Origin of the sequence: Streptomyces pathocidini, assembly GCF_001418495.1 — a bacterium.
GTDB classification, from domain to species: domain Bacteria; phylum Actinomycetota; class Actinomycetes; order Streptomycetales; family Streptomycetaceae; genus Streptomyces; species Streptomyces pathocidini.
In genome coordinates this window covers 1-52611 of record NZ_LIQY01000028.1, presented here as the reverse complement: position 1 = coordinate 52611, position 52611 = coordinate 1, and the positions used below count along the sequence as shown (strand labels likewise).

Genomic DNA, 52611 nt, shown 5'->3' with positions numbered 1-52611 from the left:
CTGCCAGCGCATGGTCCACCGCTTGAGGCGGTTGCCCGTCGGGTCCAGGATCATCAGCGCCATGTGGATGCACTTGAGGGCTGCGGCGTCGATGGGTAAGTGTCCGCGGGCGCGGACACTTCCCCAACGAGGCCGCAGCCCTCAAGTGCATCCACATGGCGCTGATGAGCCTGGACCCGACGGGGAAGGGCCGCAAGCGGTGGACCATGCGCTGGAAGGCACCACTCAACGCGTTCCAGATCGCCTTCGAGGGCCGCCTGACCCCGAGCAACAACTGACCACTCAACAACCAAGATCAGCCGCTAAATTGACACACCCATCAGTGGCCGAACTGAAAAGGCTCAAGGCGGCGGTAGCCGAACAGCCAGGCAGTCGACCGTTCGATCTTCCAGCGATGGCGGCCGAGCCGTTCGCTCGATTCGATCCCCGGGCGTGCGATGCGCGGGATGAGTCCGCGCTCGCGGAGCCAGGCCAGGTTCTCGGCAGAGAAGTAGACTTGTCCGCACGGAGCTTGACCGGGCGGCGCCGGCGCGGCCCGGTCAGGGAGCGGACGGGGGATATCGCGCGGATCAGCGGCTTGAGAGCCAGGATGTTGTTCGTGTTTGCGGCCGATATCGCCACGGCCAGGGTGATGCCCTGGGCCTCGGACAGCACGTGCAGCTTGCTGCCCTTGTTGCTGCGATCGACCGGATTCGGCCCGGTCAGCGCACCCCCCTTTCGCCCGGACCGAGGCCGCGTCGACGATCGCCGAGGCCCAGTCCACTCACCGCGGGCCCCGAGTTCGTCCAGGACCGCGCGGTGCAGTCGCCGCCACAGGCCGGCCTCGGTCCACGCAGCGAACCGGCGGTGCGCGGTCACGGGCGAGACACTGAACGCCTCAGGTAGGTGCCGCCAGGCGCAAGCACTGGTCAAGCATACACGACCGCCGTGAACACGGCCCGCTCATCGCAGGGAACGGTGCCGCCGCCCTGCGGACGGACTTTGAACGACGGCAGCAACGGGGCAGCCAGTTCCCATAGGCCATCAGGAACCAACCGCTGCGACGATCGACACCACAACCGGCAATGATGCCGCACATCAGCACACCACCACGTGAGACATCCTCTAGCCTCGTGCTTTCGCGAGGTGGGGTGTCCGAGGCTTGATCAAATAAGCGGAGAGTGCTCCTGACCTGCAACGATGGGACTTGTCTAGGGTCCTGTTGGCTGCACGGGAAGAAACACTCTCCAGGTGGAGAAGTGTATCGGGTCGTACCCGCGTGTCCGCGTCGAGGGCGGCGGCCGGGCGGTGGTCTCGCAGGGCGGGGGTGTGCTGCTGGTCGAGACCGTCCGCAAGGCCGGCTTGGACGCCGCGATATCAGCGGCGCTGACGCCGTGGCGGAAGCCTCGTGCAGTGCACGATCCGGGCAAGATCCTGCTGGACGTGGCCCTGGCGGTCGCGCTGGGCGGGGACTGCCTCGCGGATGTCGCCATGCTGCGGGCCGAGCCGGCCGTGTTCGGGCCGGTGGCCTCCGACCCGACGGTCTCCCGCCTCATCGACACCCTCGCAGCTTCCGGGGAGAACGCCCTGCGGGCCATCCGTGCCGCGCGGGCTGAAGTCCGCCGACATGTTTGGCGGTTGGCCGACCGGGAAGCGCCTGACGTGGGCGGGACGGTGACCGTGGACCTCGACGGGGTGCTGGTGATCGCACACTCGGACAAGGAGGACGCCGCACCCACGTGGAAGCGAACCTACGGCCACCACCCGCTGATGGGGTTCGTCGACCACGGACCGGGCGGCACAGGTGAACCGGTCGCGGCACTGCTCAGACCAGGCAACGCGGGATCGAACACGGCCACCGACCACATCGCCGCCGCTCAACTGGCCTTGGCCCAGCTGCCGAAGAAGTACCGGCGTGGGCGTCGGACGTTGATCCGGACCGACTCCGCGGGCGGCACTCACGACTTCCTCGCCTGGCTCGCTCAGCGGGGACGGTGGCTGTCCTACCCGGTCGGCATGGTGATCACCGAGCAGGTCCACCAGCATGTGCTGAAGGTTCCGGCATCGGCCTGGACGGCGGCCGTCGAGACCGGCGGCGAGATCCGCGACGGCGCCTGGGTCGCCGAACTCACCGGCGACGTGGAGGGCCGGCCGAAGGGCATGCGGCTGATCGTCAGGAAGGAACGGCCGCACCCCGGGGCCCAGTTGCGGCTCACGGATGCGGACGGCATGCGGCTGACCTGTTTCGCCACCAGTACCTCGGGCCGGCCGATCGCCGAGCTCGAACTCCGCCACCGGCTGCGGGCCCGGGCCGAGGACCGCATCCGCGCCGCCCGGGCCACCGGCCTGCGCAACCTGCCCCTGCACCGCACGGCCCAGAACCGGATCTGGCTGGAGATCGTGCAGATCGCTCTCGACCTGCTGGCCTGGATGCCGATGCTCGCCCTGACCGGCAAGGCCCGCCTCTGGGAGCCCCGCCGAATACGGCTCCGCCTGTTCGCCGCGGCCGGACAGCTCGTGACCACCGGCCGTCGGCGAACCCTCCGCCTGGCCCAGCACTGGCCCTGGACCGGTCACATCACCGCAGCCCTCGACCGGCTCACCCACCTGCCCGACCCTGGCTGACCAGCCAATTCCCCCTCCCTTCGACAGCACCCCAACACCCGGAGCAGTGGAATCCGGCGCCATCCCGAGGCGACACTCGGGTCTTCGGCCTTCACAGCCTCAGCCCACGGCACGAAAACGGTCCACCGACTCCGTCGGCGGACCGTCACGAAACTTCGAGGCTAAGCGACAACTGGGAACTCTGTCACAGAATCACTCGTCCACATATATATTGGCATGGCTACCATTCCATGATATCAGTAAGATCGTTTTCGTATTCACCGCCAGGACCGATATCTTCCTCCGTCTCTTTCCAGTCATCCTCGGCCTCCTTCTGGGTTTCCATTTCTCTCCGAGTCTCCGTCACCTGCTTCTGTAGCCGCGCTTGCTCCTCGGGGTCGCCAGCCTCGCTTATCTGCCTTTCAAGTTCTCTGATTGTCCCCTCGTCCTTAACTTTGGCAGGGTCCTTAAGACTGTCCACGGTCTCTTGAATCTTGTCTTCAGGGATCTTCTTCGTGGTTTCATCTGAGTTTTTGAGTTCTTTATCGGCGCGCTTCTTAAATCGATCAAGCATTTCCCTTGTCCAGCCAACGCCACCCTTGAAGACGGTAATCAGCATCTGGATTCCGAATCCAAGACCTACCAACCCGCCGACCCAGAAGAATACCTGCTGTACGGTATCCTTCTGCTGTGGCGTAACGGAAGGGGGGAGGGAGTGTCCATCCGGATCGTCCGGCATCTCCCCTACTCTGCCGATGTAGCTGTACGTACCTTTCTTGTATGTTACACCCGAGGTAATATCATCTGTGATGTCATCCGGCAATGTGATGGTGCCTGAAAATATAGGTCCAGAATAGTCATCCGCACTCGAACCTTCGGGTTGATTCACTTGACTGAATACTATATTTCCAGAAAAATCATTGAGAGAACCTGCCCCACCCTCCCATTTAAGCGTGCCAGCAGAATAGTCAATGTCGATTAGCTCTGTCAGTCCGATGCTTACCTTCTTGAGATTGACGAGAAGTGGTGGGCCGAACTTCGGTAAGGCTGACGAAGTGGCGGCGGATTTTTCCCCCTCGGCTGGGCTGGCGCCCTTGGAACCGTCTCCGTTAGTTTTTTGAAGAGTAAGAGCGGTCTGCCCATATAGACCGGTCCAGAAGACGAGCTTCTGATTTCGCATCTTCTGGAAAGAAGCAACTACTTGCTCAGTAGTGCAGTCATACCCTTTCCCTTGCAGCCACTGATCCATAGCAGGCATATCTCCAGCGGTTGCCAATGCTTGATACTTTTTATACAGGGCTGTATCTTGGATCACATCCTGCACGAAACGATCTGATTGCAGGTTGGGCTTGGAGGCATTAACGTAGTCAATCCACCATTGCTCTTTGAGCAGCCTGAGAACATCCTCGGCTGTTGTGTTATATTTAGCAAGGAAGTTATCGAGGAGGGCAATTTTGTCATCTTTATTAATCTTGGGGTCTCGCGCTTTAGCTAGCTTCGCCTCCCATTTTCCCTTGAGGTCCTTATTTGTCTTTAGGCCGTTTAGGAAAATCACCGCATTTGCAGCGTGTAGCTCCTCCGGAGTGATATCGTCATCGCTTGCAGGCTGAGACAGTCTCTCGTTCATGAGAATAACCTCTATTGCTTTCGTAGTTTCTAAAGTTTCGATGAGTATCGGTCAAGCAGCCCGAGAGAATCTCACGCGGGCTCCTGCAGGTCCGTACGTGACAATCGGTCGGCATACCACCTTTGTCGCTCCAGGGCTGATTCAAAGTCCTGGTGCCGCTGCGAAGTTGCAGGTCACAGCGGTTGACGACAGCTGGTCGACCCTTCTCGTACACATCGAAGCTCCGGTTGGAGCGGGTGACCTCTTAAGTCGCCCTGCCGAACCGGAGCTTCGATGTGTCGTCAGTCTGCCAGCGTCTGCCTGATCAAGTCGCCCTCGCGTCAGCACCGCGCACTGCCGGGAGCGCCGCAGCGACTGACCACGGCCGATCCGCGGCACCGGCGCGCCATCGGACCTGTGTGAAGACCGGCAAACGCACCGCGAGACGGTCTACGTGCTGACCGATCTCACCAGCCGCCAGGCGTCCCCCGAACATCTCGCGATGATCGTGCGCTCGAAGTGGACCCTCGAGAACCAGCTCCACTTCGTCCACGACACCACCTTCACCGAGGACGCCTCGAAAGTCCGCACCGGCCACGGACCGGAGAGCATGGCCACCCTGCGGGGTTTATCATGATTTAGGCATTTTTGCCTAAAGGTTTTTGGTTGGTCTGACTGACCTACACCCGGCCGGGGGTGTGTCAATTTAGCGGCTGATCTTGGTTGTTGAGTGGTCAGTTGTTGCTCGGGGTCAGGCGGCCCTCGAAGGCGATCTGGAACGCGTTGAGTGGTGCCTTCCAGCGCATGGTCCACCGCTTGCGGCCCTTCCCCGTCGGGTCCAGGCTCATCAGCGCCATGTGGATGCACTTGAGGGCTGCGGCCTCGTTGGGGAAGTGTCCGCGGGCGCGGACGGCCTTGCGGATGCGGGCGTTAACGCTCTCGATCGCGTTCGTGCTGCAGATGACCTTGCGGATCTCGACGTCGAAGGAGAGGAAGGGCACGAACTCCGCCCAGGCGTCCGACCACAGCTTCACGATCGCCGGATACTTCCGGCCCCACGCTTCCTGGAACTCCCCGAACCGCTCCGTCGCCGCGTCCTCACTGGGTGCCGTGTAGACGGGCTTGAGGGCCTTGGCGACCTTGTCCCAGTCCTGACGGGCGGCATATCGGAACGAGTTCCGCAGCAGGTGAACCACACACGTCTGGACAATCGTGCGAGGCCAGACGGCCTCCGCGGCCTCGGGAAGACCCTTGAGTCCGTCGCAGACCAGCATCAGCACGTCGTCCAGGCCGCGGTTCTTCAGCTCGGTGAACACGTGCAGCCAGTACTTCGCACCCTCGCCACCGTCGCCGGCCCAGATGCCGAGGATGTCGCGGGTGCCGCCCACGGTCACCGCCATCACCACGTAGACCGGACGGTTCACGACCTGCCCGTCCCTGATCTTGACGTTGATGGCATCAACGAACAGGACCGGATAGACGCGGTCGAGCGGCCGGTTCTGCCACTCGGCCATGCCCTCCATCACTTTGTCGGTGATGGTGGAGACGGTCTGCTTGGAGACCTCGGCGCCGTAGACCTCGGCGAGGTGAGCCGATATCTCCCCGTGGGTAAGGCCCTTCACGGACAACGACAGCACCATCTCGTCGACGCCGGTCAAGCGCCACTGCCGCTTCTTGACGATCTGCGGCTCGAAGCTGCCGGCAGTGTCGCCAGGCACCTTCACTTCCACCGGCCCGACGTCGATCAGCACGGTCTTGGCGCGGGTGCCACAGCGGCTGTTGCCGTTGTTCTTGCCTGCCGGATCATGCTTCTCATAACCGAAGTGATCGGTGATCTCGCCTTCCAGGGCAGATTCCAAGACCCGCTTGGTCAGCTGCTGCAGCAGCCCACCCTGCCCGGTCAGCTACAGCCCCTCCGACCGGGCCCGCTCCACCAGCATCGCGACCAGCTGCTCGTCGGACACGGACGCAGGCTGCCCGGACTGGACGCTCTCGACAGGCTCCACGGTCTCCAACACCACGGCGATATCAGTCACTTGACGTCCCTCCCATGATCGTCGGATCCACCGTTAGATTTACTCCCCCTCGAGGCGTTCGCGGGCCTGGGCCGCGTGACGGCGGTATAGACCTGCTTGAGGTCGGCGGCCCGCTCGGGCCAGTCCCATCTCGAGGCGTACCGCAGGCTCGCCCGGATCAGGTGAACCGCGCATTGCTGGACCACGGTCTGGGGCCACACGTTCGCCACGGTGTCCGGCAGAGCGGTCAGACCGTCGCAGACCAGCATGAGGACGTCCTTCACGCCACGATTGCGCAGGTCGGTGAGGACCTGCTGCCAGAATTTGGCGCCCTCGCCGCCATCGCCGGCCCACAGGCCCAACGTCTCGCGGTAGCCTTCGGCGGTGACCGCGATGGCGACGTAGATCGGCCTGTTGGTGACCTGGCCTCATGGATCTTCACATGTATCGCGTCCACGAAGATCACTGGGTAGACCGGGTCGAGCGGGCGAGTGCGCCCACTCGTTCATCGAGTCCAGGGCCTTGTCAGTGATGGTGGAGATGGTCTCCTTCGAGGTCTTCATTCCGTAGACCTCCTCCAGGTGCGCGACGATCTCCCCGGAGGTCATTCCCCGGCATGATGCCACAGCACCTGTGCCTGTCCTCTTCGCCTGCTGGCTCTACCGGCCGCCCAATTCGCTCACGCTCTAAAGCTTTTTGAGGTACCTCATCGCTATGCCAGCTCCTATCTTTACGGGAAGCGCCTTACCTTTATAGGTATATTTACCAAGCTCTTGAAATGCTTTATAGGCATCATTTTGTGCATACTGAGACATTTTGGACACAGCGTCGCCCTCTTCCTGCGTGGACCATCGCCAATTGCGTGAGGCATTATCGGCAGCATCGTTTTTAGCGGCCTGTATTGATGCCACGGCCATTTCGAGGGATTTCGTTTCCGTTTGGGGGTGCTGGGCAAAGTCGGCAAATGTGTTCCAGCGTTCTTGTATCGAATTCTTTTCGTTGAGCATGTAGTTGATCAGAAGCCCCAGTCCGGTGGATTCACGCGGTTGGATGTTGTCATTAATTGCTGATAGATCTGCTTTTTTCCATGCGTCGAGTAGTTGTCCGGCTGACTGGAAGGCGAAATAAATTGCAGCATTCTTAAGAAGAAAGGGGAGTCCCTTTTTTAGCACCCACTTACCGACTTGATTGATCAGACCACGAACCATGCCTGGTTGCACATCAACATCTGTATCGATGTCGATATCAACGTCGATATCGACATCGATATCAACATCAACATCGATATCAATGTTCACGTTAATGTCGATATCAACATCTACGTCCACCACCGCCAGAAAGTCTACGTCGATATCGACATCGATATCAACATCGACGTCGACATCGACATCAACATCGACGTCAACATCGATATCGACATCGATATCGACATCGATATCGACGTCTACGTCGACATCCACGTTGATCGGATCGACGTCTTCTCCGATTGAACTTTCTGGTCCCGCGGTCTCTCCAGTTTTATTAGCCCACGCCCTTATACTGTCCACCAGCTTCGGGATATTATTTTTCAAGTATACGAGATCGCTTGCTATTGCTTTGAGTATGTGAACCGCCATATGGATATTCATGACGACAACCACCGTCATGAACGCTGTGTATGCCAAGTCATAGGTTGCGACGTACCAGGGAAAGGCGACTTGCTTATCTGGTTGCGCTATTAGCTTCTTTCCATCGCGGGTCCCCACAAAGGACAAGATGATTCGTTTATTGTTTTCATTTTCGCTAGATATGTCGCGCAATATGCCTGTTAAATAAATTCCCTTCTTTTGCGTAGCAGCTGGGGTTGTTAATTTGCTTCCTGCTAAAGTGAGATCGCTTGAGTCGCCACCGCTTGAGGGAGAGTAGGTAGCTTTTCCGTCTTCGATAGAGATTGTCCCGACTGGAGACGTCGGCAAGATGAACCCGTCTGTGCTGCTCTGAGGCTCGTAGCAATAATATGTACCAGGGAACGCGTAAAGAGAGTTGGTTGCCCAGTAGCTCACCAGGGTAAATGCTTCAATATCTACTCCCGGATACCCATTGGCGGAGAAAAATTCCGCCACTTTATCACTCAGCTTGTCAGTTGAGGTGTTGGTGATAACATCGTAGAATTTTAGCGATATGGGGTCATATGGTTGCGTGACATATGACTTATAGAAGTTCAGCGCTTGGTTGGTTGCTGGTTGAGCATTGGCTGATACCTGGATCTTTTGACTGTCGGGCATTAGATCTTCGACGACATGGGAAGAGAGTGGGAAGTCGTCGCTAGTTCGACATACCGCGATGCGCGCGCTGGCGTAGTGAGTTTTGAAGTCCTTGCTTTGCCCTGGGGCCACTGTGTCTACGTGGATATAGATTGGATAATAGCTGTGAGAGTCTAATGATGGCGGATTAGTGGGCGCCTTTGCTGTCGTAATATATACGGTTATTTCTTGTTGTGATCTATTTTCGACGCTGAATGGATACTGACCCTGGGGGTCCCATTCGTCAAATTTCACCAAATCTAGAACTTGCGTCAGTGATGTATAGTAGCCGGAACCGGATATGACGTTATCCAGGTACGACAGCCTATCTGGCCCGCTGGCATTCTTGCTTTGCTCTATCGCTTTTTTCCATTTATCTCGAAGTTTATTGTCAGTGCAGAGTGCATGCAAAAACCTGTAAGCTTCTTCGGTTTTTTGATCATTGTCGTCACTTTGAGATGCTGTAGCTGCTCCCATGTCACCCTCCATTTCTGCAGGCTGTGGAATTCGACTGGTTTAATTCCGCCTGTCGAGCTGTTGCACGATGGGTAATTCGAGTCTTGTGATACTGTCGCCATTCCGGAGAACGCAGAGAATTTTCACACGGTGGAGTGTGCGAGCACAGAACTAGATACAGCACTTACTCCAGCGGTAATTTACTATTATCGTTGGTCAGGTGCGGCAGGGCGACTCTGTTGCTTAATTCGGGTTCAGGCGGTGAGTTTGTAGGCGAGGCGTTCGAGGCGACTGGTGCGGACCCGGCGGAGGGGATGGTCGGTCCAGTGGGCGTCGAGCCGGATGATGTTGATCGCTGTGGCGGAGAAGGCGTGCTGGAGGCGGACTTTCGGCAGGCCGCGGTAGCGGGCCCGGCGCAGGCCGGTGATGTCCAAGGCCTGGTTGATGGTGCCCTCGATGCCCGCTCTGAGCGCGTACTTGTCCTTCCAGGTCTTGGTCTTCTGTTCCGTGCGGGCTCGTGCGAGGGCCTCGTGGGCTTCTTTCGGGCGGAGGGTGAGCATGCGGGAGCCGCGGGCTGAGGTGGTGCAGAGTTTCTGTGAGGGGCATGCCCAGGGTCTTTTGCATGATCGTGTTCTGTCCGGGTTCATCCGGTGAGGCCAAGCACGGAGGGCCTGTCGAACGCGCGGGTTGCGGATGATCTGGGTGTCTCGAGGGAGACGGTGCGTAAGTAGCGGTCCCGGTTCGTCGCGGACGGGCTGGAGGGCTTGGTGGACCGGCCGCGTTCGGGGGCGCCGTGGAAGATCACGGACGAGCAGGTCGAGACCCTGGTCGCCAGGACGCTCGGCCAGGCGCCGCCGACGGATGATTCGCACTGGTCGACGCGTTCGATGGCCGAGGCGGCAGGCATGTCGCAGTCAGCTGTGTCGCGGATCTGGCGGGCGTTCGGCCTCAAGCAGCACATCGTGGAGACCTGGAAGCTGTCGACCGACCCGCAGTTCGTGACCAAGGTCCGAGACGTGGTGGGCATGTATCTGTCCCCGCCGGAGAATGCCCTGGTTCTGGCGGTGGACGAGAAGTCACAGATCCAGGCCCTGGACCGGATGCGTCACCCCTGCTTCCATCTGCACTTCACCCCCACCTCGGCGTCCTGGCTCAACCTCATCGAGCGTTGGTTCGCCGAGCTGATGCCGCAAACTCCGCCGCTCAGCCCACCGAAGCGTCGTCGAACAGTCAGTATCGAGCTCGCCCGAGGCTTCCCGGCGGACCCGAAGCCGACTTGGCATGGCTTGGTGGCCTCCATCGCGCAGAGCACGTGGTAAGCACGGGTGAGGAGCTCGCGAGCAACGTAGAAGTCGATGTATCCCGGGCTCCGTTTCGCGACATGTGCGGCTTCGCACATGATCCAACGCAACCATGGGCACCCTGCTTGGAGATGTGACCATAACGCACGACACGGTCCACGCCTTGCGGTACACGATGCGGAGCTTGTCGGAGTGCAGTCGCAAGTTTTGTCAACCATCCTCCACTCGCTAACAAACACCCTCCTAAAGCTACCAGGAGATTCCCCCTATGAAAGATCTATCACTTCGTTCACTTCACCGGACTGCTCCAAAGACTTCTCATTCTCCTCTCGAATCTGCCGCTCCTTTTCTTCATGGATTCTCTTGCTGATAGCCTGGATCCTGTTCTGGATTGTCTCACCCTCCTCTGACGCCTTCTCCCATTCTTCGAGATCGTCGAACTCGCTAGCCAGTTGGGCTTTCATCTTACGCATTGAGTCTCCCACTGCGACGGCTATATCCAATTCAGACAGATCGCCGTCCAGAACACCCTCTGCGGGCACCTCGAAGTTGGCTACTTGAAGATCCACACGGCTTGGAATATCGCGACTCGAGACAATATCCCCATTCGGTGCCTGCTCCGTGTCTGCAGGATCTAGGAGATCCAAGCCCTCTAATCTCCTATTCAGTGCGTTAACACAGTTTCCCCAGGAGAACTCTCTAATCACTTCTCTAACCTTTTCAGCCTCCTCGTAGAATTTCAATGGGTCTGCCCCGAACGCCCTTATTGCCTCGGCCCAGCGTTTTGGCCCCTCCCTGCCATCATCAATGTCGGAATGCACCATGAAAGACTGTCCAATTTTTTCACCAGGATATCTGGGACTTACGTTAAATCTAATGAAGTTGGCAGTTTCGCTGAAGTCTGATACCAGCACAGGAGTGCCCCGACCGAGGGAATCAAGAGCGATCAGTCCAAAATCCGATTCGGAAGTAAGGGGGATAATTGCATGATACCGGCGAAGAAGGGGCTCAAGATTTTCAAAGTCAGCAGGTAATCCCAAACCTCGAACGTTACGAGCCAATCCACCGCCCACTAAGTCATTAGCCCAGTTCTCTACGACTCCTCTTTGGGATTCAGGGATTCCGGCTATATCAATTGTGAAGTTCAAATTCCTGATGGTTCCGAACGCACGCAGGCAATACTCGAGAGATGGAATATCCAGTCGCCCCGGTAATGTGATGAGAAAATTTAATGTATCTAGAGACGGTCGAGGATCCATACTCTCATAGTGAGACCCGGGAATGAGCGTGTGGGTCTCGGGCAAAGATCCCAGCCGGCATGCCATCCTGTACTGAAAAGAAACATTGTTACCTATACAGGCAACAATATCTGCTTCCGGGAGCGTCGCTGCAGCCAACTCATTGTATAGATTTCTTCCCGACGCAGACGATAACGGCTCATGAACTACGCATACATAGCGCGCTTCTGGATACCATCTTGACCGGCCCTGGAACGTTGCCATACCTACGTAATGACCCGATTCCGGAAAATCAAAAACTACGTCAAATGAGTTTGAAGCGGCCAGAAGATCGGCCGGAATGCTCTTCTGGGACATCCATTTGCTCGTAAGCTTCAAGTCGGGAGAGTTGTTCTTATTCGGCAGTAACGCAATCCGGCTCACTCCTTGATAGTCGTACCGTAACTGCGCAAGTGTCGCGTTATATTCTCGCTCTGATATATATGTTTCCCCCTCTGTCAATTTGCGATACGGAACCGTTGCGAGAAGGGTAACCCTGTCGCCCGAGAATGCTAGCTGGCGAATGAAGCTCCTGGTAAACTCTGGGTAGTCACCCACATCACGTCGGAGCGATGCGATCGAGATAAGCACTTGCCTCATCTGAAACCTCCAGCTTGAATTCAATCCTGCAAATCGTTAAGCTCCATCCATTATCGAGATTCTCGAACTTCCAGAAGTTTATCCGTTCAGGTTTACGCAATAGTTAACTATGACACCCATGCGAGCGAGTTTAACGAGCATTCCGATTACGTTGAGACTGCTATGTAGCTCTTGAACATCGATGAACGGTGGGTAATCCTCCACTCCTCCCGGGATTGCCGAAACAGTCACCTCGCCACCACCTAAAGGATAGTCCGGCCCTTCCGGGAATACGATATGCCCACAAATACAGGGTAGACCACCTCCCGCGACGTAGGGGTGGCTGAAGAAGAGGCGGCCCGACGTCTCGTTTAGCCCAGACGAAGAATCCCACACGACAGAAGCAGAACTACCATTAAAATCAAAATCAATAATCTTCTCATCGTCAATGATAAGGGAATCGCGATAGACTATTATCTGTCCCTCTGATGCGGGCAGGCTTCCGTCCTTTCTGTACGTAGTGTTCCCGTACACTTCTGCCCAACGTGAAATATTCGGTTCGAGGGAGTTTCCCAGAGCGGTAGCAAACTGAGCTACGCTGGTTCCGTATCCGTTCTCATCCAAGAAACTAGAGAATCTGTCAAGCGAGGTTCCTCCGCCCGATCCTACGCTTGAAGCTTTAGCCTTCTGCAGTTCCTCCAAAACTAAGTACCGAAATTTCTCTCGAAGCTTGCCCGAACTCTGCAGTTCCTGAACGGCTCGAAGCGCCTCAGCATCGGGTCTGCATCGATTTTCCACTGACACTAAAGCGGTATTTACATTGGAAAAATCTGTATTGAGCTCTTGAATGCTAAGGTATCGGGAAATCAATCTGCTAGCCTCGCTCCTCTTGCCCATGCGTGCTAGTTCTAGCGCATTGCCACATAGCCGATTCCACTCAGCACGTATATCTCGGTCGACTTGTATACGGTGTGCCAAATATGTCGCGGCCTCGTTGCCGTTCATACTTTCCCTTCCATCTCCTGAGGGACACGTCTGATCAGTGAGCTCTCCTCATTGTGAATAGCTGCAGGTCAGCAGCGTGTCGATGGCCAGCACGATTGTGCTGATACGGTGGGTGGAACATGACGCTCGGCAGCGTCACCACCCGCACCTGTGGCAACCCCGCGTCAGCCTGGCGGGCGTCGGTTGGCCCGCCGAAGAACGTCCGGTTCACCTCGCTGGCCAGCACGAACCCGTCCACCGCGGCCAACCGCATCCCTGCCAGAACGACCCGCCCTAACCATCCGGGGCCACCGCCCCGCCAATGCGGCGGAGAAACGCATCCAGTACCTCAGGCCCCAGCCGCTGCCGCTGCCGCTGCCGTGTCCTGGTGAACGAGACCCGGCTCGGTACCGACTCGTGCATCCCAGTCCAGGGCCCCGACCAGGTTTTCCGCGATGTCGTCATACAAGTCCTGGGCGAACAGCGCCAGCCCGAGCGTGAAGTAGACCATGAACCTTCGCGACAGGGCGCCCTGGCTTCACCCCGTCCCGGCCGCACTCGGCCACCACCTCATCCACCAACTCCGGCGTCACCCAGCCGGTCAGCTGAAGGCGTTATCGTCCTCCAGCTCACGCACTCGGCGTTCCAGTTCAGCGATCCGGGCGCGGTCGTGCGCTTCCCGCGTGTCGGGCGTGTTTCCCCGGATCCGTTCTTTCTCACGCCGCACCCAGGTACGGACGGTTTCCGGAACCAGGCCGAAATCACGTGCCACCTTCGCCGGGGTGGCACCGGTCTCAAAGGACCGCTTTCACGACTTCGGCTCGCAACTCGGGTGAATACTTCCGGTACTTCCTCGACAACGCCTCTTCCTTCCGGACTTTCTCGAACCCTACGTGACTCTGTGTCCGTCAGGCTCGGGGCACCTCAGTTCCCAGAGCCTCGCCTGGCCGGTCAGGGCAAGCATGGGCATCCAGGCCAGCAGGTCGAGTGCGATCTGGACGATCTCCAGCCAGACCTTGTTCTGTGCGGTGTCGTGCAGGGGCAGGTTCCGCAGGCCAGTCGCCCGGGCGGCCCGGATCCGGTCTTCCGCGCGGGCCCGCAGCCGGTGTCGGAGCTCGAGTTCGGCGATCGGACGGGCGGCGGTATTGGTTGCGAAGCAGGTGATCCGCATGCCGTCCGCGTCGGTGATCCTCAACTAGGCTCCGGGGTGGGGTCGTTCCTTGCGGACGATCAGCCGTATGCCCTTCGGCCAGTCATCCAGCAGGTCCCCGGTCAGTTCGGCAGGGTGGTTCAGGAGGTTGGTTCGACGGGTTCGAGGGACCATTTCTGCCGAGTGTGTTTGGCGGGGTTCTTTGTCTGCAGGGTGAGGGTGGCGCCGTCCTGCTTGCTGTCGTCGTTGCCGATGGCCAGGCCGCTCGTTACCTCTACGAGGTAGACGGTGTTGTCTGTGTCATCGAGTTCGATCCGCCATTTTTGGGGTCGCTTGTCGTCGCGGTCCCACTGGACGACAGTTGTGCCTTCGCCGGGCTTGTCCCCGGCGTCGAGGACCTTGGCCCTGGCCATGCTGGTGATCACGTATGTTCCATCGTCAGTGGCGATGAGTTTCCAATTCTGCCAGGGATTTCCGTTGGGTTCCCATTGCACTACGTGTTCGCCGTTGTCCTGCCCGTCGCGTCGTATGTCGATAGCCTTGCCGTTCGCTCTGTTGGTGAGGAGCACGGTGACCTGGTCGAGCGGGTCAGTCATGCGCAGGCGCCAGGTCTGGGTTTGGGCGTTGGTTACATTGCGTTGGACCACGGCCGCGCCTTCCTCCTTGCTGGCGAGGTCGAGTGCCATGCCAGTGGCGGAGTTGACCAGACGGAACAGGTCACCGTTCGCCGGCTTGAGGAGCCAGCGTTGCCACGGCTTGCCGTCACGTTCCCACTGCACGACCGGCTCGCCGTCCACGGGGCTGTTCTTGCCGTCCAGTACCTTGTCGCTGGCGAGGTTCACCACGACGTAGGTGTTGTGCTCCGCGCGTTCGAGGTGCCATTGCTGAAACTTGCCGCGGTGCCCGCCCCACATGATGATCGCTGCCCCGTTGCCCGCGGCATTCTTGTTCTCCGCGACCTGTCCGTTCGCGGCGTTGACCAGTTGCAGTGGCGTCTCTTTTCCGGTGAACCACCGGTCGGGCACGTGGCCTGCCTCTTTGACGGAGTTCCAGAAGGCCATCCCTTCGTCGTAGGGGCGGAGTAGCGGTGTGCACTCTTCGTCCTGTGTGTCGGTGGATCCGTCGGTCTGTGCAGGAGAGGAGACCGAGCCACAGGAGGCGAATTGGCGCCACGGCTGCTGGGACCAGGCGGCGTGTTCGGGTGGGAATCCGGCGAGCTGCGGCTGACCGCTGCTCGCGCGCAGGCCGCTGTAGCGATCCCGGTCATACGCAGCGTTGCTCTCGCCGGGTTGGGCAACCCCGAAGCTGACCTCCTCCCACTCCATGATCTGGTCGTACCGGAAGCCGCCCATGGCCGCGTACTCGTGCTCGGAGGCCCGGTTGTAGAAGCCGCCTAGGGTGCCGGCCACGTCCACGAAGTTCGGCGTGGCGTGCACCCGATACAAGTAGCCGTTGCCGTTGAAACGCTCCGTGATCCGACGCAGCGCGTAGTCCCGATCGGTCGTTGTGCCGACATAACCCGAGTCGTACCGGCTCGCCCCCGACGCAGTTCCCTGGACGTGCGAGTACAAGCTCAGGTTGGGCGGCGGCTGATCAGGACGCGTCCCATCCATCCCCTTAGGGAAAACCGCCCCGTCCTTCTCGATTTCGCTGGGAGGTAACGAAGAAGCATGCCACACCCACTGCGGTGGATCCCCCGGATCATCATCGGCACGCACCACGACATCGGCAACCGAAAGGCTGCAATCCTCTTCGCCGCGACGGTTCCCATCGTTCATCTAAAACCCTCCGAAATCACCAAAGAAACATTTCACAATAAGAAACTGGGCGTACGCGATCGACCTGATACTGCTGTCCGAATCGGCAGTCGCACCATGCGTCTACGCCGGTGTGCGCATGCGCTGGGCGGGCGAGAGTGCTGGCCGCCTCGGAGTTGCGTAACCTTCGCGGGGCCGGAAGACGCTGCGGTCCTTGCCCTGCCCCTCTCGCTTCTCTCGGCACCACGATGGCGCAGGCCATAGCGACCGTCCTGGAGCGTCTGGCTGGTCCAGGACGGTCGCCGGCGGTCGTGAAAGGCAGTGAGAAACGTGGGGAAGGGTCCACCTTTTCCTGCGGTTTGAGCCGGGATTCGCCGCATCATCCGCACGGCGAATGCGATTGAGCCGGTCAACGCCCGGACCCGCCAGTCGGGTTCACGGCGCGCGATCCCGTCATGAGACCGTGCCGTGAACCCGACCGGCCCCTGGATTGGCCACGGGGTGATGTCACGCCGTGGGCGAGACGGTCTCCGTCCGGCCCGGTGGGCGTCCCTTGTGCGTGTCCGCCAGCGGGCACGATTCGCAGCCAGGCCTACGTTGCCAGGGTCTCCCCCATCTGTGCGGGCCGGGACCGGCCCGCACCCACGTGCGGGGGTGCGCCGGTGGCCGGGGTTACATGCGGGGCAGGAGAGAACGGCAGAAGCTGTGAGGGAGCCAGGGTGCCACCGGTGAGGTGAAGGCGGTGGTGGCGGCGGCGAGCGTCTCCGGCCGGTGTGCGTGGATCCGGCCGGCTCCGGCCAGTTCCGTCAGTGTGGTGCCGCCGAGGTAGGCGGAGCCGAGTGCGGAGATGCCCAGGGTGAGGTCGGGGGCATCGTGGCTCCGCGTGCATACAGCGCCGAGTTGGTCGCCGGTGAGGCGCCAACGGCCCCGGTTCCAGGGAGCTTGGGCGTCCTCGATCTCCAGGACGAGCCCGGCGCCGACCTGCTCCCCGCGCACCGTCACCTTGGTGTGCGGCGGCGAGAACGCCACCGCGTTCTCCACGAGTTCGGCGATCAGGTGGGTGATGTCGGCGACGGCGGTGCCGGAGAGCCGTACCTCCGGAACGCCCCGGACCTCCACCCGCGGGAAGTCCTCGACCTCGGCGACGGCGGCCCGTACGACGTCCAGCAGCGGCACGGGGTTGCGCCAGCCGCGGCCGGGGGCGGCGCCGGAGAGGATGATCAGGCTCTCGGCGTGCCGCCGCATGCGGGTGGTGAGGTGGTCGAGGCGGAACAGGTCCTCGAGGTCCGTGGGGTCCTCGGTGCGCCGCTCCATGGTGTCGAGCAGCCCGAGCTGGCGGTGCAGCAGGACCTGGCTGCGGCGCGCCAGGTTCACGTACACGCCGGAGATTCCACTGAGGACCTCGGCGCGCTCGGCGGCGGCCGTCAGGGCCGCCCGGTGCACGGCGTCCAGGGCGGCGCCGACCTGGCCCACCTCGTCGTCGCCGTGCTTGCGCACCGGCGCCTCGGCGTCGATGTCGACGTCCTCGCCCGCGTGCAACCGGCGCATGGTGCGCGGCAGTTCGCGCCCGGCGAGCTGGAGCGCGGAGTTCCGCAGCTCGACCAGCTCGACGACCAAGCCGCGGCCGATCCGGACCGAGATGAACAGCGAGAGCAGTACGCCGGCGAGGCCGAGGACGACCGCAAGGCCGGAGCCACCGAGCACGTCGAGACTGAAGGTGTCCGCCCCCGCGGCGGCCGCGGTGCTGGCGCCCGCCTCGGCCCGGCTCAGGTCCTGGGCGACGGTTCGGTTGGCGTCGCTCCACCGCGCGGCCGGTACGGCCGTGGGGGCGGCGGAGCCGGCCCGCAGCACGGCGTCCTCCGCGCTGCGCAGGTCCTGGTACGCCTCGCTGGCGAGGACCTTGCGGTAGGCGTCGGCGTCCTCGGGGCGCAGGTCGTCCACGGCGGAGCCGAAGGTCATCCGCTGGGCCTGGACGGCTCCGGCGAACCGGGTGTGGTCCGCCGCGCTCATCCGGCCCGCCGCCTGCGCGGCGCCCAGCAGGGCGTCCTCGCGGGCGATGAGCTCGCGGGCCTGCTGGAGCTCCAGCACGACCCGGGTCTCGGAGGAGACCTCGGTGTTCTGGACGGAGGTCAGCGCGCCGGAGACGGCGAAGGCGTGGTCGACGGTCTCGGTGTACGCGGTGAAGGTCCGCTCCCGGTCGGCCCCGCGGGCGTCGACCTGCTTGCGCGTCTCGGCGAGCCGGTCGGCGTCGTTCATCAGCCGGTCGATGCGGCCCGGCAGGTCGGGGTCGATCGCCGGGGCGTCCGTGGAGCCGGCGTTGACCCCGTCGCGCAGCGCGACCGCCGCGGCGTCGGTGCCCTTGCGGCGGTCGTCGTAGGCGGCCTTGCGGTCGGTGCTGGGGGCCGCCAGGTACCGGACAGCGGCGGCGCGTTCGCCCTGAACGGCGGTGACGTACCCGCCGACCGGGGCCAGCAGCGTGGCGTTGACCTCCTTGAGCCGGTCCACCTCGGAGACGCTGCGCGCCGTGGTGACCGTGGCGAAGGCCCAGAGGGCCATCAGGGAGATGACGGGGACCATCAGCAGCGAGACGATCTTCGCTCGGACGGTCCGGGGACGGAACCGGTCGGGCAGCAGGAGCCAGGGGCCGACGCCGGGCCGGCTCTGGGGTCTCAGGGCGTGCCGGGGCCCGCTGCCGGGCGGGGAAGTCTGGCCGCCGGCCCCACCGCGGGCCGGCGTGTCCGTTGCTCGCATGTGTTCCTCGTTGGGTGGGAGTTCGATGGGGGTCGGTTGGCGGAGGCGGGGTGACGTTGCGTCCGGCGCGCGGCCGGCGGCCGGTGACGACCGGTCAGGCGAAGTCGGAGTCAAGGGCTGCTATCCGATGGGGAGTTCGGCCTCGCGGAGCGGGGTGGAGGCGGCCTCGGAGGCCGCCTTCTCACGGGCGGTCGGGGACAGCGCGACGAAGGCGGAGGTGAGGAAGAGGAAGGAGCCGAGGACGACGGCGAGCGGGAAGATGAACTCCATGGCCGTCGCGCCGGACAACGGTGCGCGGCTGGGCGCCAGTTCGATGCCGACGGCGGCCATGCCGGTGTAGTGCATGCTGCTGACGGCGAGGCCCATCACCAGCGAGGCGACGGCCGCGCCGGAGGTGCCGCGGACGGTAAGTGCCGCCCACAGGGCGGCCGTTGCGGCGCCGACGGCGATCGCGACGGACAGGCCGACCAGCGCTATGTCGTAGGTGACGGTGCCGTGCAGGTTCAGCGCGGCCATGCCGAGGTAGTGCATGGCGGCCACGCCGAGTCCGGTGCCGAGACCGCCCAGCAGCAGGGAACGGGACCGGATGCGGCCGTACCCCACCGTGAAGATGCCCGCGCCAGTCACCGCCATGGCGATCAGCAGGCCGAGGACGGTGAACGGAATGTCGTAGCGGATCGCGGTGCCGGACACGCCGAATCCGAGCATCGCGATGAAGTGCATGGTCCAGATGCCGGAGCCGATGGCGATGGACGCCGTCAGCAGCCAGTTGCGGCGGGAGGCGCCGGTGGCCGCGAGCGCCCGGACGGTGCAGCGGAGTCCGAGGGCGCCGCCGACGCTCGCCATGGCGTACGCCAGGAGGGGCGAGACCCACCCGGCGCTGAAGTGGTGTATGTGACCCACGGCGATTCCTTTCGTATTCGCTTCGCGGCGTGGGACGTTAACACGAAGGCAGGGTACGGGAATTCGGCCGCGCGGCTCACTGAGGGTTTCCCTACCAGCCAGTTATGTGTTGGATAAACTGGACTTAATCCACGAGTTAAGGACGCCGAGGTGGGCGAGACGGGCGAGTAACCCCCTTGTGGAACCAGGACCTTGAAAACCCGTCCGTCGCGAAAAATGACGAACATCACCAGCGCACGACGGACATGGCCGCTGGAACGCGCCATACCCGCCGAACCTGACAGTGCGACCGGTAAGGCCCGGTTGACGGACAGAGCGGATGGAGCCGACACAGCGACCGAATCGCCCGGAGCCCCGCCGCGGCGCCCGCGGCCGTCACCCGAGTGGCGGGCCCCGTATCGCCTCGGCCTCGTTCTGGGGGCTTAATCCCAAATACGCCGGATTTCCCTCGAAGCGGCCCGCAGGACGCCGCTCCGGCGCAGGAGATACGACATGCGAGCTGGACGAATACGCGCGGCGGTGCTCCTGGCGGGCGCCGGCCTCGGTCTGGCGGGTGCCGGCCTCGGCCTGGCCGCCCCGGCGGCCCTCGCCGCACCCGATCCGAACATCACCTCCTTCGGCTTCGACATCTCCCCCAAGTCCGTCAAACCCGGCGGCTCGGTCACCCTGCACGTCACCGAGTGCGACCGCGGCGCCACGGCCTCCTCCGGTGTCTTCGACACCGTGCGGCTCCGGCCGTCCGACGGCGGCGAGCACTCCGGCACCGCCCGCGTCGACGAGGACGCCAGGCCCGGCGCCGTGTACGACGTGACCTTCACCTGCGGCAAGGAAGCCGGCACCACCTCCCTCAAGATCCTCGACCGGCACGGCTCCGGTACGGGCCCGACCAGCCCGGACCGGCCCGGCAAGGGCACCAGGGGCGGCCTCGGCGGCAGCGTCACGGAGGCCAACCCCGCGCAGATCGCGGGCGGCGCCACCCTGCTCGCCCTGGCGGTCAGCGGTGTGGTGATCTCGCTGCGCCGCCGCCGCGCCCACGACGGCTGATCTCCGCGTCCCCCCACGTCCGCGACCGCCCTCCCCGCCGCACGTGGCGGGGAGGGCGGCGACTGCGGTTGTGTCCGTCCTGAGCAGGATCGATTCTGTTAGTAATGAATCCGGGCTGGGTTGGTGCCATGAGCGCGTGGGACGCGGCCGGCGGCGTCGATTTCCGCGGTCCCCTCGATGTCACCCGGGCGGCCACGGCGGTGCTCGACGCCCAGGACGTGGTCATCGGGTGGAGCCCCGCGGCCGAGGAGCTCCTGGGCTACCCGCCGGAGGAGATCATCGGGCAGCACGTGGACACCCTGCTCGTCGGCCGGCCGACCCCCGAGGCCGCCCTCCCCGGCTTCATCGAGCCGCCCGAGGACAGCGGAGCCTGCCACAGCGAAGCCCGGATAGCGCGCCACCGCGACGGCCAGGTGATCCAGGTGGCGGTCATGGTCTGCGAGCTGGCCGCCGGCGGCAACGGCGCCACCCGCGTCATGGTGACCGCCCCGCTGGAGCGGCTGCGCCACTGGGAGTCGCACCAGGCGATGCTGCACGGCCTGGCCACCCAGTCCCCCGTCGCCCTGGCGATCTACGACCCGGAGCTGCGCGTCGCGTGGACCAACGCCAAGTACGCGGAGGAGATCGGCCGGCCGCTGGAGGAGTACGTCGGGCAGCACGCCGAAGAGCTGTACCCGGACGGCGAGTTCCTCTCCCACGACTACCCTGCGACCCTCGGCGAGGTCATGCGCTACGTGCTGGCCACCGGGGAGCCCGTGGTCGACCTCCACTACCGCGGCCGCCCGCCCGCCGACCGCGAGCACGAGCACTTCTGGGCCTGCTCCTACTACCGGCTCCAGGACGCCCGCGGCCACGTGCTGGGCATCTGCGAGGACGCCTTCGACATCAGCGACCGCTACCGCACCCTCCACCGCCTCGAACTGCTCGTCCGCGCGGGCAGCAGCATCGGCACCACGCTCGGCATGGCCGAGACCGCTCGGGAGATGGCCGAGGTCGCGGTCCCGCAGTTCGCCGACGCGGTCACCGTCGACCTGGTGGCCGGAGTGCTGGAGGGAGAGGAGCCGCACCCGGGAGGCGAGCCCGTGCGCGTACTGATGCGGATGGCCAGGCGCTCCGAGGGACCACCGCCCGAAGGCGCCGAACCCCCGGCGGAGGAGCGGGAGCCGACGGAGGAAGTGGAGGGGAAGGAGCGGGAGCCGTACCGCATCGGCTACGCCGACGCCTCCCCGCAGGGCCGCTGCCTGGCCTCCGGCCGCACCGTCCTGGCCGACGGCACGCTCGTCGTCCCGCTGCGCGCCCGCGGCACGACCCTGGGGCTCGTCACCTTCCTGCGCGCCACCAACCCCTCCCCCTTCGACAGCGGTGAACTCGCCCTGGCCGACGAGTTGGTGGCCCGTACGGCGGTGTGTCTGGACAACGCGCGCCGCTACACGCGTGAGCGGGCGGCGGCGCTCACGCTCCAGCGGAATCTGCTGCCGCGCCATCTGCCGCGGCAGTCGGCGGTCGAGGTGGCGTACCGCTATCTGCCCACCGACAGCCGGGCGGGCGTGGGCGGCGACTGGTTCGACGTGATCGGGCTGTCCGGCACGCGCGTCGGGCTGGTCGTGGGCGATGTGGTCGGGCACGGCGTCAACGCGGCGGCGACCATGGGCCGGCTGCGCACGACCGTACGCGCCCTGGCGCGCCTGGACCTTCCCCCCGACGAACTCCTCGCCCGGCTGGACGACTTGGTGGGGCAGGGCGCGGAGGAGCGGGCCGCGGCGAACCCGACGGGGGGCCTGGGCCCCGAGGACGACGTGGCCACCGGCGTGACCTGCCTCTACGCGGTGTACGACCCGGTGTCGCGGAAGTGCACCATGGCCCGGGCCGCCCACCCCCCGCCGGCGATCGTCGGCCCGGACGGCACGCTGTCCTTCCCTGACCTCCCGCCGGGCCCGCCACTGGGCCTGGGCGGGCTGCCCTTCGAGTCGGCGGAGGTCGAACTGCCCGAGGGCAGCCTGGTCGCGCTGTTCACGGATGGTCTGGTGGAGTCACGGGAGCAGGACGTGGACGTGGGCCTGGCGACGCTGGGCGGGGTGCTCACCGACGGCGGCGACTCGCTGGAGGAGGTGTGCGACCGGGCGCTCGCCGAGCTGCTGCCCGGCGGCCCGGCCGCGGACGACGCGGCCCTGCTCCTGGTCCGCACCCGCGAGCTGGGCGCGGAGCGGGTGGCAGTGTGGGAGCTGCCCGACGAGCCCGCGGGCGTGGCGAAGGCCCGCGACCTGGCGTCGGGGCGGCTGCGCGAATGGGGCCTGGAGCAGCTGGCGTTCACCACCGAGCTCGTGGTCAGCGAGCTGGTGACCAACGCGATCCGGTACGCCGCCGGGCCCGTGCACCTGCGGCTGATCCGCGACCGGACGCTACTGTGCGAGGTCTCGGACGCGGGCCACACCTCGCCGCACCTGCGCTACAGCGCCAGTGACGACGAGGGCGGGCGCGGGCTGTTCATCGTGGCCCAGATCGTGCAGCGGTGGGGGACGCGCTACACGCCCTCGGGGAAGACCATCTGGACCGAGCAGGCCTTCCCCGACAGGGACCCGAACCCTCCCTACCTCGCGTTCTGACCCATCCGGCGGCGCGCGCCTACTCGACCCTCAACTCCCTTACCCCGGCGGGCTTCCCGGGATCGGCGGCCCGCACCACCACCCGTACGTACCGGGCCCGGACCGGCTCGCTCAGCGCGCCGTCCTTCCCCGTCTCCACCGTCCGCCAGTGGCGGCCGTCGGCCGAGACCTCCAGGCGGTACGCGGAGGGGCGGACGGCGGTCCACTCGGGGGCGATCCGCTCGACGCGGACGGTACTGCCGAGGTCGGCGGTCAGGCTGCCGCTCGCCCCGTCGGGGACCCAGGCCGTGGCCGGGCTGCCGTCCACCGCCGCGTACGCGTACCCGCCGGGCTGCTCGGAGTCCGCGCGGGCGGTGCGGCAGCGGGCCAGGTCGTCGGTGGGCGCGAGGTCCGGGCGGCGGGTCTCCACCACGGCGGGGGCTCCCCGGCTCAGCGTGCGGCTGCCCTGCGGGGTCTCCAGTTCCAGGGGATCGCCGCCGGTCAGGCGCACGGTGGTGGTGCGGGGGCCCACCTCGATGTCGAGCGTCCTGCCCTGCCGGCGCACGCCCCTGAGCCTGACCCCGTCCTTCAGCTGCGGCGGCAGCATGGGGTCGAGGTGGAGGCGGTCGGCGCGCCAGCGCAGGCCCGCCAGGCCGTTGACGAAGACCTGGAGGAAGCCGCCCTTGCCGGTGATGAAGTCCTGTGCGGGCGAGCCCGCGAGCGGGTCCTCGGCACCCGCCTTCTCGCCGCGCGACTCGGAGAACAGCGCGAACGGGCCGCGGACGAACGGCGCGATGGAGCGCATGAGATACGTGTACGTGACGCAGCCGGGCTCGCCGATGGCCGCCGCGTCGATGGCGTGCACCGAGTCCGTCATGGCCGGGCCCTCGGGGTCGGTGCGCGCGGCGTAGTAGTCGAGGGTGCTGGCGGCGGCCCGCCGCGGCATGGGCCATTCGAGCGGGTACATCAGCAGGACGGTGTCCGCCTGCTTGATCAGCGAGCCTCGGTAGCCCGCGTACTGCAGGAAGACCTGCTGCTCCTTGTCGTACGGGATGCGCAGCCTGTCGGCGATTGCGGTCCACTCGGCGGGGGCCTGGCGGCCGAGGAGTCCGGCGGCGCGGGTGGCGTTGCGGAGGGCGGTGGCGGCGCCCGCGTTGGTGAAGACGGCGTCGTCGACGCCGTTGCTGTACTCGTCCGGGCCCGCGACGTCGTCGATGGAGTAGCTGCCGTCCGCGTGGGCGGTCACGCGCCCGGCCCAGAACTCGGCGATGCCCTTGAGGATCGGCCAGCCGCGGGTGCGCAGCCAGGCGGTGTCGCCGGTGGCCTCGTAGTACTGCCAGACGGCCAGTGCGATGTCGCTCTGGAGGTGGTTCTGGGTGCGGCAGTGCGGCGGGTCCCAGCTGTGGCACTCCTTCCACAGCGCGCCGTCGGCGCCGCTGGTCCAGGAGTAGAACAGGCCGGGGTAGCCGAGCTTCTCGGCGTTGGCGCGGGCTGCGGTACGGGTGCGGTAGCGGTAGTCGACGACCGTGCGGGCGAGGTCCGGGTCGAAGGCGAGGAGGCTGGGGAACATCCAGGTCTCGGCGTCCCAGAAGACCTCCCCCGCGTAGTCGTCGCTGCTCAGCCCGGTGGGCGCCAGGCTGTTGGCGGCGCCGCGGCGGGCCGCGGTCAGCAGCCCGTACCGTGCGGAGCGCACCCAGGCCTGGAGCTCGGGCTGCCCGGGGACCTCGATGTCGCCGCGCCACAGCTGGTCCCACGCGGCGGCGTTGGCCTCGAACAGCGCGTCCCAGCCGCGGTCGGCGGCGCGCTGGGAGGCCGCGACGGCGGACTTCTCGGGGGCGCCGGAGGTGAGGTCGGTGTCGACGCCGACGTACTTGGTGAGCTCGTACGAGCGCCCGGCGCGCACGGGGAACACCATCCGCTGACTGATAGTCAATTTCTGTGCAGCCGAGTCCTGTTGGTCTCGGCTGTCGCCGATCCCCGCCCCCTCCCGCAGGGTGGAGGCGACGGCTCCGTTCTGCCGTGTGCCGTCGGTGCGGAACGCGACGTCGACGGTGCGGTCGCCGGGCCGGGGGCCGCCGCCGGTCTGGGCGATGCGGCGGGCGCCGCGGCCGTCGATCAGGTCGGTGACGGTGGCGTCCCCGCTCCAGCGCGGGGTCATCCGCAGGCGGACGGCGCCCACGTGCTGGTCGGTGCGGTCGGTCAGCACGTCGTACACCAGGTCCGTGGCGCGGCCGCCGGCGGTGGTCCAGGTCAGGGAGGTGCGGACGAGCCCGCAGCGGAGGAAGAGGGTCTGCCGGTAGTCCGAGACGCGCGCGGCCGGGGTGGTGGGGGTGAAGGTGTCGCCGCCGGTGGAGACGGTCAGCCCGCTCCAGTTGGGGAGCGCGGCGATGGCCTGGAGGTTCTTGGCGGTCTCCGGGTTGTTGGCGTAGAGCCCGGAGACGAGGGAGCCGTCGTAGCGCGGGGTGTAGAGCGGAAAGCCGGTCTTCTTGTCCTCGCCCCAGCCGACGTACCCGGCGCCGCCCGGCGGTACGCGCTGCCCGAGGTAGCCGTTGCCGACGTAGGCGTGGTTGGTGTCACCGGGGTCAATCCGCGGGGAGCTGAGAGCCCATCCGGGGTCCCGGGGGTGGCCTTCGGCAGGGCAGGGCGCGGCGCTCTCCCGGGCGCCGGTGCCGGGGGCAGTGGGAGCGGCGGAAGCGGCGGGGTCCGGCCCGTCGGCGGCGGAGGGCGCGGGTGTACCGGCGACGAGGACGGCGGCCAGGAGGGTGGCGGCCGGCTGCGGGGAGCACTTCATGGCTACTCCGTGCCAGCTTCGGATGGGTTTGAGTGACCATGAAGAGCATGGACCCACGAGGCCGAGGAGCGCCACTTTTCCCTTCGGGTCCGAACACCCGGCGTCACCTGCTGGTGGCCACGGTTCGGGTCCCGGCGGGAGCCGGTCGGTCAGCCGCGGGGGCGGGCCAGGCTGGACTCGCGGACCACCAGTTCCGGCTGGAGGACGATGCGTTCGTGGTGGTGGGTGGCGGCGGTCGTCTCGCCGGTCTCGGCGATGAGGAGTTCGGCGGCCGTGCGGCCCATGCGGAAGGCCGGCTGGCGGACCGAGGTCAGCGGGACCGCGGCCGCCGAGGCGAACTCGATGTCGTCGTAGCCGACGAGCGCCATGTCCTCCGGGATGCGCACGCCCGCGCCGTAGAGGGTCTGCAACACCCCGAGCGCCAGCAGGTCGTTGGCGCAGAAGACGGCGGTCGGACGCGGCGACATGCCCAGCAGCCGCGCCCCCGCGTCCCGCCCCGCCGCGACGTCCAGCCGCTCGGCCTCGACGTGGGTCAGCCGGTCCACCGGCAGCCCGGCCTCCTCCAGCGCCCGCAGCGCGCCCGTGCGCCGGTCCTGGCACTGGGCCAGGTGCATGGGGCCGCTGATGTAGGTGACCCGGCGGTGGCCGCACTCCAGGAGGTGGCGTACGGCGAGGGTGCCGCCGGTGATGTCGTCCACCGACACCGAGCACCCCTCGGCGCTCGGCACCACGCGGTCCACGAACACGAACGGGATGCCGTGGCGGCGGAAGTTCTCCAGGTTGGCGCCCGTGGTGTCGGCGGGCGTCACCAGCACGCCCCGCACCCGCTGTTCGGAGAAGAGCGAGAGATAGTCCGCCTCGTCCCGCGGGTTCTGCGCGCTGTTGCACAGCATCACCCCGAGCCCGGTCTCCCGCGCGGCCCGCTCGGCTCCCGAGGCGACGTCCACGAAGAACGGGTTCGCCATGTCCAGCACCAGCAGCGCGATGATCCGGCTGCGGCCCGCCCTCAACTGCCGTGCCGTCTCGCTGCGTACGTACCCCAGCCGCTCTATGACCGCGAGCACCCGGTCGCGGGTGTCCTCGGCCACCATCTGCGGATGGTTGATGACGTTCGACACCGTGCCGACCGAGACCCCGGCCTGACGCGCGACGTCCTTGATGCCCACCATGCGTGCCACGAGCTCCGACCGTCCGCCTTCCCACGGCCCGCCGCGGCCGTGACCTCATGCTACGCACCGGTGGTCACGGAAGGGGAGTGGAGGCTCACGCCGGGTTTCGGCCGCGCGGCCGCCCGACCGTCAGACTCGAGCCCCGTACGACGAGTTCCGGCTGGAGGACGATCCGCCGGTGCTCGTGCGAGGGGGCGGTTCTCTCGTCGGTCTCCTCGATGAGGAGTTCGGCGGCCGTGCGGCCCATGCGGAAGGCCGGCTGGCGGACCGAGGTCAGCGGGACCGCGGCCGCCGAGGCGAACTCGATGTCGTCGTAGCCGACGAGCGCGATCTCCCCCGGCACGCTCACCCCCGCCCCGTACAGCGCCTGCAACACCCCGAGCGCCAGCAGGTCGTTGGCGCAGAACACGGCGGTCGGACGCGGCGACATGCCCAGCAGCCGCGCCCCCGCGTCCCGCCCCGCCGACACATCCAGCCGCTCGGCCTCGATCTCCCGCAGCCGCCGCTTCGCCGCCTTCGCCACGCGCAGCGCCAACTGCCGCTCCTGCTCGCGCTCGGCGTCCCCGTCGGACCGTACGTCCAGCCGCTGGGCGAGCCACGGCAGGCTCAGGCCCTGGACGACAAGGGTCGCCAGCACGACGGCGAAGGCGATGAAGAGGATCTCGTCGCGGGCCGGAAAGCCGCCACCGCCGTCAACCGTGAACGGGATCGCGAGGGCCAGCGCCACCGAGGCGACCCCGCGCATCCCGGCCCACCACATGACGACCGTCTCCCGCCAGGTCACGGGGATGTCCTCGGCGACATCGGAGCGGCGGTGCAGCCGCCTGGTCAGCCAGGCCGCGGGCAGCAGCCACAGCAGCCGTACGACGACGACCACCCCGATGACGGCCGCCGCCGCGGCGGCCAGCTCGCCCCAGCGGCCGGCGGCGGCGCCGAGTACGTGGTGCAGCTCCAGGCCGATCAGGCCGAACGCGACGCCGGTGACGAGGGTGTCGACCACCTCCCAGAAGGTGTTCCCGGCGAGCCTGCCGAGCACGTCGTCGGCGTCGGCCGCGTGCTCGGCGAGGAACAGCGCGGTGACCAGCACCGCGAGCACGCCCGACCCCTCGATCGCCTCGGCCAGGGCGTACGCGGCGAACGGCACGAGGAGGGTCAGCCCGACCTGAAGCGTGGCGTCGCCGAGCATCCCCATGAGCCGGTTGGCGAGCCAGCCGAGCGCCAGCCCGACGGCCGTCGCGACCACCGCGGACAGGACGAGGGCCGCCGCGGCGTTCGGTACGGAGAAGCTGCCGGTGACGGTGGCGACCAGCGCCACGTGGTAGAGGACGATCGCGGTGACGTCGTTGAACAGGCCCTCGCCTTCGAGGATCGAGACCATGCGCCGCGGCAGCCCGAGCCGCCCGGCGACGGCGGTCGCGGCCACCGGGTCGGGCGGCGCGACGAGCGCGCCGAGCACACAGGCGGCGGCGATCGGCATCCCCGGGACGACGGCCTGCGCGACCGCGGCGACCGCGGTCATCGTGAGGAGGACGAGCGCGACGGCGAGCAGGAAGATCGGCCGCCGGTTCGCCGCGAACTCCCGCCAGGAGGTGCGCTGTACGGCGACGTACAGCAGCGGCGGCAGGACCAGCGGCAGGATGAGCCCGGGCGGCACCTCGACGCTGGGCACGAACGGCAGGAGCGCGAGCACACCCCCGCCGAGCGTCATCAGCACCGGCGGCGGGACCCCGAGCCGCTCCCCCACCGGCACGGTGACAACGGCCCCCAGCAACAACACGAACAGCAGGGCCAACTGATCCACGGCCGGCACACTCCGAGGCAGGCATCACATCCCAAACAAACGCCAGCCTGCCATGTCGCGCCTATTACGCGACTCGACACAATCCGCCTACCGCAACGACGAGGCGCCCCGCAGCGCGGCCCGTGTGGTGCCGAAACCGCCGTCACCACACGCCCCCACGCCCCGGGCCCTCAAGGCCGCGTCTAGAGCGCCCGCCTCATCGCGCGGTGGACGATGCCCGCGTCCAGGAACTCTCCGCCGTACGCGGCGTACCCCAGCCGCTCGTAGAAGCCGAGCGCCGACACTTGGGCGTGCAGGTCGATCGCGGTGAGGCCCAGGCGCGCGGCCTCGGCCTCGATCGCGCGAACGAGGGCCGCGCCGACGCCCAGCCCGCGCGCGGCCCGGCTCACCGCGAGCCGGCCGAGCGCGCCGACCCCCTCGTCGCCGCCGTTCTTGGAAACCGCCGCCGCCCCGTGCAGCAGCCGCCCGGTGCCGAGCGGCCCGTCGGCGCCGACGGCCAGTACGTGCACCGCACCGGCGTCGTAGGCGTCGTACTCGATGTCGGCGGGCACTCCCTGCTCGCCGACGAACACCTCGTGCCGCACCGCGAAGCACGCCGCCAGATCCGCCTCACCGGCGGCCACCCGGACCTCGTACGCCGCGGCCCGCTCCCCAGTGGAAGCGTTCACGCGCCGCTCTCCGCCCGGATCACGTCCAGCGCGTGCTGGAGGTCGGCGGGGTAAGCGCTCTCGAACTCCACCCAGCGCCCGTCCGACGGATGCTCGAACCCCAGCCGGACGGCGTGCAGCCACTGCCGGGTCAGCTTCAGCCGCTTGGCCAGCGTCGGGTCGGCGCCGTACGTCAGGTCGCCGACGCAGGGGTGCCGGTGAGCGGCCATGTGCACCCGGATCTGGTGCGTGCGCCCGGTCTCCAGCTTGATGTCCAGCAGGCTGGCGGCGCGGAACGCCTCGATCAGGTCGTAGTGCGTGACGCTCGGCTTCCCCTCGGCGGTCACGGCCCACTTGTAGTCGTGGTTCGGGTGGCGCCCGATGGGCGCGTCGATGGTGCCGCTCAGCGGATCCGGATGCCCCTGGACCAGCGCGTGATAGCGCTTGTCGACAGTCCGCTCCCGGAACTGGTTCTTCAGCGAGGTGTACGCGCGCTCGGACTTCGCCACGGCCATCAGCCCGGAGGTGCCCACGTCGAGCCGGTGCACGATGCCCTGCCGCTCGGCGGCGCCGGAGGTCGAGATGCGGTAGCCGGCCGCGGCCAGCCCGCCGATGACGGTCGTCCCGCTCCACCCGGGGCTCGGATGCGCGGCGACCCCGACCGGCTTCATGATCACCACGACGTCCTCGTCGTCGTGCACGATCTCCATGCCCTCGACGGGCTCGGCCACGACCTGCACCGGCTGCGGGGCCTGCGGCATCTCCACCTCGAGCCAGGCCCCACCGCTCACGCGATCGGACTTGCCCGCCACGCTCCCGTCGACCTGGACCTTCCCGGCGGCGGCCAGCTCGGCGGCCTTGGTCCTGGAGAAGCCGAACATCCGGGCGATGGCGGCGTCCACACGCTCGCCTTCCAGGCCGTCGGGTACGGGAAGGGTGCGGATCTCGGGAAGGGTGCTCACCCGTCGAGTATGCCGGACGGCCCAACCGGCCTCGTACGCCAGTCCTGACGAGGCCGCACCGGAACTGACCGAGGTCCGCCGGTGCCGACCGCGGCCCGCCGGTCCTGACCGAGGCTCACCGGTCCCGACCGGGTCCCGCCAGGCCGGCCGGGTCCCGCCAGACCGGCCGAGGGTCCGCCCGTACGCCCGCCGGCCCCGTACACCCGCCGACCCCGAACGACCGCCGGCGCGGAACGACCGTCAGTCCTTGTGGATCGTCCCGTCCGGGTCGAGCCCGCGGAAGGACAGGATCACGATGAGGATGCCGCCGCAGACGATCGCCGAGTCGGCGAGGTTGAACACCGCGAAGTGCGCCGGCGCGATGAAGTCCACCACGGCGCCCCGGAACACCCCGGGCGACCGGAAGATCCGGTCTGTCAGGTTCCCGAAGGCACCGCCGAGCAGCAGCCCGAGCGCGATCGCCCACGGCGCGCTGTACAGCTTGCGCGCCAGCCGCGCGATCACCACCACCACGGTCGCGGCGATGGCCGTGAAGACGATGGTCAGCGCCTCGCCGATGCCGAACGCGGCGCCCGCGTTGCGCACCGCCTCGAACTTCAGCAGGTCGCCGACGACCTCGATCGGCGCGTGGTGCTCCAGCTTGGCCACCACGATCATCTTGCTGACGAGGTCCAGCGCGTACGCGATCGCGGCCACCGTGAGGAGTACCGCGATCCGCCGCCTGCCCTTCGGCGCGCTCTCCGCCTCGGGCTCCCCGGCCTGCTCCGGCCCCGCCCCGGTCTCATCGAACCCTGGAGTACCGATGGTCCGCTCCGCCTCTGCCACCTGAGTCCCTCAGCATCTGTCCGCGGCCGGGCCCGCGCCCCGACCAAAGCTGTGGTCGAGGGTACGGCACACCCGTACGGGCCCAGGGAACCGGAGCCGTCGCGCAAGGGAACCCTCAGCCCAGGGACGCGCTCAGAAACGGCGCTCCTGCTTCTGCTTGCAGTCCACACACAGGGTCGCGCGCGGGAACGCCTGCATCCGCGCCTTGCCGATCGGGTTCCCGCAGGACTCGCACAGCCCGTAGGTCCCCGCGTCGAGCCGCTCCATGGCGCGTTCGGTCTGGAGCAGCATCTCGCGGGCGTTGGCGGCGAGCGCCAGCTCGTGTTCCCGGGTGATGTTCTTGGTGCCGGTGTCGGCCTGGTCGTCGCCCGCGCCGTCACCGGAGTCGCGCATCAGACCGGTGATCGCCTCCTCGGAGGCGAGGAGTTCGTCGCGCAGCCGCTCGGCCTCGCCGCCCAGTTCGGCCCGCGCCTCCGCCACCTCCTGCGGAGTCCACGGCTCCTCCCCGGGCCGTACGGCCAGCTCGCCCGGCGCGGCCGGTGCCGTACGGGCCTTGGGGACGGCGGAGGCGGCGGCCGCCCCCGGAGCCGTGGCCGGCGCGGCCGCCCCACCCGGAGTCTTCTTCGCTGCCACCGTCTTGGCTCCCGTCTTCTTCGCGGGCTTCCGGGCGGCGGACGCCGCCTTCTTGGCCGGTTCGGCCTTCTTCGGTTCGGCCTTCCGCGCCGCTGCCTTCCCGGCCACGGCGTCCTGCGCGGCGTCCTTCGCGGCGGTCTTCGCCGGTGCCTGGGCGCCGGCCGACTTCGCCGTGGCCTTCTTCGCAGACTTCGTGGTGCTCTTGGACGCCGACTTCCTGGGCGGGGCCGACTTCTTCGCCACCGCGGCCGCGGTCTTCTTCTCCGGTGCCGCCTTCGCCACTTCCGCGGTCGTCTTCACGGTGCTCTTCCTCGCCGATGATCCGTTGGGTGCCTCGCCGGCGTTTCCGGCGGACGCCGACTTCTTCACGGCGGTCTTTTTCGCCACCATGGTCGCGGCCCCTTCACATATTGTGATCTTGCACGCGAATCGTGCTGGGACGATAAATCGACTCCAAGTCCGCGGCAACGGGGCACGCCGCCCTTGCCACTGCATACGGGCTGGTCTGCAAGCTTTGTGCCCCGCTCCCCGCGCCGTAATCCGCCGCCGCACACCGGTCACCCTGCATGTCGCCATTCGGGTCACGTTCCGTGCCTGCCCGGGGCCTCTCCCGCGGCCCCGCGACGGAGGCCCGGAAACCGGTCGGCCGCTGTCGGCGAGGACCCGTACACTGGGCGTCAGCGAAAGGCGTGGAAGGGGACGAGTAGCGCCGCATGCGGCCATGAGCGATCCGGGGACGGTGCGAGCCCGGGGGCAGGCGCGGCGTGAAGATCACCCCCGAGTCGCCGGAAGAAAGCCACCGCGGTGAACCGCTCCGGTGAGCGAGTAGAACCGGCTTCGCGACCCCAATGAGGGGGCGGTGAGTCCACTCGCCGCCAAGGAGGGTGGTACCGCGGGAGCCGAGGCTCTCGTCCCTCCGGCCGGAACCGACATGTCCGCCGGAGGACCTCCCGATGACGACGCCGCAGTACCACCAGGTGCCCGCCCAGGTCGACCTGCCCGCCCTCGAGCACGCCGTGCTCGACTTCTGGCGCGAGAACAAGATCTTCGCGCGCAGCCTCGACCAGTCCGAGGGCCGCCCCGAGTGGGTCTTCTACGAGGGTCCGCCGACCGCCAACGGCATGCCCGGCGCCCACCACATCGAGGCCCGCGTCTTCAAGGACGTCTTCCCGCGCTTCCGGACCATGCGGGGCTACCACGTGGGCCGCAAGGCCGGCTGGGACTGCCACGGCCTGCCGGTGGAGCTGGCGGTGGAGAAGGAGCTCGGCTTCAACGGCAAGAAGGACATCGAGGCGTACGGCATCGCCGCCTTCAACGCCAAGTGCCGCGAGTCGGTGACCCGCCACACCGACGCCTTCGCCGAGCTGACCACGCGCATGGGCTACTGGGTCGACCTGGACGACGCCTACCGCACGATGAACCCCGAGTACATCGAGTCGGTCTGGTGGTCGCTGAAGGAGATCTTCGGCAAGGGCCTCCTCGTCCAGGACCACCGCGTCGCCCCCTGGTGCCCCCGCTGCGGCACCGGCCTGTCGGACCACGAACTGGCCCAGGGCTACGAGACGGTGGTCGACCCCTCCGTCTACGTCCGCTTCCCGCTCACCTCCGGCCCGCTCGCGGGCGAGGCCGCGCTGCTGGTGTGGACGACGACCCCGTGGACCCTGGTCTCCAACACCGCGGTCGCCGCCCACCCGGACGTGACCTACGTGGTCGCGACCGACGGCGAGGAGAAGCTCGTCGTCGCCGAGCCGCTGCTGGAGAAGGCGCTCGGCGACGGCTGGGAGGTGACCGGGCAGAGCTTCACCGGCGCCGAGATGGAGCGCTGGACCTACGAGCGCCCCTTCGCCCTCATCGAGATCGAAGGCGCCCACTTCGTGGTCAACGCCGAGTACGTGACGACCGACGACGGTACGGGTCTGGTCCACCAGTCCCCCGCCTTCGGCGAGGACGACCTCAAGGTCTGCCGCGCCTACGGCCTGCCGGTCGTGAACCCGGTCCGCCCCGACGGCACCTTCGAGGAGGAAGTCCCGCTCGTCGGCGGCCAGTTCTTCAAGAAGGCCGACGAGGCCCTGGTCAAGGACCTCCTCCAGCGCGGCCTCCTCTTCAAGCACCTGCCGTACGAGCACAGCTACCCGCACTGCTGGCGCTGCCACACCGCGCTGCTCTACTACGCCCAGCCGTCCTGGTACATCCGCACCACCGCGGTCAAGGACGCCCTGCTGCGGGAGAACGAGCGCACCAACTGGTACCCGGAGGCGGTCAAGCACGGCCGGTTCGGCGACTGGCTCAACAACAACATCGACTGGGCGCTGTCCCGCAACCGCTACTGGGGCACCCCGCTGCCGATCTGGCGCTGCGAGGAAGGCCACCTCACCTGCGTCGGCTCGCTGTCCGAGCTCTCCGAGCTCACCGGCACCGACCAGACCGGCCTTGACCCGCACCGCCCGTTCATCGACGAGGTCACCTTCGGCTGCACCGCCGAGGGCTGCGCGCTGACCGCGACCCGGGTGCCCGAAGTCATCGACGCCTGGTACGACTCGGGCTCGATGCCCTTCGCGCAGTGGGGCTACCCGTACCGCAACAAGGACCTCTTCGAGAAGCGCTACCCGGCGCAGTTCATCTCCGAAGCCATCGACCAGACCCGCGGCTGGTTCTACACGCTGATGGCCGTCGGCACGCTCGTCTTCGACAAGTCCGCTTACGAGAACGTGGTCTGCCTCGGCCACATCCTCGCCGAGGACGGCCGGAAGATGTCCAAGCACCTGGGCAACATCCTCCAGCCGATCCCGCTCATGGACCAGCACGGCGCCGACGCGGTCCGCTGGTTCATGGCGGCGGGCGGCTCGCCGTGGGCGGCCCGCCGGGTGGGCCACGGCACGATCCAGGAGGTCGTCCGCAAGACGCTCCTCACCTACTGGAACACCGTCGCCTTCCAGGCGCTGTACGCCCGGACCGCCGGCTGGGCACCGAGCGCCGCCGACCCCGCCCCGGCCGACCGTCCGCTGCTGGACCGCTGGCTGCTGAGCGAACTGGGCGCGCTCACCGAGCAGGTGACCGCGGCCCTGGAGTCGTACGACACCCAGCGCGCGGGCAAGCTGCTGTCGGCATTCGTGGACGACCTGTCCAACTGGTACGTGCGCCGCTCGCGCCGCCGGTTCTGGCAGGGCGACAAGGCCGCGCTGCGCACGCTGCACGAGTCGATCGAGACGGTGACCCGACTCATGGCGCCGCTCGTGCCGTTCATCACCGAGCGGGTCTGGCAGGACCTGGTCGTCCCGGTGGACCCGGACGCGCCCGATTCGGTCCACCTGTCGTCCTGGCCGGTCGCGGACAGCGAGCTCATCGACCCCGAACTCTCGCGCCAGATGATGCTGGTGCGGCGGCTGGTGGAGCTGGGGCGTGCGACGCGCGCCGAGTCGGGTGTGAAGACCCGCCAGCCGCTTTCCCGCGCGCTGGTGGCGGCGGCCGGGTTCGAGTCGCTGGGCGAGGAGCTGCGCGGCCAGATCGCCGAGGAGCTGAACGTCAGCGAGCTGGCCGCGCTTTCGGAGGTCGGCGGCTCGCTGGTGGACACCACCGCCAAGGCCAACTTCCGTGCGCTCGGCAGGCGGTTCGGCAAGGGCGTCCAGGCGGTCGCGAAGGCGATCGCCGGGGCGGACGCGGCGGCCCTGTCGCTGGCCCTGCGCGAGGGCACCGCCTCGGTGGAGGTCGACGGCGAGACCGTCGCGCTCTCCCCGGAGGAGGTCATCATCACCGAGACCCCGCGCGAGGGCTGGTCGGTGGCCTCCGACTCGGGTGCGACCGTCGCCCTGGACCTGGAGATCACCCCGGAGCTGCGCCGCGCGGGCCTGGCCCGCGACGCGATCCGGCTGATCCAGGAGGCTCGCAAGAACAGCGGCCTGGACGTGGCCGACCGGATCGCCCTGCGCTGGGAGGCGGCTGACGAGGAGATGCGTACGGCCCTCACCGACCACGCCCCCCTGATCGCCGACGAGGTCCTGGCAACGGACTTCGCCCCGGGCGAGGCCGACCCGTCCTACGGCGACCCGTTCACCGACGAGGGCCTCTCCCTCACCTTCCGCCTCCGGAAGAACTGACCGGCACCAAAGGGACCGACACCGAAAGGGCCGGGCCCGGGACTCGAAGTCCCGGGCCCGGCCCTTGGGTGATTGCCGACGGCTCAGCGCCCAGCGCTAGGCCTTCAGTTGTCGTCCTCGTCGATGAGGAACCCGCGCATCGGCGAGGGCGCCTGCTGCATCGGGGACGGGCCCTGCGGCCGCACCGGTGCCATCGGCTGGGTCATCGCCGGGGACATCTGCTGCTGCCCACCGCCGTACGACGGGCCACCGCCGTTGGGACCGTGGCCGCCGTGGCCCATGGACTGGTTGCCCGCCATGGTGTGGCTCATCGAAGGCGCACCCGCACCCGCCATCGAAGGCGACGGCGGCAGCGAGGCCGCGGCCGGGGTGCGCGGCGGGGCCAGCGAGTCGTCCGCCTGGTTCTCCAGCTGACGCAGCTGGCTCTCCAGGTACGACTTCAGGCGCGTGCGGTACTCGCGCTCGAAGCCGCGCAGGTCCTCGACCTTGCGCTCCAGCGTGGCGCGCGCGGACTCCAACGAGCCCATCGCCACCCGGTGCTTCTCCTGCGCGTCCCGCTCCAGGGCGTCGGCCTTGGCGCGGGCGTCCCGCTCCAGACCCTCGGCGCGGCTGCGCGCCTCACCGACGATCTTGTTGGCCTCGGAACGGGCCTCCGCGATCGCCTGGTCCGCGGTCTGCTGCGCGAGCGACAGCACGCGGGCGGCGCTGTCACCGCCGGGGCCGCCCTGCTGCTGCGGCAGGTGCTGGCCGGGGCCACCGGGCCCGCCCATCGGGCCGCCCATGGGGCCACCCTGTCCCATCGGCCCGGGGCCGTGCGGGCCGTGGCCCCCGGGTCCTGCAGGCAGCTGGGGTGCGCCACCGGGCAGTTGGGGCGGGCCCATCTGCTGCTGGGGCGGCACCGGCTGCGGTCCGGATATGGCGGCGGGCACGGGTGCGCCGGGTCGGTCCTGCGGCTCCGGCGGCTTGCGCATGCCCTGCTGCTGGTTCTGCGCGGCGGCACGGGTCGCGGCGGCCAGCTTGGCCCGCAGGTCCTCGTTCTCCCGCAGCAGCCGGGTCAGTTCGGCTTCGACCTCGTCGAGGAAGGCATCGACCTCGTCCTCGTCATAGCCTTCTCGGAGGCGGACGGTCGTGAACTGCTTGTTCCGCACGTCCTCGGGGGTCAACGGCATCTCTTCACCTCAACGTAGTCGTCGGCAATCGGCAAGACCGTATCGTTCACAGCTGCCTCACGACGGAGATCAGGATGTAGACGATGATCATCAGTACGAAGAAGGACAGGTCGAGCGCCACGCCCCCGAGACGCAGCGGCGGGATGAAACGCCGCAGAAGCTTGAGTGGCGGATCGGTCACGGTGTAGGTGGCCTCCAGGAGGACCACCATGGCCTTGCCCGGTTGCCACGACCTGGCGAACTGGAAGACGTAGTCCATGATCAACCGGAAGATCAGCACGATCAGGAAGCAGTACAGCGCGATGTAGATCACCTGCAGTGCGATGTCCATCCCGCGGTGCCTCTCCCCTTACTCGAGCCTCGGCCCTGTGGCCTCGGTGACCGGTGTTGCGTCTCAGCTTTGGTTGAAGAACCCGCCCTCTGCGATGCGGGCCTTGTCCTCCGCCGTGACATCGACGTTAGCAGGCGACAGGAGGAACACCTTCTGCGTCACTCGTTCAATGCTGCCGTGGAGACCGAACACGAGACCCGCCGCGAAGTCGACGAGTCGCTTCGCATCGGTGTCGTCCATCTCCGTCAGATTCATGATCACCGGAGTGCCTTCACGGAAGTGTTCCCCGATGGTACGGGCCTCGTTGTAGGTCCGGGGGTGCAGAGTCGTGATGCGGTAGGGCTCACGCTCGGACACGACCTTGGGCATGATCACCGGTGTGTTCTTCTCCAGATTCTGACGTTCAGGTGTGATGGACGCCACGGGTGCGATACGAGCGGGTCGTCCACTTTCCGCGGCGAGAGCAACTGGCTCCCGCTGCGCGGGCGGTGAGGCCACTCGCACCGGTTCGTCCCGTTGTGTCCGATCGGACTGCAGGAGGTCGTGCTGCCGACGAGCCCGCTCGGGCTCCGGCGTCGGCTCCGGCTCGAACTCGTCGTCAGGGTCGAACCCCCGCCCGTCGTACCCATCGTCCTCCACGAGGCCGAGGTAGACCGCCATCTTGCGCATCGCGCCGGCCATTCTCTGCGTCCTCCGCTCTGTGGTGGATCGGCCCCGTCACCGGTCGCCCTGGATCCACTCGGCCTGCCCGCCTTTTGGCGGAAATGACCATATTTTCCGCTGTGATCCGACTTGCTTCGCGACGTTACCGGAGCCGGGGTCTGACTCCGAGTACCGCAGTGCCGACGCGTACATGTGTCGCCCCCGCCGCCACGGCGTCCTCGAGGTCCGAGCTCATCCCTGCCGAGACCATGTAAGCAGCAGGATGCTCCGCGCGCAGGCCGGATGAGATTTCCATCAGCCGCTCGAACGCAGCCCGTTGCCGTCCGGCATACGGTCCGGCGAGCGGCGCCACGGCCATCACCCCGGCCAGCCGCAACCCCTCGGCCCCCGCCACGGCGGACGCCAACTCCCTTACGCCGTCGGGCGCGACACCGCCGCGACTGCCGGTCTCCCCCGACCCCGCGTCCAGGGCGACCTGCACGAGGCAGCCGACCTCGCGTCCGGCCCGTACCGCCGCCTTCGACAGTGCGCCGACCAGCTTCACCCGGTCCACAGATTGGACCATATCGGCATAACCGACCACAGAACGGACCTTGTTTGTCTGTAGCTGTCCGACAAAATGCCAGCCGAGGTCCAGGCCCGCGCACTCGGCCGCCTTGGCCGCCGCCTCCTGGTCCTTGTTCTCCGCGACGTCCCGCACGCCGAGCTCGGCGAGCAGCCGGACATCGCTCGCCGGGTAGGTCTTGGTGACCACGATCAAGGTCACCTCCCCGCGCTTCCGCCCCGCGGCGGCGCAGGCGGCGGCGATACGTTCCTCCACCCGCGCCAGGTTCCCGGCCAGTTGAGCCCTGCGTTCCGTCATGCCCTTCCCCGTCACTCCAACCGACCCCCAGTCCAACCGGCCCTCAGTCCAACCAGACATAACCGGCGAGCCGGCCGGTCGTGCGGTCGCGGCGGTACGAAAAGCAATCGGGCGATTCCAGCGTGCAGATGTCAGATTTCTCGCACATCTCCACACCAAGTCGGGCAAGTTGCGCAAGAACTCCGGCGGTTACGTCAACGGCGGGAGTGCCCCGGCGCGTGGTCGCCCACGCCTCGGGCACGGCCCCGGCCACGTCCGCCCGCATCTCCTCCGGGACTTCGTAGCAGCCGCCGCAGACCGCGGGCCCGGTGCGGGCCACGATCCGGGCGGGCTCGGCGCCGAGCGAGACCATCGCCTCGACGGCCGCCTCCACGACCCCGGCCACGAGCCCGGGCCGCCCGGCGTGCGCCGCGGCGGCCACCCCCGCGACCGGGTCGGCCAGCAGTACGGGGGTGCAGTCGGCGGTGAGCACGGCGAGCGCGAGTCCGCGGCGCGCGGTCACCACCGCGTCGACGGCCGGTACGGGCTCGGCGCCCCACGGCCCGTCGACCACCGCGACGTCCCGGCCGTGCACCTGGTTCATCCACACGACCCGCGCCGGGTCGATCCCCAGGGACTTCGCGGCGAGTTCGCGGTTGGTACGGACGGCGGCCGGGTCGTCTCCCACGGCGCCGCCGAGATTGAGCTGCTCATACGGAGCGGCGCTCACCCCGCCCCACCGGTCAGTGAAGGCGAAGTGCGCGCCGCTCTCCTGGTGCTGGTGCCCTATCACGTCGGACGGTTACTTCAGAAAGTCCGGGACGTCGAGTTCCTCGGCCTGGCTGTCCTGGTACGGGCGGGCCGGCGGAACCTGCGCCGGGGCCGGCGGGGCACTGGGCACCTCGCTGACCGGAGCAGCCGGTTCCGTACGCTCCGGCTCATGCTCCGCCGGGACCTCGCGCGGGGCGACCGTGCCGAGTCCGCCGAAGGACGGGCGGCTGCCGGTGTCGGTGGCCGAGCCCGCCGGGCGGCCGCCGTTGGAGTACGCATCGTCGCGGGGGGCCGAACCGAGCACCTTGTCGCGGTTCTTGGAGGGCGGCTGCCCGCCGTCGAAGCCCGCCGCGATGACCGTGACGCGCACCTCGTCGCCGAGCGCGTCGTCGATGACCGCACCGAAGATGATGTTCGCCTCGGGGTGGGCGGCCTCGCTGACGAGCTGGGCCGCCTCGTTGATCTCGAACAGACCGAGGTCCGAGCCGCCGGAGATGGAGAGCAGCACCCCGCGGGCGCCGTCGATCGAGGCCTCCAGCAGCGGCGAGGAGATCGCCATCTCGGCGGCGGCCACCGCGCGGTCGTCGCCGCGTGCCGAGCCGATGCCCATGAGGGCGGAACCGGCCTCGGACATCACGGACTTGACGTCGGCGAAGTCGAGGTTGATGAGGCCAGGGGTGGTGATGAGGTCGGTGATGCCCTGCACACCGGACAGCAGCACCTGGTCCGCCGACTTGAAGGCGTCGAGAACGCTCACCTGGCGGTCGGAGATGGACAGAAGGCGGTCGTTGGGGATCACGATGAGGGTGTCGACCTCGTCGCGCAGCTGCGCGATCCCGTCCTCCGCCTGGTTCGCGCGGCGGCGCCCCTCGAAGGTGAACGGGCGGGTGACGACGCCGATCGTCAGGGCGCCGAGCGAACGCGCGATGTTGGCCACGACCGGTGCGCCACCGGTGCCGGTTCCGCCGCCCTCGCCCGCGGTCACGAAGACCATGTCGGCCCCCTTGAGGACCTCTTCGATCTCCTCGCGGTGGTCCTCCGCGGCCTTGCGGCCGACATCGGGGTTGGCGCCGGCGCCGAGGCCGCGGGTGAGCTCGCGGCCGACGTCGAGCTTGACGTCGGCGTCGCTCATCAGCAGGGCCTGCGCGTCGGTGTTGATCGCGATGAACTCGACGCCCTTGAGACCGACCTCGATCATCCGGTTGATGGCGTTGACGCCACCGCCGCCGATGCCGACGACCTTGATGACTGCGAGGTAGTTCTGCGGTGCTGCCACGTCGAAGGCCTCTCGCCTCGAGTTACGTGTCCGCGACCCGGTCGTGGTGCGCGGACGGATGCCGAAGTGGGACGGTTCCGAATGCCGACCCGAACCCTAATGGTGAAGTTTAGGGTTACCAGTGCCTGTCCTGTGGACTCTTCGAACGTGACACTAAGTCGACAAGCACTGCGCGTTCAACGAACACGCCGAACCTCCCGTTTTTCTTTTCACCCTATGTGATCGCGCCGAGTCGTAGCCAACCAGGGTGCTGGCCGGCCGCTCCGGACGTCAACTCCCCGACACGGAAGGGGCGGTGGGGGCGCTGACGTCGAAGTGGTCGGCACCCCGGGCGGTTTTCATGAGGGAGAGCAGGGTCTTCGCTTTGGCGGCGCCGTGTTCGGAACTTCCCCACACAACCGTCCGACCGCCCGTCAGCTCCAGCACGATGGAGTCATATGAACCGATTTTGAGGGCACGGGTGTCCCGGCGAACAGCTTCGGGGAGCTGGGTCGCCACCCGCACGCCCTCGCGCTGGAGTCTCGCCGCCCCGAATCGCCGCAGACTCGGCGAACCGCCCGTTTCCCATTCCAGCCTCGGAACACCTTCGGGCGCTTTGTCCACCGTGGCGAATCGCACCCCTCCGGCGTCCACTTCGATGAACTTTCCGCCCTTTTCCGCAAAGACCACCGGAACGCGTTCCGTGACTTTCAACCCGATTCCGTCCGGCCAGTTCCGTACGACATCGACGGAGTCGATCCGCGGGAGTTCCGCGCGCAGCCGGGCGGCGATCGCGTCCGTGTCGACGGAGACGAGCGGGGATTCCAGCGGAACCCGGGCGGCGGTGGTGACTTCGCGGTGGGTGAGCACCCGGACCCCGCTCACCGCGACCCTCTCTGTCCGCAGCCACGTGGACCCGTAGAGCAGCCACACCCCGCCGGCGGTGAACAGGACGAGGGCCACCAGTACGACAATCAGCGTGCAGAGGCCGGAAAGTCGCCACCGGCGCCCCCGCTCCGGCTCCGGGGACGAGGGCGGGCCGGACGACGATGACAGGGTGTCATCCCGTCGGGCGGTCGTCAGTCCGGCCACGCTCACGCCTCTCTCGGGAGCCCGGGCTCCCCCGTCAACAGCCCTACGCCTGGCGGCGTGCGGCGATCGCCTCGTACACCATGCCGACGAGCAGCTCGTCGGCGTCCCGGCGGCCGAACTCCGCGGCGGCGCGGGACATCTCGTACAGCCGGTGCGGATCAGCGAGCACCGGGAGCACGTTGGCCTGCACCCAGCCGGTGGTGAGTTCGGCGTCGTCGACCAGGAGGCCGCCGCCCGCCTTGACCACCGGCTGGGCGTTGAGCCGCTGTTCGCCGTTGCCGATCGGCAGCGGGACGTATGCCGCCGGGAGGCCGACCGCGGACAGTTCCGCGACGGTCATCGCGCCCGCGCGGCAGAGCATCATGTCGGCCGCCGCGTACGCGAGGTCCATCCGGTCCACGTACGGTACCGGGATGTACGGCGGCATCCCCGGCATGTTGTCCACGTGCGGCAGTTCGTTCTTCGGGCCGACCGCGTGCAGGATCTGGACGCCGGAGCGCTGGAGGGCCGGGGCGACGGCCTGGACCACCTCGTTGAGGCGGCGAGCGCCCTGCGAGCCGCCGGAGACCAGCAGGGTCGGCAGGTTGGGGTCGAGGCCGAAGGCGGCGCGGGCCTCCGGGCGGACCGCGGCCCGGTCCAGGGTGGCGATGGTGCGGCGCAGCGGGATGCCGACGTAACGGGCGCCGCGCAGCTTGCTGTCGGGGGTGGAGACGGCGACGGCGGCCGCGTACCGGGACCCGATCTTGTTGGCGAGTCCCGGGCGGGCGTTGGCCTCGTGCACGACGATCGGCACGCCGAGTCGCTTGGCGGCCAGATAGCCGGGCAGGGCGACGTAGCCGCCGAAGCCGACGACGCAGTCGGCCTTGGTGCGCTCGATGATCTGCTCCGCGGCCTTGATGGTGCCGCGCAGCCGCCCGGGGACGGTGATCAGCTCGGGGGTGGGCTTGCGCGGCAGCGGTACGGCCGGAATCAGGCCCAGTTCGTAGCCCCGCTCGGGCACCAGCCGGGTCTCGAGTCCGCGCTCGGTCCCGAGGGCCGTGATCCCCACGGTCGGGTCCTGCCTACGCAGGGCGTCCGCGAGGGCGAGCGCGGGCTCGATGTGGCCGGCGGTCCCCCCACCAGCGAGTACGACATGCACCGAAATTCACCGCTCTCCGGACGGCCGCCTGCCGGCGCGCCGTCGCATCGTCTTCCAACTCACCCCAGCCAGCTTCCTCAGCAAAGCAGGCTGCCGCATGGCCAACGCTGCCCGGGCGGCGGGCTCGGCTCGCGCGAAGGCGATCAGCAGCCCGACGGCGAACATCGTCGGCAGCAGCGCGGAACCCCCGTAGGAGAACAGCGGGAGGGGGACGCCGGCGATCGGCAGCAGGCCGAGCACCGCACCGATGTTGATCACGGCCTGGGCCGTGATCCAGGTGGTCACACCTCCCGCGGCATACCTCACGAAGGGGTCCTCCGTGCGTCCGGCCACGCGGATACCCGCATAGCCTAGAGCCGCGAAGAGGGCGAGTACCGACAGCGTCCCCGCCAGTCCCAGTTCCTCCCCGGTCACGGCGAAGATGAAGTCGGTGTGAGGTTCGGGGAGTTCGCCCCATTTTTCCACACTCGCGCCAAGACCGGAACCGAACCATCCGCCGTTGGCCAGCGCGTAGATCCCGTGTACCGCCTGCCAGCAGCGGTCGCCCTCGCCGGGCTCGGTGGCGCCGAGGCAGGCGAGCCGGGCCATGCGGTTCTGGCTGGTGGTGATGAGGATCGAGCCGATCAGCCCGGCGCCCGCGAGGACCCCGGCGAAGAGCCGGGTGGGCGCGCCGGCCAGCCACAGCAGGCCGAAGAGGATTGCCGTGAGGATGATCGCGGTGCCCATGTCGCCGCCGAGCATGATGAGTCCGAGGAGCATGAAGGCGGCCGGCACGAGCGGTACGAGCAGGTGCTTCCACTGGGAGAGCAGCCGCAGGTCCTGTTTGCGGGCGAGCAGGTCGGCTCCCCACAGGACGAGTGCGAGCTTGCCGAACTCGCTGGGCTGGAGCTGGAACGGGCCGCCCAGCTGGAGCCAGTTGGTGTTGCCGTTGACCGAATGCCCTATCCCCGGCACCTGCACCAGGGCCATCAGGAAGACCGAGGCGGCCAGGAGCGGATAGGCCAGCAGCCGGTGCAGCCGTACGGGCATCCGCGAGGCGAGGAGGAGCAGTCCGGTGCCGATGACGGCGGCCACGAGCTGCTTGCGGAAGAAGTGCGTGGGGGCCAGCCCCGACTGCAGGGCCTGGATCATCGAGGCGGAGTACACCATCACCAGACCGAGCACGGTGAGCAGGAGGCTGCCGCCGAGGATCAGGTAGTACGCGGTGAGTGGCCGGTCCCAGGCGCGCTTGGCGCGGCTGTGCAGCCGCCGCAGGCCGCCGATCGCCCCGCGCCGGGCGGGCCTTGGCGCGGGAATGGCGCGATCCCTGGGCCCCTTGGGCCCCTTGGAACCTTTGGGACCCTTGAGGCCTTTGGGGCGCAGCGCCGCCGGTCTCGCCGTCCGGGCCGTCATGTCCCCTCCTATGGGCCTACTGTTCCTGTCCCCCGCGGTCGGCCCGTTCGCTTCCGAGTCCCCGTACGGCCTCGGCGAACGCGTCTCCGCGCCTGCCGTAGTTCACGAACATGTCCATCGAGGCGCAGGCCGGGGCCAGGAGGACGGTGTCTCCCGGGCGCGCGAGGCGCGCCGCTTCACTGACCGCCGCGGCCATCGCCCCAGTGTCGGTCCGGTCGAGGTCGACGACCGGGACCTCGGGGGCGTGTCGCGCCAGCGCTTCGCGGATCAGGGCCCGGTCGGCGCCGATGAGGACGGCGCCGCGCAGCCGGGAGGCGGCTCCGGCGACCAGGTCGTCGAAGGTCGCGCCCTTGGCGAGGCCGCCCGCGATCCACACGATGTGCTCGTACGAGGCCAGAGAGGCCTGTGTGGCATGGGTGTTGGTGGCCTTGGAGTCGTCGATGTAGGTGACCCCGGCGACATCGGCGACGTGCGCGATGCGGTGCGCGTCGGGCCGGAAGGCGCGCAGCCCGTCTCGTACGGCCGCGGGCTCGACGCCGAAGGCGCGGGCGAGGGCCGCTGCGGCCAGGGCATTGGCGATGTTGTGCGGCGCCACGGGCTGGGGGCGCGGAGCGCCTTCCTCGGCGGGGTGCCGGTGGGCGGCGGGTGGGCTGACGTCGGCGACCTCAGCGAGTTCCTGGGCGTTGCGGTGGCGGTCCTCGACGAAGGCGCGGTCGACCAGGATGCCCTCGACGACGCCGAGTTGGGAGGGGCCGGGGGTACCGAGGGTGAAGCCGATGGCGCGGCAGCCCTCCTCGACGTCGGCGCCGCGGACCAGCTCCTCGGTGGCGGGGTCCGCGGTGTTGTAGACGCAGGCGACCTTGTTGCCCTCGTAGATGCGGCCCTTGTCGGCGGCGTAGGCCTGCATGGAGCCGTGCCAGTCGAGGTGGTCGGGCGCGAGGTTGAGGATGGCGGCGGAGTGGGCGCGGACCGAGGGGGCCCAGTGCAGCTGGTAGCTGGAGAGCTCGACGGCCAGTACGTCGTACGGCTCGTCGGAGAGCACCACGTCGATGATCGGGGTGCCGATGTTGCCGACCGCGGCGGTGCGCAGGCCCGCCGCTTTGAGGATGGCGGCGAGCATCTGGACGGTGGTGGTCTTGCCGTTGGTGCCGGTGACGGCGAGCCAGGGGGCGGCGTCCGGGCCGCGGAGCCGCCAGGCGATCTCCACGTCGCCGACGACGTCCACGCCCGCCTCGGCGGCAGCCAGGAAGAGCGGGCTCCGCGGCTTCCAGCCGGGCGAGGTGACGACGAGTTCGGTGCCCTCGGGGAGGGTGTCGCCGTCGCCGAGGCGGACGGCGATCTCGTCCTTCTCCAGGAGCGCCGCGGTCTCGCGCTGCCGCTCGCCGTCGCCGCCGTCGACCACCGTCACGGCGGCGCCGAGCCGGGCCAGGGCGCGGGCGGCGCTGACGCCGCTCACGCCCAGGCCCGCGACGGTGACGCGCTTGCCGGTCCAGATCACTTGCCGTTTCCCGTCGTTCGTCGGCCGTCCGTCACGCGGCGGCTCACTTGTCGGCGGCCCAGCCAGCGTAGAACAGGCCGAGACCCACGATCACGCACATGCCCTGGATGATCCAGAAGCGGACCACGACGAGCACCTCGGTCCAGCCCTTGAGCTCGAAGTGGTGCTGCAGGGGGGCCATCCGGAACACGCGCTTCCCGGTGAGCCGGAAGGAGCCGACCTGGATCACCACGGACATGGTGATGAGCACGAACAGACCGCCCAGCAGGGCGAGCAGCAGCTCGGTGCGGGAGCAGATGGCCAGGCCCGCGAGCGCGCCGCCGAGGGCCAGCGAGCCGGTGTCGCCCATGAAGATCTTGGCGGGCGAGGTGTTCCACCACAGGAAGCCGAAGCAGGCGCCCATGAGGGCGGAGGCGACGATCGCCAGGTCCAGTGGATCGCGTACCTCGAAGCAGGCCCCGGGGTTGGTGAGGGTCTGGGCGTTGGCGCAGGATTCCTGGAACTGCCAGACGCCGATGAAGGTGTACGCGCCGAAGACCATCACGGAGGCACCGGTGGCCAGGCCGTCGAGGCCGTCGGTGAGGTTCACGCCGTTCGACATCGCGAGGATCATGAACAGCGCCCAGATGGTGAAGATGACCGGGCCGAAGGACCAGCCGAAGTCCTGGGTGAAGGACAGCTTGTCGTTGGCGGGCGTCTGGCCGCGCGAGTCGGCGAAGTTGAGCGACAGAATCGCGAACGCGATGCCCACGATGAGCTGTCCGGCCATTTTGGCCTTGGCGCGCAGACCGAGGCTCCGCTGCTTGACGATCTTGATGTAGTCGTCCAGGAAGCCGACCAGGCCCATGCCGGCCATCAGGAACAGCACCAGCACGCCGGAGAACGTCGGCTGGCTGGAGGTGATCACCTTCGTGAGGACGTACGCGATGAGCGTGGCCAGGATGAAGGCGATGCCACCCATGGTCGGGGTGCCGCGCTTGCTGTGGTGGTCGCGCGGGCCGTCGTCGCGGATGTACTGCCCGTACCCCTTGCGGGCCAGCAGGCGGATCAGCAGCGGGGTGCCGACCAGGGTCAGGAAGAGCCCGATGACTCCGGAGAAGAGGATCTGCCTCATCGGGCGGCGACCTCGCCCTCGCCGGAACCGTCAAGCAGCGCCTGGCCGATCCGTTCCAGGCCCACCGACCTGGATGCCTTCACCAGCACGACGTCCCCCGGGCGCAACTGACTGCGCAACAGGTCGATCGCCGCCTCCGTGTCGGACACGTGCACCGACTCCTCACCCCACGAACCCTCATTTTTGGCGCCCATGTCGAGCCAGGCGGCCTCCTGGCCGCCGACTGCCACGAGCTTGCTGACGTTGAGCCGGACGACCAGGCGTCCGATCGCGTCGTGCTCGGCGAGTGACTCCCCGCCCAGCTCGGCCATTTCGCCGAGCACCGCCCACGTACGCCGCCCCTTGCCCATGGCCGCGAGCGCGCGCAGGGCGGCCCGCATGGAGTCGGGGTTCGCGTTGTAGGCGTCGTTGACGACCGTCACGCCGTCCGAGCGCTCGGTGACCTCCATCCGCCAGCGGGAGAGCTGCCCCGCCTCGGAGAGCGCCTGGGCGATCCCGTCGACGGGCATGCCCAACTCCTGGGCGACGGCGGCCGCGGCGAGCGCGTTCGACACGTGGTGCTCACCGTACAGCCGCAAGGTCACGTCACTGCACCCGGTGGGTGTTCGAAGCGTGAAAGAGGGCTGTCCCGCCTCGTTGAGGCGGACGTTCTCGGCGCGTACGTCTGCTTCCTCCGCCTCACCGAAGAGGACCGTACGGGCCTTGGTGCGCGAGGCCATGGCGCGCACCAGCGGGTCGTCGGCGTTGAGCACGGCCACGCCGCCCTCCTCGGCCGCGGGCAGCGCCTCGACCAACTCCCCCTTGGCCTGGGCGATCTGCTCGCGGCCGCCGAACTCGCCGATGTGCGCGGTGCCGACGTTGAGGACGACGCCGATACGGGGCGGGGTGAGCTCGGCGAGGTAGCGGATGTGGCCGATGCCGCGGGCGCCCATCTCCAGGACGAGTTGGCGGGTGCCGGAGTCGGCGCGCAGGGCGGTGAGCGGCAGCCCGATCTCGTTGTTGAGGGAGCCCTCCGGCCAGACGGTCGGGGCGATCCGCTGGAGCAGCTGGGCGATCAGGTCCTTGGTGCTGGTCTTGCCCGCGGAGCCGGTGAGGGCGACGAGGGTGGCGCCCAGGCGCTCCACGACGGCGCGGGCGAGGGCCCCGAGGGCCCGCTCGACGTCCGCCACGACGATCGCGGGCACGCCGACGGGGCGGGCGGCCAGCACGGCCACCGCGCCCGCCTCGACGGCGCCCCGCGCGTAGTCGTGCCCGTCCACGCGGGCGCCGACGAACGCGGCGAACAGGCTGCCGGGCCGCACCTGGCGGGAGTCGATGACGACGGGGCCCGTGACCTCGAGCTCCGGGTCCGGTATGTCGTACGTCTGCCCGGAGACGATCGTGGCGATCTCGGCGAGGGAGAGGGCGATCATCGGTCACCACCGGTGTGCTGCTGGGAGGGCGCGGGGGCCGAGGAGTTGACGGCCGTGGAGCCGGCCGGCCGCGCGGCCGAGGGGGCGGCGGACTTCGCCGCCTCGGCGGCCTCGATGGCCTCGCGCAGCACCTGCCGGTCGTCGAAGGCACGGATCACGCCCGCGATGTCCTGCCCCTGCTCGTGGCCCTTGCCGGCGATCAGCACGGTGTCGCCCGGCTCCGCGCGGGCGACGGCCGCGGCGATGGCGGCGGCCCTGTCCTCCTCGATGAGGACCGTGCCGCGCTCGTGGGTGGGCACCTCGGCCGCGCCGGAGAGCATCGCCGCCAGGATGGCGAGCGGGTCCTCGGAACGCGGGTTGTCGGAGGTGAGCACAGCGGTGTCGGCGAGCCGGGCCAGCGCAGCGCCCATCGGGCCGCGCTTGTGCGGGTCACGGTCGCCGCCGCACCCGAGGACGGCGTGCAGCCGGCCCTCGGTGACCTTGCGCAGGGCACGCAGAACCGATTCGACCGCGTCGGGCTTGTGTGCGTAGTCGACGACGGCCAGATACGGCTGCCCGGCGTCGACCCGCTCCAGCCGGCCCGGCACTCCGGGCACGGCGGCCACGCCGTCGGCCGCGGTCTGCGGGTCGATCCCGGCGGCCACCAGAGCGGTGATGGCGGCGAGCGCGTTGGCGACGTTGAAGGGGCCCGCGATCGGGGAAGCGGCCCGTACGGTCTCGCCCTTGGAGCCGACGGCGGTGAAGGTTGAGCGCAGCGGCCCGACCTCGACGTCCGTGGCGCGCCAGTCGGCGTCGGGGTGGCCCTCAGCGGAGAAGGTGATGACCGGGACCTCGGACTCCTCGGCGAGCCGTTTGCCGTACTCGTCGTCGAGGTTGACCACGCCGGAGCGGCTGCGGGCCGTGGTGAACAGCTTCGCCTTGGCGACGAAGTAGTCCTCCATGTCCGGGTGGAAGTCGAGGTGTTCGGGGCTGAGGTTGTTGAAGACGGCCACGTCGAAGACGGTGCCGTCGACCCGGCCGAGGACGAGCGCGTGGCTGGAGACCTCCATGGCGACCGAGCCGACGCCGCGCTCGCGCATCACCGCGAACAGCGCCTGGAGTTCGGTGGCCTCGGGGGTGGTGCGCTCGCTCTTGATCCGCTCGTCGCCGATCCGGGACTCGACCGTGCCGATGAGCCCGGTGAGGGCGCCGGGCGCCGCCGAACCGCGCTGCGCGGCCGCGGCCCTGAGCCCGCCCTCCACGAGATACGCGGTGGTGGTCTTGCCGGAGGTGCCGGTGATGCCGATCTGGAGCAGATCGCGGCCGGGCTCGCCGTAGATGGCGGCGGCCAGGGCTCCCATCCGGCCGCGCGGGTCGTCCACGACGAGTGCCGGAAGGCCGGTGGCGGCGGCCCGCTCCGCGCCCGCGGGGTCGGTCAGCACGGCCGCCGCGCCGAGGTCGGCGGCCTGCGCGGCGAAGTCCGCGCCGTGGAAGCGGGCACCGGGCAGCGCGGCGTACACGTCGCCGGGGCGGACGGCGCGCGAGTCGTGCGTGATGCCGGTGATCCGAGCGGCCTCGGCGGCTCCGGTTCCGGGGAACTTGATGCCCAGCTGATCCGCCAGCGCCGCGAGCGGGGTCGGATCGACCCGCTCGGGCCGTGGCGCTCCCGGGTAGTTCACGGAAACATCCTGCGGGGTGGTTTGGGGCTGGTCAGCGTGTGGCACGGCGGTGAGCGTACCGGGCTGGGCGGGCCCGTTGCGAAAGGAGGGGTGCGCCGGGCCGTGGTTCCCCGGTTCGGGCGTGATGGCAGTCACGGGTCGCTCGCTTTCTTGCCGACTCTGTCACCTCTGATACACCGCTCGGCCGGCTTCGGTTCCATCCCGACACGGGCCGGCCGCGTCGGGATCGGGTCGGGATCGCGTCGGATCAGAAGGTCACCGGAAGGCGTGCGGGCTTCGCGCCGGTGGGCGGCACTTGCAGGGTCTTCAGCGCGAACTCCATCACGCGCTTGTAGACGGGGCCGCAGACCTGACCGCCGTAGTAGCTGCCGCGGGTCGGGTTCTGCACGGCGCAGTAGACGGTGAGCCGCGGCTCGTCGGCGGGCGCGAAGCCCGCGAAGGAGGCGGTGTATCCACGGTAGCGGCCGGTCCGCGGGTCCACCCGGTTGGAGGTGCCGGTCTTGCCGGCGACGCGGTAGCCGGGGATGCGCGCCTTGGCGCCCGTGCCCTCCTCGTCGTCGACGACCGACTCCAGCATGGCGGCGAGGGCCTTGGCCGTCTTCTCGCTGACCACACGCTGCGTCCTGGGCTCGGGCGCGGGAGCGAAGTGGCCGTCGGGGCCGCGGGTGCCGCGGACCAGCGTGGGCGCGACGCGCTTGCCGCCGTTGGCGATGGTGGAGTACACCGACGCGGCTTGGAGGGCGTTGACGGACAGGCCCTGGCCGAAGGGGATCGTGTACTGCTGGGAGGCGCTCCAGTCCTGAGGTTTGGCCAGGATGCCGGGGGTCTCGCCGGGGAAACGGAGGCCGGTCGGCCGTCCGATGCCGAACTTACGCAGGTAGGAGTTGAGGACCTGGTTGGCCTGCGCCTGGGTCTTGCCCAGCTGCTCGACGGACAGGATCGTGCCGATGTTGCTGGACTTGGCGAGCACGCCGTTGAGGGTCAGCTGCCAGGTCTCGTGGTCGACGTCGTCGGCGAACAGCCGGTCGGCGCGGTGCAGCCGGTTGGGGACCACGACATGGGTGCCCGGCGTGGCGACTCCCTCCTCCAGGACGGCGGCCATGGACATCACCTTGCTGGTGCTGCCCGGCTCGTACGCGTCCTGGAGTGCCGCGTTGCCGAAGGTCGAATCCCCGGCCGAGGAGAGGTCGTTGGGGTCGAAGCCGGGTGCGTTCGCCATGGCCAGGATCTCGCCGGTCCGGGTGTCCTGGACGATGACGTAGCCGCGGTCCGCCGCGGACTCCGACACCTGCTCGCTGATGGCCTTCTGCGCGGCCCACTGGATGTCCCGGTCCAGGGTCAGCTCGATGTCCGAGCCGGGGACGGCGGGCTGCTCCTGGGCGCCGGCGGTGGGCACCTGGCGGCCGCCGGACTGGGCGTACGTGATCTTGCCGTTCTGGCCGGCGAGTTCCTTGTCGAACTGCCCCTCCAGGCCACCGCCGCCGCGGCCCTCGGAGTTGACGAAGCCCAGCACACCCGCGGCCAGCTCCTTGTTGGGGTAGACCCGCTTGCTGTGCGGCTCCTGGAAGACCCCGGCCAGGACGCTGCCGCCGCTGCCCTTGGCGGCCTTCTCCTCGAAGGCCTTCTTCAGGTCGCTGATCTGCTTCCAGATCTGCGGGGACTGGCGGCGGGCCAGCAGCACGTACCGCGTCTTGGGCTTGGACAGCTTCTCGGCCAGCTCCGCCTCCTCCTTGCCGAGGATCGGCGCCAGGAGGGCGGCGGCCTGCTGGGGGGCGTCCGCGGTCTTGCTCAGCTTCCTGGTGAACAGGAGCGGGTCGGCGGTGATGTCGTACGCGTCGACGGTCGTGGCGAGCGCGGTCCCCGAGCGATCGGTGATCGATCCCCGCTCGGCGGCGAGGGTGTGGGTGACATAGCGGTTGACGTCGCCCTTGGCCGCGTACGCGCTGGCGTCCACGGCCTGCACCTGGAGGAGGCGGACCGTGAACGCGCACAGCACGAGCGTGAGCCCGAGGCTGACCAGGCGCAGCCGCGGCCGGTGCGCGGCGAGCCGGAGCTGGGGGCCGGATCGGGCCGTACGGGCGGGGG

35 protein-coding genes and 6 pseudogenes are annotated in these 52611 nt (G+C 67.9%); 7 read left to right on the top strand and 34 right to left on the bottom strand.

Features of this window, described 5'->3' with window-relative positions:
* Positions 1-98: 98 nt before the first annotated feature.
* Positions 99-278: pseudogene (locus AOK16_RS25045) on the top strand (IS256 family transposase); the annotation flags it as partial.
* A 952-nt stretch (positions 279-1230) separates the two neighbouring features.
* Positions 1231-2604 carry an IS1380 family transposase gene (locus AOK16_RS02085; protein WP_055470475.1) on the top strand — a complete coding sequence of 458 codons (1374 nt, stop codon included), beginning with the start codon at positions 1231-1233 and terminating at the stop codon, positions 2602-2604.
* A gap of 220 nt (positions 2605-2824) precedes the next feature.
* Here AOK16_RS02085 and AOK16_RS26965 read toward each other — a convergent pair whose 3' ends face one another.
* Entirely contained in the window at positions 2825-4210 is a 1386-nt protein-coding gene (locus AOK16_RS26965) for a hypothetical protein (protein ID WP_157859068.1), read from the bottom strand.
* A 433-nt stretch (positions 4211-4643) separates the two neighbouring features.
* Between AOK16_RS26965 and AOK16_RS02075 the strand changes: the two genes are divergently transcribed.
* Complete coding sequence (locus tag AOK16_RS02075; protein ID WP_055470473.1) at positions 4644-4826, top strand: DDE transposase family protein; 183 nt, start codon at positions 4644-4646, stop codon at positions 4824-4826.
* Between the two features lie 97 nt (positions 4827-4923).
* Here the strand turns inward: AOK16_RS02075 and AOK16_RS02070 are convergent.
* The 4 genes and pseudogenes from AOK16_RS02070 to AOK16_RS02050 form a co-directional block, all read right to left on the bottom strand.
* A pseudogene (locus tag AOK16_RS02070) lies at positions 4924-6207 on the bottom strand (IS256 family transposase).
* A gap of 14 nt (positions 6208-6221) precedes the next feature.
* Positions 6222-6812, bottom strand: a pseudogene (locus AOK16_RS27570) (IS256 family transposase).
* 78 nt (positions 6813-6890) lie between these two features.
* Positions 6891-8975, bottom strand: a complete 2085-nt coding sequence (locus AOK16_RS27365; RefSeq protein WP_169790847.1) for a hypothetical protein — start codon at positions 8973-8975, stop codon at positions 6891-6893.
* A 221-nt stretch (positions 8976-9196) separates the two neighbouring features.
* Positions 9197-9589: a transposase gene (locus tag AOK16_RS02050; RefSeq protein ID WP_079100961.1), complete on the bottom strand. Its 393-nt coding sequence runs from the start codon at positions 9587-9589 to the stop codon at positions 9197-9199.
* Positions 9590-9673: 84 nt separating this feature from the next.
* Here AOK16_RS02050 and AOK16_RS02045 point away from each other — a divergent pair.
* Positions 9674-10163, top strand: a pseudogene (locus AOK16_RS02045) (helix-turn-helix domain-containing protein); the annotation flags it as partial.
* A gap of 346 nt (positions 10164-10509) precedes the next feature.
* On the opposite strand, the gene AOK16_RS26955 reads toward AOK16_RS02045, so the two are convergent.
* The 8 genes and pseudogenes from AOK16_RS26955 to AOK16_RS02015 form a co-directional block, all read right to left on the bottom strand.
* Positions 10510-12111, bottom strand: coding sequence for a glycosyltransferase family protein (locus tag AOK16_RS26955; protein WP_157859065.1), 1602 nt, complete (start codon positions 12109-12111; stop codon positions 10510-10512).
* Positions 12112-12198: 87 nt separating this feature from the next.
* Entirely contained in the window at positions 12199-12996 is a 798-nt protein-coding gene (locus tag AOK16_RS26950) for a hypothetical protein (RefSeq protein WP_157859064.1), read from the bottom strand.
* Positions 12997-13432: 436 nt separating this feature from the next.
* The gene (locus AOK16_RS25030) at positions 13433-13609 is read right to left on the bottom strand and encodes a transposase domain-containing protein (protein ID WP_276202462.1); all 177 of its coding nucleotides are present in this window, start codon (positions 13607-13609) and stop codon (positions 13433-13435) included.
* Positions 13610-13684: 75 nt separating this feature from the next.
* Positions 13685-13879: pseudogene (locus AOK16_RS25025) on the bottom strand (transposase); the annotation flags it as partial.
* A gap of 126 nt (positions 13880-14005) precedes the next feature.
* A pseudogene (locus tag AOK16_RS02030) lies at positions 14006-14365 on the bottom strand (transposase); the annotation flags it as partial.
* 8 nt (positions 14366-14373) lie between these two features.
* Entirely contained in the window at positions 14374-16011 is a 1638-nt protein-coding gene (locus AOK16_RS02025) for an enterotoxin A family protein (protein ID WP_079100958.1), read from the bottom strand.
* 651 nt (positions 16012-16662) lie between these two features.
* Complete coding sequence (locus AOK16_RS02020; RefSeq protein ID WP_055470463.1) at positions 16663-18741, bottom strand: ATP-binding protein; 2079 nt, start codon at positions 18739-18741, stop codon at positions 16663-16665.
* Positions 18742-18861: 120 nt separating this feature from the next.
* The gene (locus tag AOK16_RS02015; protein WP_055470462.1) at positions 18862-19644 is read right to left on the bottom strand and encodes an MHYT domain-containing protein; all 783 of its coding nucleotides are present in this window, start codon (positions 19642-19644) and stop codon (positions 18862-18864) included.
* A gap of 492 nt (positions 19645-20136) precedes the next feature.
* Here AOK16_RS02015 and AOK16_RS02010 point away from each other — a divergent pair, with 492 nt between their 5' ends.
* A complete protein-coding gene (locus tag AOK16_RS02010; protein WP_079100957.1) occupies positions 20137-20688 on the top strand; it encodes a hypothetical protein in 552 nt (183 codons plus the stop codon).
* A gap of 128 nt (positions 20689-20816) precedes the next feature.
* Entirely contained in the window at positions 20817-23291 is a 2475-nt protein-coding gene (locus AOK16_RS02005) for a SpoIIE family protein phosphatase (protein ID WP_055470460.1), read from the top strand.
* Between the two features lie 19 nt (positions 23292-23310).
* Here AOK16_RS02005 and AOK16_RS02000 read toward each other — a convergent pair whose 3' ends face one another.
* The 7 genes from AOK16_RS02000 to AOK16_RS01970 form a co-directional block, all read right to left on the bottom strand.
* Positions 23311-26061, bottom strand: coding sequence for a discoidin domain-containing protein (locus AOK16_RS02000; protein WP_055470459.1), 2751 nt, complete (start codon positions 26059-26061; stop codon positions 23311-23313).
* A 149-nt stretch (positions 26062-26210) separates the two neighbouring features.
* Positions 26211-27230 carry a LacI family DNA-binding transcriptional regulator gene (locus tag AOK16_RS01995; RefSeq protein WP_055470458.1) on the bottom strand — a complete coding sequence of 340 codons (1020 nt, stop codon included), beginning with the start codon at positions 27228-27230 and terminating at the stop codon, positions 26211-26213.
* A gap of 94 nt (positions 27231-27324) precedes the next feature.
* Complete coding sequence (locus AOK16_RS01990; protein ID WP_079100956.1) at positions 27325-29031, bottom strand: Na+/H+ antiporter; 1707 nt, start codon at positions 29029-29031, stop codon at positions 27325-27327.
* A 182-nt stretch (positions 29032-29213) separates the two neighbouring features.
* Positions 29214-29699, bottom strand: coding sequence for a GNAT family N-acetyltransferase (locus AOK16_RS01985; protein ID WP_055470457.1), 486 nt, complete (start codon positions 29697-29699; stop codon positions 29214-29216).
* Positions 29696-30640, bottom strand: coding sequence for an RluA family pseudouridine synthase (locus tag AOK16_RS01980; RefSeq protein WP_055470456.1), 945 nt, complete (start codon positions 30638-30640; stop codon positions 29696-29698). The genes AOK16_RS01985 and AOK16_RS01980 overlap by 4 nt, the downstream gene beginning before the upstream one ends.
* A gap of 240 nt (positions 30641-30880) precedes the next feature.
* Positions 30881-31465: a signal peptidase II gene (gene lspA / locus AOK16_RS01975; RefSeq protein WP_055470455.1), complete on the bottom strand. Its 585-nt coding sequence runs from the start codon at positions 31463-31465 to the stop codon at positions 30881-30883.
* A 132-nt stretch (positions 31466-31597) separates the two neighbouring features.
* Complete coding sequence (locus AOK16_RS01970) at positions 31598-32398, bottom strand: TraR/DksA family transcriptional regulator (RefSeq protein ID WP_338058462.1); 801 nt, start codon at positions 32396-32398, stop codon at positions 31598-31600.
* Positions 32399-33051: 653 nt separating this feature from the next.
* On the opposite strand from AOK16_RS01970, the gene ileS reads away from it, so the two are divergent.
* Complete coding sequence (ileS, locus tag AOK16_RS01965; protein WP_055470453.1) at positions 33052-36192, top strand: isoleucine--tRNA ligase; 3141 nt, start codon at positions 33052-33054, stop codon at positions 36190-36192.
* Positions 36193-36296: 104 nt separating this feature from the next.
* Here ileS and AOK16_RS01960 read toward each other — a convergent pair whose 3' ends face one another.
* From AOK16_RS01960 to AOK16_RS01895, 14 genes are all read right to left on the bottom strand, one after another.
* The gene (locus tag AOK16_RS01960) at positions 36297-37361 is read right to left on the bottom strand and encodes a DivIVA domain-containing protein (protein WP_055470452.1); all 1065 of its coding nucleotides are present in this window, start codon (positions 37359-37361) and stop codon (positions 36297-36299) included.
* 46 nt (positions 37362-37407) lie between these two features.
* Complete coding sequence (locus AOK16_RS01955; RefSeq protein WP_055470451.1) at positions 37408-37692, bottom strand: YggT family protein; 285 nt, start codon at positions 37690-37692, stop codon at positions 37408-37410.
* A 63-nt stretch (positions 37693-37755) separates the two neighbouring features.
* The gene (locus AOK16_RS01950; RefSeq protein ID WP_055470450.1) at positions 37756-38373 is read right to left on the bottom strand and encodes a cell division protein SepF; all 618 of its coding nucleotides are present in this window, start codon (positions 38371-38373) and stop codon (positions 37756-37758) included.
* Positions 38374-38497: 124 nt separating this feature from the next.
* Complete coding sequence (locus AOK16_RS01945; protein WP_055470477.1) at positions 38498-39217, bottom strand: YggS family pyridoxal phosphate-dependent enzyme; 720 nt, start codon at positions 39215-39217, stop codon at positions 38498-38500.
* 43 nt (positions 39218-39260) lie between these two features.
* Positions 39261-39989 (bottom strand): peptidoglycan editing factor PgeF, encoded by a 729-nt coding sequence (gene pgeF / locus AOK16_RS01940; RefSeq protein WP_055470449.1) that lies wholly within the window; start codon positions 39987-39989, stop codon positions 39261-39263.
* 9 nt (positions 39990-39998) lie between these two features.
* Positions 39999-41243, bottom strand: a complete 1245-nt coding sequence (gene ftsZ / locus AOK16_RS01935; RefSeq protein ID WP_055470448.1) for a cell division protein FtsZ — start codon at positions 41241-41243, stop codon at positions 39999-40001.
* Positions 41244-41513: 270 nt separating this feature from the next.
* On the bottom strand, positions 41514-42314 hold the full coding sequence (locus tag AOK16_RS01930; RefSeq protein ID WP_055470476.1) for a cell division protein FtsQ/DivIB: 801 nt from the start codon (positions 42312-42314) through the stop codon (positions 41514-41516).
* A 43-nt stretch (positions 42315-42357) separates the two neighbouring features.
* Positions 42358-43452: an undecaprenyldiphospho-muramoylpentapeptide beta-N-acetylglucosaminyltransferase gene (gene murG / locus AOK16_RS01925; RefSeq protein ID WP_055470447.1), complete on the bottom strand. Its 1095-nt coding sequence runs from the start codon at positions 43450-43452 to the stop codon at positions 42358-42360.
* 6 nt (positions 43453-43458) lie between these two features.
* Complete coding sequence (gene ftsW, locus AOK16_RS01920; RefSeq protein ID WP_055470446.1) at positions 43459-44844, bottom strand: putative lipid II flippase FtsW; 1386 nt, start codon at positions 44842-44844, stop codon at positions 43459-43461.
* A gap of 16 nt (positions 44845-44860) precedes the next feature.
* Positions 44861-46342, bottom strand: coding sequence for a UDP-N-acetylmuramoyl-L-alanine--D-glutamate ligase (gene murD, locus AOK16_RS01915; protein ID WP_055470445.1), 1482 nt, complete (start codon positions 46340-46342; stop codon positions 44861-44863).
* Between the two features lie 43 nt (positions 46343-46385).
* Entirely contained in the window at positions 46386-47456 is a 1071-nt protein-coding gene (mraY, locus tag AOK16_RS01910; RefSeq protein ID WP_055470444.1) for a phospho-N-acetylmuramoyl-pentapeptide-transferase, read from the bottom strand.
* Positions 47453-48868 carry a UDP-N-acetylmuramoyl-tripeptide--D-alanyl-D-alanine ligase gene (locus AOK16_RS01905; RefSeq protein WP_055470443.1) on the bottom strand — a complete coding sequence of 472 codons (1416 nt, stop codon included), beginning with the start codon at positions 48866-48868 and terminating at the stop codon, positions 47453-47455. Before AOK16_RS01905 ends, mraY begins: the two co-directional genes overlap by 4 nt.
* Positions 48865-50661 carry a UDP-N-acetylmuramoyl-L-alanyl-D-glutamate--2,6-diaminopimelate ligase gene (locus AOK16_RS01900; protein ID WP_055470442.1) on the bottom strand — a complete coding sequence of 599 codons (1797 nt, stop codon included), beginning with the start codon at positions 50659-50661 and terminating at the stop codon, positions 48865-48867. The genes AOK16_RS01905 and AOK16_RS01900 overlap by 4 nt, the downstream gene beginning before the upstream one ends.
* 112 nt (positions 50662-50773) lie before the next feature.
* The coding region (locus tag AOK16_RS01895; protein ID WP_055470441.1) for a peptidoglycan D,D-transpeptidase FtsI family protein at positions 50774-52611 on the bottom strand (1838 nt) is incomplete at its 5' end.

Coding starts and splice junctions, on each gene's coding strand:
- AOK16_RS26965 (WP_157859068.1), bottom strand. CDS start 4,210: ATGAACGAGAGACTGTCTCAGCCTGCAAGCGATGACGATATCACTCCG.
- AOK16_RS27365 (WP_169790847.1), bottom strand. CDS start 8,975: ATGGAGGGTGACATGGGAGCAGCTACAGCATCTCAAAGTGACGACAAT.
- AOK16_RS02050 (WP_079100961.1), bottom strand. CDS start 9,589: ATGAACCCGGACAGAACACGATCATGCAAAAGACCCTGGGCATGCCCC.
- AOK16_RS26950 (WP_157859064.1), bottom strand. CDS start 12,996: ATGGGCAAGAGGAGCGAGGCTAGCAGATTGATTTCCCGATACCTTAGC.
- AOK16_RS02025 (WP_079100958.1), bottom strand. CDS start 16,011: ATGAACGATGGGAACCGTCGCGGCGAAGAGGATTGCAGCCTTTCGGTT.
- AOK16_RS02020 (WP_055470463.1), bottom strand. CDS start 18,741: ATGCGAGCAACGGACACGCCGGCCCGCGGTGGGGCCGGCGGCCAGACT.
- AOK16_RS02010 (WP_079100957.1), top strand. CDS start 20,137: ATGCGAGCTGGACGAATACGCGCGGCGGTGCTCCTGGCGGGCGCCGGC.
- AOK16_RS02005 (WP_055470460.1), top strand. CDS start 20,817: ATGAGCGCGTGGGACGCGGCCGGCGGCGTCGATTTCCGCGGTCCCCTC.
- AOK16_RS02000 (WP_055470459.1), bottom strand. CDS start 26,061: ATGAAGTGCTCCCCGCAGCCGGCCGCCACCCTCCTGGCCGCCGTCCTC.
- AOK16_RS01995 (WP_055470458.1), bottom strand. CDS start 27,230: ATGGTGGGCATCAAGGACGTCGCGCGTCAGGCCGGGGTCTCGGTCGGC.
- ileS (WP_055470453.1), top strand. CDS start 33,052: ATGACGACGCCGCAGTACCACCAGGTGCCCGCCCAGGTCGACCTGCCC.
- AOK16_RS01960 (WP_055470452.1), bottom strand. CDS start 37,361: ATGCCGTTGACCCCCGAGGACGTGCGGAACAAGCAGTTCACGACCGTC.
- AOK16_RS01955 (WP_055470451.1), bottom strand. CDS start 37,692: ATGGACATCGCACTGCAGGTGATCTACATCGCGCTGTACTGCTTCCTG.
- AOK16_RS01950 (WP_055470450.1), bottom strand. CDS start 38,373: ATGGCCGGCGCGATGCGCAAGATGGCGGTCTACCTCGGCCTCGTGGAG.
- AOK16_RS01945 (WP_055470477.1), bottom strand. CDS start 39,217: ATGACGGAACGCAGGGCTCAACTGGCCGGGAACCTGGCGCGGGTGGAG.
- ftsW (WP_055470446.1), bottom strand. CDS start 44,844: ATGACGGCCCGGACGGCGAGACCGGCGGCGCTGCGCCCCAAAGGCCTC.
- mraY (WP_055470444.1), bottom strand. CDS start 47,456: ATGAGGCAGATCCTCTTCTCCGGAGTCATCGGGCTCTTCCTGACCCTG.
- AOK16_RS01905 (WP_055470443.1), bottom strand. CDS start 48,868: ATGATCGCCCTCTCCCTCGCCGAGATCGCCACGATCGTCTCCGGGCAG.